Origin of the sequence: Halobellus sp. H-GB7, assembly GCF_030848585.1 — an archaeon.
GTDB classification, from domain to species: domain Archaea; phylum Halobacteriota; class Halobacteria; order Halobacteriales; family Haloferacaceae; genus Haloquadratum; species Haloquadratum inordinatus.
Genome location: NZ_JAVDDW010000013.1, coordinates 1 through 55,598, shown reverse-complemented (window position 1 = coordinate 55,598; position 55,598 = coordinate 1). Strand labels below are relative to the sequence as shown.

56 protein-coding genes (1 of these 56 running past the window's edge) are annotated in these 55,598 nt (G+C 66.2%); 35 read left to right on the top strand and 21 right to left on the bottom strand.

From position 1 onward, the window contains the following. From cobA to RBH22_RS16215, 5 genes are all read left to right on the top strand, one after another. A protein-coding gene (cobA, locus tag RBH22_RS16235; protein WP_306678287.1) for a uroporphyrinogen-III C-methyltransferase crosses the window boundary here: on the top strand, window positions 1–146 show its end. It extends 625 nt beyond the left edge of the window; 146 of the gene's 771 nt are visible here — the last part of the coding sequence; its start codon lies off the left edge, out of view; it ends in the stop codon at window positions 144–146. After that, window positions 143–904 (top strand): uroporphyrinogen-III synthase, encoded by a 762-nt coding sequence (locus RBH22_RS16230; RefSeq protein ID WP_306678261.1) that lies wholly within the window; start codon window positions 143–145, stop codon window positions 902–904. The genes cobA and RBH22_RS16230 overlap by 4 nt, the downstream gene beginning before the upstream one ends. Before the next feature lie 92 nt (window positions 905–996). After that, window positions 997–2,157 (top strand): MFS transporter, encoded by a 1,161-nt coding sequence (locus RBH22_RS16225; protein WP_306678259.1) that lies wholly within the window; start codon window positions 997–999, stop codon window positions 2,155–2,157. Window positions 2,158–2,223: 66 nt separating this feature from the next. Next, window positions 2,224–3,675, top strand: a complete 1,452-nt coding sequence (locus RBH22_RS16220) for a DHH family phosphoesterase (RefSeq protein ID WP_306678257.1) — start codon at window positions 2,224–2,226, stop codon at window positions 3,673–3,675. 209 nt (window positions 3,676–3,884) lie between these two features. Next, window positions 3,885–4,634: an acetoacetate decarboxylase family protein gene (locus RBH22_RS16215; protein ID WP_306678255.1), complete on the top strand. Its 750-nt coding sequence runs from the start codon at window positions 3,885–3,887 to the stop codon at window positions 4,632–4,634. A 127-nt stretch (window positions 4,635–4,761) separates the two neighbouring features. Here RBH22_RS16215 and RBH22_RS16210 read toward each other — a convergent pair whose 3' ends face one another. Beyond that, window positions 4,762–5,895, bottom strand: a complete 1,134-nt coding sequence (locus RBH22_RS16210; protein WP_306678253.1) for an RNA ligase — start codon at window positions 5,893–5,895, stop codon at window positions 4,762–4,764. A gap of 182 nt (window positions 5,896–6,077) precedes the next feature. Here RBH22_RS16210 and RBH22_RS16205 point away from each other — a divergent pair, with 182 nt between their 5' ends. Next, complete coding sequence (locus RBH22_RS16205) at window positions 6,078–6,770, top strand: RNA ligase partner protein (RefSeq protein ID WP_121570818.1); 693 nt, start codon at window positions 6,078–6,080, stop codon at window positions 6,768–6,770. Between the two features lie 95 nt (window positions 6,771–6,865). Here the strand turns inward: RBH22_RS16205 and RBH22_RS16200 are convergent, their stop codons facing one another. From RBH22_RS16200 to RBH22_RS16190, 3 genes are all read right to left on the bottom strand, one after another. After that, entirely contained in the window at window positions 6,866–7,693 is an 828-nt protein-coding gene (locus tag RBH22_RS16200; RefSeq protein ID WP_306678251.1) for a hypothetical protein, read from the bottom strand. Window positions 7,694–7,783: 90 nt separating this feature from the next. Continuing rightward, window positions 7,784–8,665 carry a universal stress protein gene (locus RBH22_RS16195; protein WP_306678249.1) on the bottom strand — a complete coding sequence of 294 codons (882 nt, stop codon included), beginning with the start codon at window positions 8,663–8,665 and terminating at the stop codon, window positions 7,784–7,786. Between the two features lie 113 nt (window positions 8,666–8,778). After that, window positions 8,779–9,870, bottom strand: coding sequence for a hemolysin family protein (locus tag RBH22_RS16190; RefSeq protein ID WP_306678247.1), 1,092 nt, complete (start codon window positions 9,868–9,870; stop codon window positions 8,779–8,781). 145 nt (window positions 9,871–10,015) lie between these two features. Between RBH22_RS16190 and RBH22_RS16185 the strand changes: the two genes are divergently transcribed. The 3 genes from RBH22_RS16185 to RBH22_RS16175 all read left to right on the top strand — a co-directional run bounded on the left by RBH22_RS16185 (window position 10,016) and on the right by RBH22_RS16175 (window position 12,382). Next, complete coding sequence (locus tag RBH22_RS16185; protein ID WP_121568797.1) at window positions 10,016–10,333, top strand: DUF5783 family protein; 318 nt, start codon at window positions 10,016–10,018, stop codon at window positions 10,331–10,333. Between the two features lie 70 nt (window positions 10,334–10,403). After that, window positions 10,404–10,766 (top strand): NifU family protein, encoded by a 363-nt coding sequence (locus tag RBH22_RS16180; protein ID WP_306678245.1) that lies wholly within the window; start codon window positions 10,404–10,406, stop codon window positions 10,764–10,766. Window positions 10,767–10,834: 68 nt separating this feature from the next. Beyond that, window positions 10,835–12,382 (top strand): sulfatase, encoded by a 1,548-nt coding sequence (locus tag RBH22_RS16175; RefSeq protein ID WP_306678243.1) that lies wholly within the window; start codon window positions 10,835–10,837, stop codon window positions 12,380–12,382. Between the two features lie 92 nt (window positions 12,383–12,474). On the opposite strand, the gene RBH22_RS16170 is transcribed toward RBH22_RS16175, so the two are convergent. The 3 genes from RBH22_RS16170 to RBH22_RS16160 all read right to left on the bottom strand — a co-directional run bounded on the left by RBH22_RS16170 (window position 12,475) and on the right by RBH22_RS16160 (window position 17,597). Further along, entirely contained in the window at window positions 12,475–13,371 is an 897-nt protein-coding gene (locus RBH22_RS16170) for a 2-dehydropantoate 2-reductase (RefSeq protein ID WP_306678241.1), read from the bottom strand. A 102-nt stretch (window positions 13,372–13,473) separates the two neighbouring features. Then, a complete protein-coding gene (locus RBH22_RS16165; RefSeq protein WP_306678240.1) occupies window positions 13,474–17,175 on the bottom strand; it encodes a DNA polymerase II large subunit in 3,702 nt (1,233 codons plus the stop codon). A 2-nt stretch (window positions 17,176–17,177) separates the two neighbouring features. After that, on the bottom strand, window positions 17,178–17,597 hold the full coding sequence (locus tag RBH22_RS16160; RefSeq protein ID WP_121568792.1) for a PPC domain-containing DNA-binding protein: 420 nt from the start codon (window positions 17,595–17,597) through the stop codon (window positions 17,178–17,180). Between the two features lie 155 nt (window positions 17,598–17,752). Here RBH22_RS16160 and RBH22_RS16155 point away from each other — a divergent pair, with 155 nt between their 5' ends. Next, complete coding sequence (locus RBH22_RS16155) at window positions 17,753–18,160, top strand: hypothetical protein (RefSeq protein WP_306678238.1); 408 nt, start codon at window positions 17,753–17,755, stop codon at window positions 18,158–18,160. Further along, window positions 18,157–18,354, top strand: a complete 198-nt coding sequence (locus RBH22_RS16150; protein ID WP_256288508.1) for a helix-turn-helix transcriptional regulator — start codon at window positions 18,157–18,159, stop codon at window positions 18,352–18,354. The genes RBH22_RS16155 and RBH22_RS16150 overlap by 4 nt, the downstream gene beginning before the upstream one ends. A gap of 73 nt (window positions 18,355–18,427) precedes the next feature. On the opposite strand, the gene RBH22_RS16145 is transcribed toward RBH22_RS16150, so the two are convergent. Beyond that, the gene (locus RBH22_RS16145; protein ID WP_199723005.1) at window positions 18,428–18,598 is read right to left on the bottom strand and encodes a hypothetical protein; all 171 of its coding nucleotides are present in this window, start codon (window positions 18,596–18,598) and stop codon (window positions 18,428–18,430) included. Window positions 18,599–18,854: 256 nt separating this feature from the next. Between RBH22_RS16145 and RBH22_RS16140 the strand changes: the two genes are divergently transcribed. From RBH22_RS16140 to argF, 17 genes are all read left to right on the top strand, one after another. Continuing rightward, window positions 18,855–20,024, top strand: coding sequence for an alpha-hydroxy-acid oxidizing protein (locus RBH22_RS16140; protein WP_306678235.1), 1,170 nt, complete (start codon window positions 18,855–18,857; stop codon window positions 20,022–20,024). Window positions 20,025–20,107: 83 nt separating this feature from the next. Then, window positions 20,108–20,953, top strand: a complete 846-nt coding sequence (locus tag RBH22_RS16135) for a CBS domain-containing protein (RefSeq protein ID WP_256546150.1) — start codon at window positions 20,108–20,110, stop codon at window positions 20,951–20,953. Further along, window positions 20,953–22,752 (top strand): glycine--tRNA ligase, encoded by a 1,800-nt coding sequence (glyS, locus tag RBH22_RS16130; RefSeq protein WP_256546149.1) that lies wholly within the window; start codon window positions 20,953–20,955, stop codon window positions 22,750–22,752. Before RBH22_RS16135 ends, glyS begins: the two co-directional genes overlap by 1 nt. Window positions 22,753–22,755: 3 nt before the next feature. Further along, entirely contained in the window at window positions 22,756–23,403 is a 648-nt protein-coding gene (locus RBH22_RS16125; protein ID WP_306678232.1) for a dolichol kinase, read from the top strand. Between the two features lie 86 nt (window positions 23,404–23,489). Beyond that, window positions 23,490–23,975 carry a TrkA C-terminal domain-containing protein gene (locus RBH22_RS16120; protein ID WP_306678230.1) on the top strand — a complete coding sequence of 162 codons (486 nt, stop codon included), beginning with the start codon at window positions 23,490–23,492 and terminating at the stop codon, window positions 23,973–23,975. Next, window positions 23,975–25,210 carry a cation:proton antiporter gene (locus RBH22_RS16115; protein ID WP_306678228.1) on the top strand — a complete coding sequence of 412 codons (1,236 nt, stop codon included), beginning with the start codon at window positions 23,975–23,977 and terminating at the stop codon, window positions 25,208–25,210. The genes RBH22_RS16120 and RBH22_RS16115 overlap by 1 nt, the downstream gene beginning before the upstream one ends. A gap of 51 nt (window positions 25,211–25,261) precedes the next feature. Continuing rightward, complete coding sequence (locus tag RBH22_RS16110; RefSeq protein WP_306678226.1) at window positions 25,262–25,978, top strand: DUF429 domain-containing protein; 717 nt, start codon at window positions 25,262–25,264, stop codon at window positions 25,976–25,978. Between the two features lie 63 nt (window positions 25,979–26,041). Further along, window positions 26,042–26,173, top strand: a complete 132-nt coding sequence (locus RBH22_RS16105) for a hypothetical protein (protein WP_306678224.1) — start codon at window positions 26,042–26,044, stop codon at window positions 26,171–26,173. A gap of 137 nt (window positions 26,174–26,310) precedes the next feature. Beyond that, a complete protein-coding gene (locus RBH22_RS16100; RefSeq protein ID WP_256288517.1) occupies window positions 26,311–27,522 on the top strand; it encodes an argininosuccinate synthase in 1,212 nt (403 codons plus the stop codon). Window positions 27,523–27,525: 3 nt separating this feature from the next. Next, window positions 27,526–29,013, top strand: a complete 1,488-nt coding sequence (argH, locus tag RBH22_RS16095) for an argininosuccinate lyase (RefSeq protein ID WP_256288518.1) — start codon at window positions 27,526–27,528, stop codon at window positions 29,011–29,013. Window positions 29,014–29,217: 204 nt separating this feature from the next. Beyond that, entirely contained in the window at window positions 29,218–29,397 is a 180-nt protein-coding gene (lysW, locus tag RBH22_RS16090) for a lysine biosynthesis protein LysW (RefSeq protein ID WP_256288519.1), read from the top strand. Between the two features lies 1 nt (window position 29,398). Beyond that, window positions 29,399–30,265 carry a lysine biosynthesis protein LysX gene (gene lysX, locus RBH22_RS16085; protein WP_256288520.1) on the top strand — a complete coding sequence of 289 codons (867 nt, stop codon included), beginning with the start codon at window positions 29,399–29,401 and terminating at the stop codon, window positions 30,263–30,265. Then, window positions 30,262–31,326: an N-acetyl-gamma-glutamyl-phosphate reductase gene (gene argC / locus RBH22_RS16080; protein ID WP_306678219.1), complete on the top strand. Its 1,065-nt coding sequence runs from the start codon at window positions 30,262–30,264 to the stop codon at window positions 31,324–31,326. The genes lysX and argC overlap by 4 nt, the downstream gene beginning before the upstream one ends. A gap of 2 nt (window positions 31,327–31,328) precedes the next feature. After that, entirely contained in the window at window positions 31,329–32,321 is a 993-nt protein-coding gene (locus RBH22_RS16075; protein ID WP_306678217.1) for an acetylglutamate/acetylaminoadipate kinase, read from the top strand. Then, complete coding sequence (locus RBH22_RS16070) at window positions 32,318–33,457, top strand: acetylornithine/succinylornithine family transaminase (protein WP_306678215.1); 1,140 nt, start codon at window positions 32,318–32,320, stop codon at window positions 33,455–33,457. Before RBH22_RS16075 ends, RBH22_RS16070 begins: the two co-directional genes overlap by 4 nt. Further along, window positions 33,454–34,671 (top strand): [LysW]-lysine hydrolase, encoded by a 1,218-nt coding sequence (locus tag RBH22_RS16065; protein ID WP_306678213.1) that lies wholly within the window; start codon window positions 33,454–33,456, stop codon window positions 34,669–34,671. The genes RBH22_RS16070 and RBH22_RS16065 overlap by 4 nt, the downstream gene beginning before the upstream one ends. 8 nt (window positions 34,672–34,679) lie before the next feature. After that, window positions 34,680–35,579, top strand: coding sequence for an ornithine carbamoyltransferase (argF, locus tag RBH22_RS16060; RefSeq protein ID WP_256288525.1), 900 nt, complete (start codon window positions 34,680–34,682; stop codon window positions 35,577–35,579). A gap of 157 nt (window positions 35,580–35,736) precedes the next feature. Here the strand turns inward: argF and ppk1 are convergent, their stop codons facing one another. The 3 genes from ppk1 to RBH22_RS16045 form a co-directional block, all read right to left on the bottom strand. After that, window positions 35,737–38,238, bottom strand: coding sequence for a polyphosphate kinase 1 (ppk1, locus tag RBH22_RS16055; protein ID WP_306678211.1), 2,502 nt, complete (start codon window positions 38,236–38,238; stop codon window positions 35,737–35,739). Then, on the bottom strand, window positions 38,228–38,929 hold the full coding sequence (locus tag RBH22_RS16050) for a metallophosphoesterase family protein (protein WP_306678209.1): 702 nt from the start codon (window positions 38,927–38,929) through the stop codon (window positions 38,228–38,230). The genes ppk1 and RBH22_RS16050 overlap by 11 nt, the downstream gene beginning before the upstream one ends. 141 nt (window positions 38,930–39,070) lie before the next feature. Next, the gene (locus tag RBH22_RS16045) at window positions 39,071–39,526 is read right to left on the bottom strand and encodes a DUF6789 family protein (RefSeq protein WP_256546135.1); all 456 of its coding nucleotides are present in this window, start codon (window positions 39,524–39,526) and stop codon (window positions 39,071–39,073) included. Between the two features lie 264 nt (window positions 39,527–39,790). On the opposite strand from RBH22_RS16045, the gene RBH22_RS16040 reads away from it, so the two are divergent. The 3 genes from RBH22_RS16040 (at window position 39,791) to RBH22_RS16030 (ending at window position 44,056) form a co-directional block, all read left to right on the top strand. Further along, window positions 39,791–40,339 carry an OsmC family protein gene (locus tag RBH22_RS16040; RefSeq protein WP_256288529.1) on the top strand — a complete coding sequence of 183 codons (549 nt, stop codon included), beginning with the start codon at window positions 39,791–39,793 and terminating at the stop codon, window positions 40,337–40,339. 85 nt (window positions 40,340–40,424) lie between these two features. Continuing rightward, window positions 40,425–42,602 carry an ATP-dependent DNA helicase gene (locus RBH22_RS16035; RefSeq protein WP_306678206.1) on the top strand — a complete coding sequence of 726 codons (2,178 nt, stop codon included), beginning with the start codon at window positions 40,425–40,427 and terminating at the stop codon, window positions 42,600–42,602. An 83-nt stretch (window positions 42,603–42,685) separates the two neighbouring features. After that, window positions 42,686–44,056, top strand: coding sequence for a cytochrome P450 (locus RBH22_RS16030; RefSeq protein WP_306678203.1), 1,371 nt, complete (start codon window positions 42,686–42,688; stop codon window positions 44,054–44,056). Between the two features lie 24 nt (window positions 44,057–44,080). On the opposite strand, the gene RBH22_RS16025 is transcribed toward RBH22_RS16030, so the two are convergent. Continuing rightward, the gene (locus RBH22_RS16025) at window positions 44,081–44,608 is read right to left on the bottom strand and encodes a 2'-5' RNA ligase family protein (protein ID WP_306678201.1); all 528 of its coding nucleotides are present in this window, start codon (window positions 44,606–44,608) and stop codon (window positions 44,081–44,083) included. Window positions 44,609–44,696: 88 nt separating this feature from the next. Between RBH22_RS16025 and RBH22_RS16020 the strand changes: the two genes are divergently transcribed. Continuing rightward, window positions 44,697–45,305 (top strand): hypothetical protein, encoded by a 609-nt coding sequence (locus RBH22_RS16020; protein ID WP_306678199.1) that lies wholly within the window; start codon window positions 44,697–44,699, stop codon window positions 45,303–45,305. Between the two features lie 20 nt (window positions 45,306–45,325). Here the strand turns inward: RBH22_RS16020 and RBH22_RS16015 are convergent, their stop codons facing one another. Beyond that, a complete protein-coding gene (locus RBH22_RS16015) occupies window positions 45,326–45,535 on the bottom strand; it encodes a hypothetical protein (protein WP_256546131.1) in 210 nt (69 codons plus the stop codon). Window positions 45,536–45,678: 143 nt separating this feature from the next. On the opposite strand from RBH22_RS16015, the gene RBH22_RS16010 reads away from it, so the two are divergent. The 3 genes from RBH22_RS16010 (at window position 45,679) to RBH22_RS16000 (ending at window position 47,332) form a co-directional block, all read left to right on the top strand. After that, on the top strand, window positions 45,679–46,854 hold the full coding sequence (locus RBH22_RS16010) for an SPFH domain-containing protein (protein WP_306678196.1): 1,176 nt from the start codon (window positions 45,679–45,681) through the stop codon (window positions 46,852–46,854). 107 nt (window positions 46,855–46,961) lie between these two features. Next, a complete protein-coding gene (locus RBH22_RS16005; protein ID WP_199723004.1) occupies window positions 46,962–47,108 on the top strand; it encodes a hypothetical protein in 147 nt (48 codons plus the stop codon). Between the two features lie 71 nt (window positions 47,109–47,179). Continuing rightward, window positions 47,180–47,332 carry a hypothetical protein gene (locus tag RBH22_RS16000; protein WP_158547650.1) on the top strand — a complete coding sequence of 51 codons (153 nt, stop codon included), beginning with the start codon at window positions 47,180–47,182 and terminating at the stop codon, window positions 47,330–47,332. A 45-nt stretch (window positions 47,333–47,377) separates the two neighbouring features. On the opposite strand, the gene RBH22_RS15995 is transcribed toward RBH22_RS16000, so the two are convergent. The 8 genes from RBH22_RS15995 to RBH22_RS15960 all read right to left on the bottom strand — a co-directional run. Beyond that, on the bottom strand, window positions 47,378–47,821 hold the full coding sequence (locus RBH22_RS15995; protein ID WP_256546129.1) for a universal stress protein: 444 nt from the start codon (window positions 47,819–47,821) through the stop codon (window positions 47,378–47,380). 1 nt (window position 47,822) lies between these two features. Continuing rightward, on the bottom strand, window positions 47,823–48,935 hold the full coding sequence (locus tag RBH22_RS15990) for a sulfite exporter TauE/SafE family protein (RefSeq protein ID WP_306678193.1): 1,113 nt from the start codon (window positions 48,933–48,935) through the stop codon (window positions 47,823–47,825). Window positions 48,936–49,281: 346 nt separating this feature from the next. Further along, the gene (uvrB, locus tag RBH22_RS15985) at window positions 49,282–51,456 is read right to left on the bottom strand and encodes an excinuclease ABC subunit UvrB (protein ID WP_306678191.1); all 2,175 of its coding nucleotides are present in this window, start codon (window positions 51,454–51,456) and stop codon (window positions 49,282–49,284) included. A 101-nt stretch (window positions 51,457–51,557) separates the two neighbouring features. Further along, entirely contained in the window at window positions 51,558–52,262 is a 705-nt protein-coding gene (locus tag RBH22_RS15980) for an ABC transporter ATP-binding protein (protein ID WP_256546126.1), read from the bottom strand. Beyond that, window positions 52,255–53,019, bottom strand: coding sequence for an ABC transporter ATP-binding protein (locus RBH22_RS15975; RefSeq protein WP_256546125.1), 765 nt, complete (start codon window positions 53,017–53,019; stop codon window positions 52,255–52,257). Before RBH22_RS15975 ends, RBH22_RS15980 begins: the two co-directional genes overlap by 8 nt. After that, window positions 53,012–54,040, bottom strand: a complete 1,029-nt coding sequence (locus tag RBH22_RS15970) for a branched-chain amino acid ABC transporter permease (protein WP_256546124.1) — start codon at window positions 54,038–54,040, stop codon at window positions 53,012–53,014. The genes RBH22_RS15975 and RBH22_RS15970 overlap by 8 nt, the downstream gene beginning before the upstream one ends. Before the next feature lies 1 nt (window position 54,041). Then, window positions 54,042–54,938: a branched-chain amino acid ABC transporter permease gene (locus tag RBH22_RS15965; protein WP_306678187.1), complete on the bottom strand. Its 897-nt coding sequence runs from the start codon at window positions 54,936–54,938 to the stop codon at window positions 54,042–54,044. 24 nt (window positions 54,939–54,962) lie between these two features. After that, window positions 54,963–55,598, bottom strand: a 636-nt coding sequence (locus tag RBH22_RS15960; protein WP_306678185.1) for a transporter substrate-binding protein, incomplete at its 5' end; no start/stop codon positions are given.

Genomic DNA, 55,598 nt, shown 5'->3' with positions numbered 1-55,598 from the left:
TCGATACGATCGTCGACGTCCGCGACGAGGAGGGGATCGAACCGCCCGCGATCACCGTGATCGGCGCGGTCGCGTCGACGCGTGAGCGCGTCGTCGAGTTCCTGCGGAACCGCACGGGCGACGCCGTCGAGGTGGCCGACGAATGACCCGCGACGTCAGAGTCGCCGTGTTCCGCCCCGACGACGAACGGATGGCCGAGGCCGTCGAACTGCTCGACTCCCTCGGCGCGGCTCCGGTTCCCGATCCGATGCTCGCGGTCGAACCGACGGGCGCGGTGCCTGATGGGGCCGACGACGTCCCCGATCCGGATATCGTCGTCCTGACGAGCAAGACGGGCGTCGAACTTCTCGCGGATGCAGGGTGGAGTCCGGGCGAGGCGACTCTCGTTTGCATCGGCCCGCGAACTGCTGCCGCCGCTCGCGACGCCGGCTGGACCGTCGACGTCGTCCCCGAGGAGTACACCTCGTCGGGCCTCGTCGAGACGCTCGCAGACGAGGTCGACGGCCGCCGCGTCGAGGTCGCGCGCAGCGATCACGGCAGCGACGTCTTACTCGACGGGCTTCGCGACGCGGGCGCGGACGTGCACGAGACGGTTCTGTACCGACTCGTCCGCCCCGAGGGCTCCGGCCAGTCGACCGTGATGGCTGCGGGCGGCGAACTCGACGCCGTCTGTTTTACCTCGTCGCTGACCGTCGCGAACTTCCTCGACGCGGCCGACGAACGCGGCGTCCGAGAGGAGGCCGTCGCCGGCCTGAATCGCGCTGTCGTCGGCGTCATCGGTGACCCGACGCGGGAGACAGCCGAGGGGTACGGTGTCCGCGTCGACGTCGTCCCCGAGAACGCGACGTTCGAGGAACTGGCCACCGAGGTCGTCGAGACCGCCGCGCCGACGTACCCCGAGTGAGTTATCACGTCGACGAGATGACATTACTCGCCTCCCCGATCACCGCCGCCGACTCGACAGCGTGAAGTCCGCCGCACTCCGACGACGCGAGCGTGTCGCGTGACTGGCGATCGGTCGGTCTCGTCGCAGGGTGGCAGACGGCCGCGAGCCTCTGCTACTACAGCATTTTCGCCGCGACGGGGTTCGTCCGCGAGGCGTTCACGCTTTCTGAGTCGCTCGTCGGCCTCTTTCTGACGGCCGCGCTCGTCGGCTACACCGTGACGCTCTTTCCGAGCGGGGCCGCCGTCGACGGCTACGGCGAACGCCCGGTGATGATCGCCGGTCTGCTCGCGCTCGCTGCTGCCGCAGTCGGCGTATCCTTCGCGCCGACGTACGCGACCGTCCTCGCGGCGGGCGGCGTCCTCGGCGCGGCGTACTCGACGGCGATGCCAGCCTCGAACCGCGGTATCGTCGCGCACGCACCGACGGGGCAGACGAACCTCGCGATGGGGCTCAAGCAGGTCGGCGTCACGACCGGCAGCGCGGCGGCCTCACTCCTCGTCACGGGCGTCGCCGCCGTCCTCGCGTGGCAGGTCGGCTTCTGGGTGATCGCGCTCCTGGCTGTGGGCTACGCTGCCCTGTTCGCTGCGCGCTACCGCGGGCAGGAGGGCACTGGCGAGCTCTCGGTCCCGGACGTGACGGGGCTGTTCGAGCAGCGCGCGTACGCCGTCCTCGTCGCGGCCGGTCTGTTTCTCGGGGCATCTATCTTCACGATGCTCGGGTACATCGTCCTCTACGTGCAGGACGCCGTCGGTGCCAGCGCCGCCATCGGCGGAATCGCGCTCGCACTCACGCAGATCACGGGGAGCGTCGCCCGCGTCGGCGCGGGTAGCCTCGCCGACCGGCTTGGCGGCGCACGCGGTGCCGCGCTCGTCGCGCTCGGCCAACTCGGGCTCGGAACCGCACTGTTCGGAACGCTCGCGTTCGATCCGGGGTCGCTCGTCCCCGTGCTCGTCCTCTTCGCGGGCCTCGGACTCTCGATCCACGGCTCGACGGGCGTCTTCTACTCGTGTCTCACCGACCTCGTCGACGGCGACGAAGTGGGCGCGGCGACCGCCGGCGGGCAGACCGCGATCAACGTCGGCGGTGTGGTGACGCCGCCGATTTTCGGCTTCCTCGTCGAGACCGGCGGCTACGACGCTGCCTGGGCGCTCCTGGCACTCACCGCCGGCGCGGCCACGCTCCTGCTGCTGCTCGTCACCCGCCGAACGTAATCCGCGGCGAGCCACCGCGGCGGACTGGAGCGCAGATTTAAATCCGAGAGCGCCCCACGCCCGGATATGAGCGCGGACACGACGCCGAGCGCCGAGGGACCGGTTCCCGAACTGCGGGAGCGGGCGGTCGCCTGCGCGGAGCGACTACAGAGTGCCGACCGTGTGCTGCTCGCGTCGCACATCGACGCCGACGGGCTGACGAGCGCGGCCATCGCCGCGACGGCGCTCGAACGTGCCGAGATTCCCTTCGAGACCGTGTTCGCGAAGCAACTCGACGAGCGGGAGGTCGCTCGCATCGCCGCCACCGACTACGACACAGTTCTGTTCACCGACTTCGGGAGTGGTCAGTTGGACGTCGTCGCGCCCTACGCGGCTGACGGCGCGTTCACTCCCGTCGTCGCCGACCATCACCAGCCGGCCGACGTTCCGGAGAGGATCGACGAACCGGCGTTCCACCTCAACCCACTTCTTTTCGGGCTCGACGGCGCGTCGGAACTCTCCGGGGCCGGTGCCAGCTACACGCTCGCGCGCGCACTCGAACCGCCGGAGGGAGACAACCGCGACCTCGCCGGCCTCGCGGTCGTCGGCGCGATCGGCGATATGCAGGGCACCGACGGTGGGCTCTCGGGCGCGAATCAGGGCATCGTCGAGGAGGGCGTCGCCGCCGACGTGCTCGAGGAGGCGACGGACCTCCTCGTCTACGGCCGCCAGACGCGCCCGCTTCCGAAGTTCCTCGAATACGCGAGCGACGTCCGTATTCCGGGCATCACGAACGACGAGAACGGGGCGATCGAGTTCCTCTCGGGACTCGATCTCGATCTGAAACACGACGGCGAGTGGCGTCGCTGGGTCGATCTGACGATGGACGAGCGACAGACCGTCGTGAGCGGCCTCCTGAAACGCGCGATGACCTCGGGCGTCCCCGCAGATCGCATCGACGACCTCGTCGGGACGACCTACACGCTCACCGACGAGTCGCCCGGAACAGAACTCCGCGACGTCAGCGAGTTCTCGACGCTCCTGAACGCGACCGCACGGTACGAGCGCGCCGACGTCGGCCTCGCGGTGTGTCTGGGCGACCGAGAAGATGCGCTCGCCCGTGCACGCAAACTCCTCCGAAATCACCGCCGCAACCTCTCGGAAGGGCTGCAGTGGGTCAAAAACGAGGGGACGACTGTCGAAGACAACGTCCAATGGTTCGACGCCGGCACGCGCATCCGCGAGACGATCGTCGGTATCGTCGCCGGGATGGCCGTCGGAGCCTCCGGCGTCCGCGGCGACATCCCGATTCTCGCGTTCGCGGAGAAGTCCGACGAGGAAGTGAAAGTCAGTGCGCGCGGGTCGAACGGACTCGTCCGCAAAGGGCTGGATCTCTCGCGCGTGATGCGCGAGGCCTCACGAGCGGTCGGCGGCGACGGCGGCGGTCACGACGTCGCCGCGGGCGCGACGATCCCGACTGGAACACAGACGGAGTTCGTCGCCGAGGCCGACCGCATCGTCGGCGAGCAACTCTCCTGAGCCGTCGTCGCTCTCTCGATTCCGGTTTTCTCTCGTAGTCCACGTGTCGCTGCCGTCTTCTTTCGACTCATCGCCGATCTGCCGATTCACCGCGGCCGGACCAACTCATTTTGTATAGCGTTATCCAGTTTACTCTGTGCCGTTTCCGGTCAGTGGCGGACGAGTAGTTCACAATAATGCACTTGGCGCTGGTCGACGTCGTCTCAAGTATGGTTGAGACTCTCTCTCGCGACACGAAAAACGAGACTGTCACACTCTCTACGGGCCACCGAGTCGAGTTGCCGCTCGTCACGGAGGCAAGGATGACCGGCGTCGTCCTGTCGGCCGATCCCCTCGCTGCTCGTGCATTGCTTCCGGACGGGCTGACTCCGATTCGACTGACGCCGGGCCGAGCCGGCGTGACGTTCCTGTGCGTCGAGTACCACCGCATCGGGCGTCGCGGTGAGATCGAACCGTACAACGAGTTCGGCGTTCTCGTACCCGCTACTGCTGGCTCGGGTCCACCTCCCTACGCGTCGATTCTCACTCACGGCGTGAGCGGGTACGTCTGGTACCTTCCCGTGACTACCGAACCCGCGAAAGCACTCGGTGTCGACGTCTGGGGCTACCCGAAGGACGTCGGAGACATCACCCACGTCGACCGGGGTTCGGAACGCCGAACGACCGTCACGGTGAACGATCAACGCGTTATCGATATAACGATCCCTCGGCCGCCGACGTTCGAACAAACGCGGTCGTCGGTAAGCTATACAATCAAAGACGGACGTGTGCTGCGGGAAGCGTTGACGCTCGACGGCGACGTCGGATTCTGGCCCTACAGCCGGGTCACGTACTCGATGGGTGATCATCCCCGAGGGCGACAGCTGAAATCGCTCGATCTCGGTGATCGCGCGCTTCTTCGCTTTGCGGCGGACGCGGAGTTCGTCATCGAAACCGGAGAGCCGATAGAGAGCCGTTGAGAAACGACTCCAACGAGATCGGCGCGAACCGCGGTTCTCGGGCGTTCTAGGTGCCTTCTCGCTCGTTCGTTAGACGTGCGTGACCTTCGATAAATCCTATAACGATATACCAAATCAGTTCTCGCGTTCACTCGTCGTAGGTACCGCCATCCAGATAGTACTGGACGCGGTCGATCGTGGATTCGGCAACTTTGCAGAACTCGACGACGCGGTGGCCGTTCTCCCGGTAATCCGCTTCTACCCCGACCGTCAGCGACTGATCGCGCAGGTGCTCCAGCAGTGCGTCGAGCTCGTCGGCGTCCCCGCGCACACGATGTCGTTCACCGACGGTCTCACCCGCGTCGACATTCCGGATGGTCTCGACGGCCGGGAGGAGGATCGACTCGCCGAGGTCGTGGGCTCGGTCCCGGAGCCGTTCTTCACTCTCGTCGAACTCGGCGGCCTGAAACGCCTCGCGAGTGATCCGAGAGAAGACGAAATCCCGACCGAGATCGAACGGCAGCGAGAACGCGTACGCGAGTTCGTCGTGGTGCTGGCTCTCGGTGGTGTATTTCACCATCGACTCGCTGTCGGCCGTCTTCATCACGACGCCTTCTCGTTCGGCGTCGTCGAGGTCGTCGATGACGGCGTGAATCTGCTCGGGGAGTTCCGATAGCTCGTATCGGCCGAACAGCCGGGGCTGCGGGAAGTCGTACCGTTCGCAGAGATCACGTCGCTCCGAGACCGAGAACGGGTCGCCCGATTCGCGGTCGCGAACGTCGAACACGCGAATCGCGTACGAGTCGACGCCGTCGTAGTCGTGCGTGGAGTACGGCGTCTCGGGGCCGATCAGTTCGGCGCACAGCATCTTTTTTGGGTGATTCTCGAAGAACGGTCCCAGATCGAGCAGTTCTCGCGCTTTCGCAGTCGTGTAGGGGCAGACGTACCCGCCGCGCGTGAACGCGAGCGGCTCGTCCGAGCCCCCGACGGCCGCGACGCGGACGTTGAATCCGTCGAGTTTCTCCTCGGTGACGACGGTCTCGCCGGTCTCGAAGAACGAGGTGACGCCGGCGTCGAGTGCGAGCACGCGCGGGATGCTCGGATAGCCACGTACGATGGCGTCGTCGCCGAGAATCACGGTCCCGCGCTCGACGCCGTGACGGGAGTCGGGAAGTACGTAGACTGTCTCGCCGCCGACCGTGCGCTGCTCGAAGTGTTCGAACAGTCCAGCGGGATCCGACGCGGTCGAGTCCAGCCGCTCGAAGCACGCGCGTTCGTCCATACGGATACTCCGGGAGATTCGGTGAAAAGAGTCGGCCCGTGGCGCGTCCGGTCGGCTCTATAATAGCGTTTGCAAGTCTTTACTCACTCGATCGCACGACTGCGTGCGATCTGATGAGCAATCAGTTACAAACGCTACTATAGGGGATGACCTCTTTAGGGTTCACTCACGAACAGCGAGGTATGCCCGGTGACCTTCCGCGCCAGCAGTTCGTCCTCGATACGTCGCTCTTCATCACCGAGGAGATCCGCCGGGACGACGAGTCGCTGACCGACGCCGTGCTCAGACTGCTCGACCTCGTCGCGACGGCCCGATTGGAACTCAACATCTCCTGTCATATGCCGCCCTCCATTCACGACGAACTCGCGACGATGCTCCGCGACCGCGACGTCGACGACGAGGTGTTCTCGCGGCTCGACACGTGGGTCGTCCGCAAGAGCCCCGACCGCTACGGCGTCACCATCCCGGCGAACATCGTCTACGACTTCATCGACGAGATGAGCGACCGGGTGGATCGAGGCCTCCGCGTCTCCGAGAAGGCGCTTCGCGAGGTCGAACAACTCGACCCGGCCAACCTCGCGCAGGGCGACATCGACGACGGCGCGGCCGACTATATGACCGAGGCCGACCGAATTCTCTCGAATATGCGGGACAAGTACCGGAAAGCGCTCCGGCAGGGCGTCCTCGACTCCCGGGAGGACTTCGACCTCCTCGTGCTCGCGCGGGAACTCGACGCCGGCGTCGTCACCGAAGACCGGGGCATCATCTCGTGGGCGGACGAGTTCGGTCTCCGTTACGTCCGCGGCGGGCAGTTCCCCACCTTACTGGAGGAGTACCTTCGGGCGACAGGCGCCGAGGGTTACGCACCCGAGTAGACACCCATCGAACTCCTCTGCGGTGCGCCCTTGGTCGTTGAGAACCGCTTTCGGATCTGAGAGGAGATGTACACCTCGACGCGGCTACGTCACAGTCACCCGGTGATCTCGCGGTAGAACGACACCGAGAACACGGTGAAGAATCCGCCGAACAGCGTTCCGAGGACGACGATCAACGCGGTGACGCCGGCGAGGCCAGCGATCGATGCTGACGTCTGCGGCGCGGCCGCTGCCATCCCCGGTCCCATCGCCGGACTCGACGTCGTGCTCGGCGTGAGGACGAACGAGCTGACGGCGAAGACGCTCCCGAGGAGGCCACCGACCACGCCTGCAAGCACCGTGTATCCAAACGTGCTCAGGAGGTTCCCGCGGACGACCCCGACGCTTCGCTTGAGGCCGTCGACGGCGTCTCTGTCTTCGAGGACGATCGCCTGCCCGTAGAACTGGACGAAGAAGACGATCAGCAGGTACGCCAGCAACGCCACGGCGACCACGACGCCGATCACGGCGAGCGCAGCGAGATTTGCGCTCTGGAAGCCGCCGCTCCCGAGGAACAGCACGCCGCCGGCGATGCTCGCGGCGAATCCGAACATCCCGAACACGAAGTTGACCGCGACGAGGACGAGATACGCGATCAGGACCGCGACGTAGTATTGCTTGCCGGCAGCGACGAACGTATCGAGCGCCGTTCGGCCGCCGAGAGCCTCATCAGCCATCGCGAACAGTCCGCCCTGTACGAACGGCATCGCGGCGACGAACACGAGCGACAGCGCCGCGGAGGCGACGCTCGCGAGCAGCGGATTGACCGACTGGAGGAGCAGTATCGGGAACTGTACGATCATCAGTGCGAGTATCGGTACGAAGAGCACCGGATTTCGGAGGAGGGCGCCGGGGCTCTGTCGGAGGGCTGTCAGGACGGCCATACGAGGGTACGGTTCTCCGCACCCGCACAAAAAGTCTGGCGTGGTCGCCGTCGTCGCCCGCCGCTGTGTGATCGCGCTGGGCGCCCTTCTCTACTCGATCTGTCGCTCTCGAACCGTCAACACCGGGACAGACGCCGTTCGGAGGATTTTCTCGGTCACGCTGCCGAGCAGGTAGCGATCGAGGCCCGTGCGGCCGTGCGTGCCCATCACGACGAGGTCGATATCGTGTTCGTCGACGTACGAGCAGATCGTCCGGTAGATCGACGTTCCCGTCTCGACGTGGCCCGTGATGTCGGCCTCGTCGACGCCGGCCTCGGTTGCGACGCGGACGCCGTCGTCGACGAACTGCTGTGCGTTCGATTTGAGCTGATCGATCTGGAGGTCGACCCGCACGTCGAGACCGAGGTGGGCGATGTCGACGACGGAGAGGAGGTTCAGCGTGGCGTCGTCAGCGGCCGCGAGGTTCGCACCGAACGAGAGCGCCGTCGTGGCACAGTCGCTGCCGTCGCTCGGGACGAGGATGCGCTCGTAGGGGTAGTCGAGATCGGACTCCTCGTCGGGTTGCACGGTGAGTACGGGGGCGTTCGAACGCCTGACGACGCGCTCGGTCGTACTCCCGAGCACGAGCCGTTCGATTCCCGTGCGTCCGTGCGTGGGCATCACGACGAGGCCGACGCCCGTCTCCTCGGCGTACTCGACGATCGTTTCGTAGGGCTCGCCACGCCGGACCGTCGTGACGGTCTCGACGCCCCGGTCGGCGGCGCGGTCGGCGGCGTCCGCGACGATCGTTTCCGCCTCTGACTCGACCGCCTCGGCGACCTCGTCGCCGTGAGTGAGCCGATCGCCGCCGGGGCCAGCGGCCGTGAGGACGTGTAACGTCGCCTCGTGTGCGACGGCCAGATCGAGCACGTGATCGAGTACCTGCTCTGCGCCCTCGCCGCCGTCGGTCGGAAAGAGAACCTCCTCGAACATACTTTCGCAATCCACGCGAGCCCCCAAATAGCGTCGGATATGTAATTAGGTTGTACTTTCTGTGATCCGGTGTTCGTCTCCGTCTGTGGACGACTGCCCGGCGCCAGTGGCGCTCACTCGGTGTCGTCAGGCGAGACGGGGTGGTCTTCGTCGTCGGCTTCGACGTCGAGCGGGTCTTCGAGATCGCCCATCACGGCCTCGAAGGCGTCCGTCGCCGTCAGGAGGCCAGCGACGTCACCGCCGTCGAGGACGAGCGCGAGCTCCTGTCGCTCCACCTGAAACTGATCGATCGCCTCGCTGATGAGCGTATCCGCCGACAGCGTCATCGGTGGCGCGGCGATCTCCTCGAACGTCGTGGTTCCGTCCCGAAGGTCGTCGACGTTCGCGACGACGGTCGGTACGTAAACGACCCCGTGGAAGTCTTCGGGATCCGCGCCGACGAGCGGGAACCGGGTGTGTGGACTGTCACCGATCCGTTCGAGGTTCTCTACGACCGACGCGGTCGTCGAGAGGAAGACGACGTCCTCGGCGGGGGTCATCTCGTCGCGGATCGAGCGGTCGCCGACCGTGAGGGCGTTGAGAACCTCCTCGCGCCGCTCCTCGGGCAGATCGCCGCGGTCGAGGACCGAGCCGAGCTCGTGGCGGAGATCCGCCCGCGACTCGATGGCGTCGGTCTCGGCTTCGAGCCAGGCCCCGGTCATCTCGACCCCGAACAGTTTGAGCGTCCACTTCGCGACGCTGTCGCCGATCGTGATGATCGGCGAGATGATTTTCGCGAACCAGTACAGCGGCGTCGCGCCGTAGCGGGCGACGAACTTCGAACGCTCGACGCCGAGGTACGTCGGGGTCTGCTCGCCGTGCGTGAGGTGCAGGAGGTTGATAATCAGGAACGCCAAGACGCCGCCGGCGCCGATCGACGCCAGGACCGTCGCCTGGAAGTACGGCTCGAAGAGTGCCGCTAGTGCCGGTTCGGCGACGATCCCGACGGCGATACTGGAGGCCGTGATACCGACCTGACAGCTCGTCAGGTAGATCTCCAGGTCGTCGGTCATCTCCCACGCGCGACGCAACCCCGGTTTGTCGAACTCGGCTTCGGAGTACTGCCGCACGCGGGTGAGTGCGAACTCGATGGCGACGAAGAACCCGTTGACCAGAATCAGCGCGAGACCGGCGAGCAGTCGGAGGGAGATCTCGAGGCCGTTCATACGGCGGATTCGTCGCTCCCGCGACAAATACGTGGGGGACTCGGCCTGTCGCCGCGGAGCCGAGACGCCGACCCTGCTGAGCCGGGACGCCGACTCTGCCGCGCCCGGACAAAACCGGTTTGTACCGACCCGGCCAATCACGGGTATGACCGACTTCGATCCCGAGAAGTTCGAGGACAAGTACGCGAACTACTTCTCCGAACTCCAGCGCGCGTACAAGAACGCCTTCGAGACGATGAACGACCAGTACGACTCGGAACTGATCCACGCCATCGACCAGCAGATCCTCAACGAGTCCGAGCCGTTCTACGAGGACGGCGACTTCCGGATCGAACTCCCCGAGAACCCCACGGAGCGACTGACGGCCGTCATCGTCGACGACGAGAAGCTCTCGACAGTGCTCGATCGGTACGTCGAAGAACTCCGCGAGCAGCACCGTCGCGTCTTCGGTCTCGACGATTGAGGCGGCTTCGCTGCCTGCCGCTATTGGAGGGAACCAAAGGCCTAAGCCCGTCCACACCGAAGCGATCGGTATGAGCACGGACGCCGCGAACGGCGACGACGACCTGAAAGAGCGCGTCACGAACTTCCTGCGCCGCAACTTCCCACAGATTCAGATGCACGGCGGCTCGGCCGCCATCCAGCACCTCGACCGCGAGACGGGCGAGGTCACCGTTATGCTCGGTGGTGCCTGCTCCGGCTGTGGCATCTCTCCGATGACGATCCAGGCGATCAAGAGCCGGATGGTCAAAGAGATCCCCGAGATCGAGACCGTCCACGCCGAGACCGGAATGGGCGGCGGCCACGACGGCGGAATGTCCCCCTCCTTCCCCGGCGAGAGCACGAGCGAGGGCGACGACGCCGACAGCGACGAAGGTCCCCAGGCCCCGTTCTGATCCCGACCATCGGGTCGAGTTCGACCTGGGACCGGTGACTCTTTGATGCCCTCGCTGCGAGGGTGGGTATGAGCATCGAATCGCCCGAGAACGTCCTCTTCGTGGTGATGGATACGGTCCGTAAGGACCGCCTCACGCCGTACGGGTACGACCGCCCGACGACGCCGAACCTCGCCGAGTTCGCCGAGGAGGCGACCGTCTTCGAGCAGGCCGTCGCACCCGCGCCGTGGACGCTGCCCGTTCACGCCTCTCTCTTTACCGGGATGTATCCCTCACAGCACGGTGCGGACCAGGAGAACCCGTATCTGGAGGGTGCGACCACGCTGGCACAGACGCTCTCGTCGGCGGGCTACGACACCGCCTGTTACTCCTCGAACGCGTGGATCACGCCGTACACCCACCTGACTGACGGCTTCGACGATCAGGACAATTTCTTCGAGGTGATGCCCGGCGAGTTCCTCTCGGGACCGCTCGCTCGCGCGTGGAAGGCGATGAACGACAACGAGGCGCTTCGGACGCTCGCGGACAAGCTAGTGAGCCTCGGTAACACTGCCCACGAGTATTTCGCCGACAGCGAGGGGGCCGACTCGAAGACGCCCGCAGTGATCGACCGAACCAAGTCGTTCATCGCGGACGCCGACCAGTCGTTCGCGTTCATCAATCTGATGGATGCACACCTTCCGTACCATCCGCCCGAGGAGTTCGCAGAAGAGTTCGCACCGGGCGTCGATTCCGCGGAAGTGTGTCAGAACTCCAAGGAGTATAACTCCGGTGCACGCGACATCGGCGACGACGAGTGGGCGGATATCCGCGGCCTCTACGACGCCGAAATCGCGCACATCGACGATCAACTCGGCCGCCTGTTCGACTGGCTGAAAGCGGAAGGCAAGTGGGACGATACGATGGTCGTCGTCTGCGCGGACCACGGCGAACTCCACGGCGAACACGACCTCTACGGCCACGAGTTCTGTCTGTACGACCCGCTCGTGAACGTCCCGCTGATGATCAAACACCCCGCGCTCGACGCCGATCGCCGAGAGGACCAGGTCGAACTCGTCGACCTGTATCACACCGTCCTCGACGTCCTCGACGTCGACGGCGGCACGCCGGCGTCCCCAGCGGAAGACGCCGTCGCGCTCGATCGCACCCGCTCGCTCGTCTCCGACTCCTATCGCGCCTTCGAGGACCTCGACGCCGCCGACCGCGATCCGGGACAGCGCGGCGACGGCGACTACGCGTTCGTCGAGTACTCCCGGCCCGTCGTGGAGTTGAATCAACTGGAGGAGAAAGCGGCCGACGCCGGCATCACGCTCCCGAGCGATTCACGGTTCTACTCGCGGATGCGCGCCGCACGCCGGACAGACGCGAAGTACGTCCGCATCGACCGCATCGAAGACGAGGCCTACCGACTCGACGAGGACCCCGCCGAGACGGAAAATCTCGCCGACGCCGACGACCCCGCGATCGAGGCGACAGACGAGACGCTCGCCGCGTTCGAGTCCGCCGTCGGCGGTGCGTGGACCGACGCGCTCGACGACGACGTCTCCGACGACAGCGTCGACGAGATGGACGACGAGGCCCAAGAGCGGCTTCGCGACCTCGGCTATCTGGAGTAGTACTATAGTAGCACTTGCAAGTCTTCACGCATCGGATCGTCCGCTGTCGTGCGATCGGATGAGCAATCAGTTGCAAATGCTACTATAGCTTTTCAGCGCACGCCGTGTCCGTCTTCCCAGGCTCTGAGGAGATCGGTCAGCGTTCGGTTTACCGGAACCCGCAGGTCGTGCTCTTCCGCCCGGCGAACCACTTCGCCGTTGATCGCGTCGCTCTCGGTGCGCCGACCGGCGTCGACGTCCTGCAGCATCGACGAGCGGTTCGCCGCCGTCGCGTCGATGACGGTCTCCAGTGCCGCTTCGGCGCGGTCGGTCGGGAGGTCGACGCCGGACGCGCGGGCGACACGGGCCGTCTCACGAGCGGCCCGCCGCGCCGTCTCCGATCCGGCCCCCGACGCGAGCGCGCCGTTCTCGACCCGCGCGAGCGCCGTGACGGCGTTGATGCCGGCGTTGACCGCGAGCTTTTCCCAGCGACGGCGGGGCATATCGGCCGCGACGAGCGTTCGGACGTCGGCGTCGCGGAACGCCTCCCCGAGGCGTTCGGCCCAGGGGTGGCGCCCGCCGTCTCGGTTGCCCACGACGACGCGCCCGACGCCCGTGCAGACGACGTGTCCGGGACCTGCGAGTCGGGCCCCGTAGGTCGCTGTCCCGGCGAGTACCGGACACGCTAGCCCGCGGGCGAGGGTTTCCTCGGTCAAGCCGTTCTGAAGTGAACAGACGGCCTCGTACTCGCCGGTCGCGAGCGCCGCGGCGGCGTCCTCGGTGTCGAACGCCTTGACCGTCACGAGCGCGACGTCGGCCTCACGCCCCGCACCGTTCGTCGTCGCATCCGGGTGCGTGTGCGCCTCGACGCCCCCCGAGATTTCGACGCCTGACTCGCGGACGGCCGAGATGTGTGGGTCGCGGCCGACGAGGGTCACGTCGTGCGTGCGCGCGAGCAGGCCGCCGAGCAGCGTGCCGAGGCTCCCCGCGCCGAAGACGAGAACGTTCATACGACGCGGGAGGCGGCCGGATGCAAAAAAGCGGGTGGAGGCGGTTGGAATGGGAGTCGAGCGGAGATCGGGCGGCGTGAGGCCCCGGCGAAACAGGTGCGTTCACATAAAGTCCGCAATACCTGACTGTTTGTTCTTGTCGTTTTCGAAGACAGATTCGAGACTCTTCTCTAAGACTTCGAGCCGCTGTTTCGTGTACTCCCGGCAGCCGAACTCCTCGGCGACGTGAATGGCGGTGTCCATATACTTGTTCACCGAGCCCTGGTGCACCGTGAGATTCACCCGGCCGCCGCACTCGCGGCAGTCGCCGGTCAACGGCATCCTGCGATACTTCTCGCCGCAGTCGAGACACCGCGTCTCCTGCCGTGAGAACGCCCGGAGGTTCCCGATCAGGTCGGGGAGGAAGTGATACTCGATGACGCGCTCTGCGACGTCGGTCTCGTCGACCGCCCGGAGTTTCCGCGAGAGTTCCAACTGGGCGTCCATCTTGTCCATCATCGACCCGAGCGTCTTGTACGCCGACAGATCGGGGCCGAGCGCGATGTTCGAGGTGTCGTGGGTGTGGTCGAAGCCGCGGTACTCGTCGTCGGTGCCGAGCGTGTCTTCGCCCAGTTGGATCAGGTCTTCGACGTCGTCTGGGTCCGCGAGCTCTCGCGTGGCCTCGTAGAACTCAGTCGGGTACTGCCGGACGATGTCCATATTGTGCGCCTCGTCGTCGATCTCGCTGGGATCGATCCGCGAGGACATCACGAGCGGCGCGTCCATCTGCCCGCCGCGCTTGTCGGGCAGGTAGTCTTTCGAGAAGTTGAGCAGGCCGTCCATCAGCAGCATCACGCAGTCTTCGTCGCCGTCGCAATTCCGCCGTTTTGCGGCGTGAAAGTACGGATGCGCGTAGCCGACGGCCGCAGACGTGAAGCCGACGACGCGGCCGACGACCGCGGCGGAGGTGTGCGGTGCCATCCCGAAGACCAGTTCGCCGACGAGGTCCTCGCGGTCGTCGACTTCGTAGAACGGCGGCAGGTCGTAGAACTGCTCTAAGAGGTCGTCGACGAAGTCCGCGGTCTTGAGCATATGCTCGGCCGCGCCGTCCGAGAGGACGATGTCCTGGACTTTCAGCTCGACGAGCTGATCGTCGAACTGCAGGGGTTCGCCGTCGATATCCGTCTCGTAGCCGAGTTCGCGGAAGTCGGCGGCGGTCACGTCGAGCTCGGCGGGCCGGACCGCGGTGACCGGGAGGTCGGTCATATCGTAGCGGACCGTGCCGTCCTTGAACGACGTGACGCCGTTCTTCGCGCGGAGGACTCCCTTCTCCATCGGCTCGGGCGTCTTGTCCGCTGAGGTGAGTCCCTTGACGCCTTTCAGGATGTCGTAGGCCGATTCGCGCTCGCCCACCGCTTCGAGGGCCTCCCGGTACTCCTCGCCCACGTCGATGGAGAACCACTCGGGACTCGTGACGTCGCGCTCGCAGCGCTCGCAGTACACGCGGCCCGATTCGTCGGGTTCGACGACGCGGCCGCACTCCTCACACTCGTAGTACGACTCGGTGTGCGTGCCGCACTCCGGGCACGTCGTTCGGTAGGTGTGGGTGTCGCAGTCGGGGCAGACGCGGTCGCCCACGCGGACGTCGACGACGCCACGCCGGCCTTGATCGTCACGGAGGCGGGCGGCTTCGCCGACGTCGCGCTGGCTCCCACCGGCCTCGCCGATGGGAAAGAGCGTGTGCACTGCCGGCGAGAGGTCGCGCGATTCGGACTTCTCGGGGCGGCCCATCCGGTTGCCGATGCGCGTCGGCGCGCGCTCGCGGAGGTCGAAGGGCGCGACCTCGTTCGCGGCTTCGAGCGCGCTCTCGCCGTCGTCCCACTCACGGGCACGGGACGAGAGGTCGTCCGCGTTCCACGTCCGTTCGAGCGAGCCCGTCTCGGCGTCGATTTCGACCCCGAGCGAGCGAACCAAGAGCCGCCACTCCGGCAGGCGGATCGTCTCCTCGCGCTGGGTGTGTTCGACGAGGAGGTGTTCGAGCGTCTCCGCGATGGGTTCGGAGTTCGGGAGTTCGAGAACGTCGTTGCGGCCGTCCTCGTTCGCCCCGCGTCCGTCAGCGATACCGGCGTCGCGGTCGGCGCTCCCGTCCGCGCCGGCGAGGCCACCGTCGGCCTCCGCAGCGCGGACCTGTCCGCTGTCGATGGTGTCGGCGAGCGCCTCGAACTGCTCGACGGAAACATCGTGCCAGAGATACGTGTAGTCGGGGTGCAGCGGGCAGTCGTACGTCGTCGCCCACTCGTCGGCCTCTGCGGGCGTCGGGTGTTCGAGGTCGACGCCGGGGTCGTCTTCGAGCGCCTGTACCGGCGCGCCGGCGTCCTCGAACTCCTGGACCCACCACTCGTAGACGTAGGAGGCGGGCGCGAGCGGGTGGTTGTTCTCGACGAACTCGCCGAAGTTGACGAGGTACTCGCCGAGGTCGATGATCTTCTCGACGCCGTTGCGGATCTCCAGCGCCTCTTCGGGGTCGTCGATCTGACGCACGTCGCCGTTGGCGAGTCGCACGGTCGGTCCCTCGATGGAGTCGACCGGGATCACGCCGGCTGCCTTCCCGGGGCGTTCGGTCTTTATCTGCGTCCCCGTCGCGAGGAAGTCGTCGACGAGGTGCATCGTCGCCGGATGGACGCCGGCGGTCGCGAAGCCGTGGTTGCGCGAGCGGCCGTAGCGGAGGCGGAACCCGCCCTCGGCGCTCGGGTGGCCGAAGACGGGGCGGCCGGCGATCAGGTCACGGAGGTACTTCGTCGAGGGATCGAGGCGCGGCGGCCCACTGGGGTCGCCGCTGTCCGTGCCGTCCTCGTTCGCGTCGCCGTCTTCGTCCGCCGCATCGCTTTCTGCGCTGGCGTCGCCGTCCTCGTCTCCCGCTGCGGCGGACTCGTCGTCTCCGTCGCTTTCGCCCTCGGTGCCGTCGTCGGCGTCCGCGCCGTCCTTGCCGATGGTGCCGTCGATGAGGTCCTGGAGCCACGGCCAGTCGACCTCCTCTAACCCGCGGGTGTAGCGCTGGATCTTCGGCGCTTTGAGCGCGATCCCCTCCGCGAGGACGAGGCACATCCCGCCGCGGGCGGAGTTGGTGTCGACGCGTTCGAGGTCGCGGAAGCCCGAGACCTCCTCGTCGCCGGTGGCTTCGCCGTCCAGCATAATCGGCATATGCTCGGCGATGAACTTCGTCTCCTTGTCCTTCGGCGAGTACTGCAGGCCCGTCTCTTTGTCGTAGAGGGCGACCTCCTCGGCGTAGCGCTCGATCTCGTCGGACCGGGCCTTGTACTCGTCGATGCCGAGAAGCGAGCGGGCGTAGTCGGCGACGAGCACCGAGAGCGCCTGGGCGGTCCCGCCGGCCGAGCGGATCGGGCCGGCGTAGTAGACGTTCACGAACTCCGTGCCGTCGTCGTTTTCGAGGATCTCGACGCGGTCGATGCCCTCGATGGGCGCGGCGACGACTCCCTCGGTCAGGAGCGCGACTGCTGTCCGGACCGCGCCCTCGACCTTCCCGGCGCGGCTGTCGTAGTCGCCGACGCTCCCCTCGACGAAGTCGGTGACGAGCTCCAATGCGGCCTCCTCGCGGGACATCTGTCCTTCTAGCTCGCGGACGCGCTCTGCGACGCCCGCGATGCCGAGGATGTTCTCGACGCGGTCGGCCATATCCTTCGCGACCGGAATCTCGACCTCGGGCTCGGGGTCGTAGCCGCGGCCTTTGGCGCGCTCTGCGCGGTCGAACGCCTCGTCGAGACGGGATTCGATCCGCTCGAAGTACCGTTCGTCGTCCTCGCGCACGGCTACAGCCAGAGGTCCAGATCAGTCAGTTCGTGGTGCTCCCGTTCGAGTCCCTCCTCGAACGCCCGGAGGTACACCTCGCCGGCGAAGACCGTCGCGGCGTTGAGGTGCCCCGCGAGCGACTGCCCGGAGGGCCGCGAGAGGACGGCGTGGGTGTGTGCGAAGCGCTCGCCGTCGAGGTAAGAGACGTTGCCGACGCAGGCTGCCACTTCCAGCGGTTCGTCGAACGTTACCGAGTGGTACTCTTTGTCTTCTTGATCGTAGAACCACACCTCGGCGTCCTGAACGGCGCCCATCGCCTGAAACCACGCGGCGTCGATCTCTTCGAGGGCGGCGAACTCCTCGATCTCGGTGCGCCAGTCGGCTCCCGTCTCGAGCCGAAGCAGGAACTCCCGGCTCGCATCGACCTCGCGGTAGTGCATACTCCGTTGCTCGGGAGACGCGGACAAAAACCTCACTGTGTTCGCATCCGCCCTCGGCGCTGCCGACACCCGGCGCTCGCCGACCGGTATATTTAGGTATCAGTGTAAAGCATCCTTTACTGTAAAGCGAGCTTTACACAGCTCGCGTGATCACGATGACAGAGACGATGTCGACAACCGCTGCTTCGGAACGGTCGTATCGACGTGCACACGGTGTCCTCTCGGGACTATCGGGACTCGCGCTGGGCGTGCTCATCGCTCTGGACCGGCCGCTCCTCGGGGTCGTCGGGTTCGTCGCGTTCCTCGGTGCGGCGGGGTACCTCCGGGTGAGCTACGCGGGCACGCTGTTCGACGAGCGCGACGAGCGGACCCACGAGCGCGCCGCCGGGTGGACGCTCGCGCTCTTCGGGTGGGCCTCAGCGGTTTTCTTCCCGACGCTGACGGCCCTCGTGGCTCTCGGATATACCACCTGGCCGACGTGGCTGACGCCAATTGCTCTGACCGTTCCGGTCGTCTACGGTGCGTACGGCGTCCTCCTGCTCGTCGCTCGGCGGCGCGTATGAAAAACGACCTCCCCGAGCGGCGCGAGCGCGCGGGAATCAGCCAGGCCGAACTGGCCGAGGCAGTCGGCGTCACTCGCCAGACGATAAACGCCGTCGAACGCGGGCGCTACGACCCGTCACTCGAACTCGCGTTCGCGCTCGCCGGCTATTTCGAATGTCGCATCGAGGACGTCTTCGACCCTGCCGACGAGTGACGCGGGACTGTCGCTCTCGACCGGCCCGATTGCGAAAAAGCGCTGAAAGCTACTGCGACTGCGAAGTGGCCTGTCAGGCCCACTCGTCGAGCGACGGCGCCTCCGATACTCGCATCGAAAGCCACGCATCATCGCGGGAAATGTCCGCGATAATGAACTCCGATTGAGCGGGAGTGGAGTCCACCGAGGCCATCACCTCGGCGCGCGACGCGTCGGACGCTGCGGCCGTCGCATTCGGCGTCATGTTTGTGAGTGTGTCTCATCCATACATAAACCCGTCGGATCGGTGTCGTGACGGAATCCACGGATGTGTATATTTTTCGGTCTGAAAGAGCACGATAATGCACATCTACCGCTCGAGGGTCGACGAATGGTACTCCGGCTCCGATTGGTATGATAGGACTTACCAAGCAACTCGACACTACGGAGCGTGTGGTAGTGTGCGGACACCTAACAACCATCAGGTAAATTATATACAGATATGCCAACACGCAGCAAGTATGACTGACGAACTCCCGTCCCAACCCGGGCCGCGTCGCCAGGCGCAACTGTTCTCGGAGACCGCAGACACGCCGGACATCCCGATGTCGTTCGATGATCTGGAGGCTGCCGCACTGGAGGCGCTCTCCGACGAAGCGTACGACTACGTTGCCGGCGGCGCGGGCGGCGAGGACACCGTCGACCGGAACCGCGAAGCGTTCCGCCAGTACCGCTTGCTCCCTCGGATGCTCCGGGACGTGAGCGAGCGGGACCTCTCGACGACGGTCTGCGGCACCGAACTGAACCACCCCGTGATGCTCGCGCCGGTCGGCGTCCAGTCGATCATCCACGAGGACGGCGAGCGGGCGAGTGCCCGCGCCGCCCGCGAGTTGGGTCTGGGGATGATCTCCAGTTCGGCGGCGTCGACGACGATGGAGGGCATCCGCGAGGAACTCGGCGACGCGCCCGGGTGGTTCCAACTGTACTGGAGCGCGGACCGCGACCTCGTGAAGAGCTTCGTCGATCGGGCGACGGAAGCCGGCTACGAGGCGCTCGTCGTCACGCTCGACACGCCGATGCTCGCCTGGCGCGAGCGGGATATGCAGCGCGGCTACCTCCCCTTCCTCGACCGCGATGGCGTCGCGAACTACTTCTCGGATCCGACGTTCCAGTCGCGCGTCGACGGCGACGTCGAGGAGAATCCGGTCGCGGCCGTCAACGAATTCCTGGAGGTGTTCAGCGATCCCTCGCTCACCTGGGACGACTTCGCGTGGCTCTGTGAGTACAGCGATCTCCCTGTCGTGCCGAAAGGCATTCTCCATCCCGCGGACGCCGAGCGAGCGGTCGAGGCAGGTGCAGCCGGCGTCGTCGTCTCGAACCACGGCGGCCGCCAGGTCGACGGTGCGGTCGCAGCCATCGAACAACTGTCGGCGGTCTCCGACGCCGTCGGCGACGAGGTCGATGTTCTGTTCGACAGCGGGATCCGACGCGGTGCGGACGCGCTGAAGGCGCTCGCGCTCGGCGCTGACGCCGTCTTGCTCGGCCGCCCGTTCGTGTACGGATTGGCTCTCGACGGGGCCGACGGCGTCCGCACCGTCTGTGAGAACTTCCTCGCCGATCTGGACCTGGGGCTGGGGCTCGTCGGCCACGACGACGTCGCGGACGTCGACGAGTCGGTACTGGCCGACTGAGACTGTGTGCGAGCGGTCAGCGCGTGGGCGCTTCCGGACAGGCCTTCAAAGAGTACAAGAGGTGTGGCACAGTAAAGCGCCGTATGAACGTTGCCGACGCGATGACTCCCCGTGAGGACGTTGTTACTGTCGAACTTCCGGGGACTCGCGATGACGTGTTGGAGTACATCCAAGAGCGCGGCTTCTCCTCGGTGCCGGTGGTCAAGCAGACCGACGACGGCGAAGAGTACCGCGGACTCGTCTCTCGCGAGGAACTGATCGAACGCCCCGACGAGGACCAGCTCGCGGTCTTGATGCGGGACGTCCCGACGGTCACCGCCGACACGAGCGTCGTGGACGCGGCGCATCTGATGATCGACGCCGGAACCCGGCGCGTCCCCGTCGTCGACGGCGAACTCGAAGGCATCTTCACCGTCACCGACGTCGTCCACGCCATCGCCCGCGGCGAGGTCGAACTGGAGGCGACCGCCGGCGACGTCGCGACCGAGGACGTGAACACGACCTACGACGGGACGCCGCTCCCGGTCGCCGAGCGCGAGATCTTCTACGCGAACGTCCCCTACGCGGTCTGTCTCGACGACGAGGGACGGATGAACGGCATCCTCACCGAAGTCGACATCATCGAGGTCGCCCGCGTCGTCGAGGGCGAAGACGACACCGGCGACTCGGTCGCCGGCCAGGACGACGAGTGGATGTGGGAAGGTATCAAAGCCATCGGCAAGCGCTACATCCCGACGCGGAACGTCGAGCTGCCGACCGAGCCGGTCTCGACCTTTATGTCTGAGGACCTCGTGACCGTCTCGACGCGCAAGCCCGGCGTCGAGATCGCACAAGCGATGATCACCGAGGACATCGAACAGATCCCCCTCGTCGCGGGCGACGAACTCGTCGGCATCGTTCGCGACATCGACCTCCTGGAGGCACTGTGATGAGCGAGGAGCAGACCGAAGGCGAGCGACTCGCCGAACTGGCCAAGCGCCGCGGCTACTTCTTCGGCGCGAGCGGCGCGTACGGCGGCGCGGCGGGGTTCTACACGTTCGGTCCGCAGGGCGCGGCGCTGAAGTCGAACGTCGAAGACGCCTGGCGCGACCGCTTCACCGTCCAGGAGGGTAACTTCGAGATCGAGGCGCCGACGATTATGCCCGAGCCCGTCTTCGAGGCGTCGGGCCACCTCGACGGCTTCGACGATATGCTCGTCGAGTGCCCCGAGTGCGGCGAGTCCCACCGCGCGGACCACCTGATCGAAGACGAGACCGACATCGAAGACGCCGAGTCGCTGCCGATCGCGGAGGTCGAGGCGCTGATCGAGGAGCACGACCTCCAGTGTCCGAACTGCGGCGCGCACCTCGCGGGCGAGCCCGTCGAGGATTTCAACCTGATGTTCGAGACGAACATCGGCCCCGGCTCCTCGACCCCGGGCTACCTCCGACCGGAGACGGCGCAGGGCATCTTCGTCGAGTTCCCGCGCATCAAGGAGTACGCGCGAAACAGCCTGCCGTTCGGCGCGACGCAGATCGGCCGGGCGTACCGCAACGAGATCTCACCGCGGAAGAGCATCGTCCGCACGCGGGAGTTCACGCAGGCCGAACTGGAGCAGTTCGTCGACCCCGAGCGCGACGAACCCGACCTCAGTTCGGTCGAAGACGTCGAGGTGACGCTGTACCCGGCGACCGAACAGCAGGCCGACGACGGCGAGTACGTCGAGACGACCGTCGGCGAGGCGGTCGACGAGGAGATCATCGGCGACCCGTGGATCGGCTACTTCGTCGGGATCGCCCAGGAGTGGTACGAGCGCGTCGGCGTCGATATGGACCGCTTCCGGTTCCGTCAGCACCTCGCGGGCGAGCGCGCCCACTACGCGGCGGACTGCTGGGACGCCGAGAGCGAGGTCGACGGCGACTGGATCGAGATCGCCGGCTTCGCCTACCGGGGCGACTACGACCTCTCGAAGCACGGCGAACACAGCGACGACGACTTCACCATCTTCCGGCAGTTCGACGAGCCGAAGACGGTCGAGCGCGCGGTCGTCGAACCGGATATGAGCGTCCTCGGGCCGGAGTTCGGCGGGGCCGCCGCCGACGTGCAGTCGGCGCTCGAAGAGTTGGCCGAACGCGACCCCTCGGCGTTCGAAGACGAGGAGGTGTCGGTCACGGTCGGCGGCGAGACGAAGACCGTCGACGCCGACGTGGCGAACTTCCGCGTCGAGGAGCAGACGGTCTCGGGCGAGCACATCACGCCGCACGTCATCGAGCCCTCCTTCGGCGTCGACCGGACCGTCTACACGCTCTTGGCGCACGCCTACAACGAGGACGAGGTCGACGGCGAGACGCGCTCGTACCTCTCGCTGTCGCCGACGGTCGCGCCGACGGACGTCGGCGTCTTCCCGCTCGTCTCGAACGTCGAGGAACTCGTCGACCGGTCACAGGCGATCGTCGACGACCTGCGGGAATCCGGCTTCAGCGTCGTCTACGACGACTCCGGCAGTATCGGCCGGCGCTACCGACGCCAGGACGAGGTCGGGACGCCCTTCTGCGTCACCGTCGACCGCGACGGCCTCGAAGGAGAGGGTCCCGACAGCGTCACCATCCGCGAGCGCGACACTGCCCGGCAGATCCGCGTCCCGATCGACGACCTCGTCGCGGAACTCCGGACCGTCGAGAGCGGCGAGCGGACCTTCGACGACCTCGTCGAGGCGTACGAACTCGTCGCGCCGGGCGCGGACGCGTAGACGGTGTCCGCATCGCCCGTCGAATCGCTCCCTCGTCCGTCGGCGAGCGAGCTAAAGCGCCGTCTCGTCCACGCGAGCGGGACCGGCCTCCCGCTGCTCTACATACTCGGATTCGTGTCGTGGTCGCAGTTCGGCCTCGTGATGATCCTCTGTTCTGTGACCGCGGCCGTGCTGGAGTTCTTCCGACTCGTGGTCGGTCTCGACTGGGCGGTCTACGACGAACTCACTCGCTCCTACGAGCAGACGAACGTCGCGGGGTACGCGCTGTATATGTTCAGCGTCACCGCCGTGGTGCTCGTATTCGCGCCGCACATCGGCGTCCCGGCGACGCTGATGCTGACGGTCGGCGACCCCGTTTCGGGGCTGCTCGGGACGACTAGAGAGGCCGGTGAACCGAAGCGACTGCGGACGCTCGGGGCGATGTTCGCGGTCTGCCTGCTCGTTTCGGTTCCGTTTCTCGTCCCGGTCGCGGGCGTCGCGGTCGGCGGTGCGGCAGCCGTGGCGGCCGCGCTCGGGGCGACCGTCGCGGACGGATTCAAGCCGGTGATCGCCGGCTACGTCGTCGACGACAACCTCTCGATTCCGCCGGTCGCGGCCGTCGCTGCCGGCGCACTCTTGGCTGTCGCCGGGGCCACACCGGTCTTCGCCTGACCGACGGCCCTGCGGGACGGGCACCTCACCGACCGTATGGCTACTTCCCACGACGATTTTTGTACACAGCCGCCGAATCGCGTACCGTGACCGTCTACGAGAGCGACCTCCCCGGCGTCGGCAAGAAACACGAGATCGACCTCCCGGACGGCTCACAGCTCGTCGTCGTGACCCACAACGAGGGGCGGCGCGAGGTGTTTCTGCGGCCGACGCCCGAGAGCGACTCCGAGAAGCTCTTCGAGCTCTCGGATCAGTTAGCCCGACAGATCGGCACGATTCTGGAGGGCGCGTACTTTCAGCCTGTCCGCTCTGAGAGCATCGAGACGCTGCTCGGCGGCGACACGCTCTTGGAGTGGGTCGAAGTTGGCGCGGACTCGCCGATCGTCGACCGGACGCTCGGCGATTCGAACCTCCGGCAGGAGACGGGGGCGTCCGTCGTCGCCATCGAGCGCGCCGATGAGGTCATCCCCTCGCCGGGCGGCGAGACGACAGTCCGCGCGGGTGACACGCTCGTGATCGTGGGCACGCGAGAGAACTGCGACGCGTTCGAGGCGCGCGTCACGGGCGAATAATGGCTGCCGGGCTGCTCGAACTCGGGGAGGTGTTCGTCGTCCTCGCGGTCGCGGGCGCGGTAGCGCTCCGCACCGGCCTCTCGGTCATCCCGCTGTACGTCGTCGGCGGGATGCTCGCCGGCCCCTTCGTCGCCGGTCGCGTCGGCCTGCCGTACGTGCCGAACGGCGAACTGCTGACCGTCCTCGCGGAGATCGGGATCGTTCTCCTCCTGTTCTTTCTCGGCTTGGAGTTCAGCCTCGGGCGCCTGCTGGCCGCGCGCACGAAGATCACTCGTGCGGGCCTAATCGACGTCGTCGTGAACCTCCCGCTGGGCGTCGCGATCGGCCTCGCACTCGGCTGGTCGTTCGTCGAGGCGCTGCTGCTCGGCGGGATCGTCTACATCTCCTCGTCGGCCATCGTGACGAAGACGCTGATCGACCTCGGGTGGATCGCCAACGAGGAGGCCGAGCCGGTCCTCGGAACGCTCGTCTTCGAGGACCTGTTCATCGCCGTGTATCTCGCCGTCGTCACCTCGCTGGTCCTCGGCGGCTCGGGCGGCGCGGTCGCGACCGGGGCTGGCACTGAAGCGGTCGGCGGGCTGGGCGGCGTCGGCCGTTCGCTCGTCGTCGCCTTCGGCTTTCTCGGGCTCCTGCTAGTCGTCGTGCAGTACGGAACCGGGTTCTTCGTCCGGGTCCTCGACGTCTCCGAGAACGAAGCGTTCGTGATTCGGGCACTCGCCGTGGTCGTCCCCGTCGCCGGCCTCGCGCTGGCGCTGGGTGTGAGCGAGGCCGTCGCGGCCTTCTTCGTCGGGATGGGATTCTCGACCAGCGGGCACCGCGAGCGTATCGAGCGCCAACTCACGCCCGTTCGGGACGTCTTCGCGGCCGTCTTCTTCTTCTGGATCGGCGTCGGGACCGATCCCCGACTGCTCGGCGGCGTCGCCGTCCCGCTCGCGGCGGCGATCCTGCTGACGACGCCCTCGAAAGTCTTCTCGGGCTATCTGGGCGGCCGCGCGTACGAGCTTTCGAGGCGGCGCTCGCTCCGGACCGGCCTCGGGCTAGTGCCGCGCGGGGAGTTCTCGCTCGTCATCGCCGCCCTCGCTGCCGGCGGGTCGACGCCGGTGATGCAGGAGACGATCCCCGCGCTCGCCGTCGGCTACGTGCTCGTGATGAGCGCGCTCGGGACAGTGCTGATGCAGCGCTCCGACGCCGTCGCAGGACTGATCGAACGCGCCTGGCCGCACGCTGACTTCTGACGCCTATTTTTGCCAGCAGGCTTTCGTCACCGGCGCGAGAGCAGTCGGTAAATGGCTGCACGCTCGCCCGTCGTCGGCGTCGACGCCTGCCTCGCTGGCTGGGTCGCGACGGTGCTCGACCGCGACGACGCACGAATCGAGACGCATCGAGATTTCGCGGCGGTCGCCGACACGTATGCGGACGCCGAGCGAATTCTCGTCGACATCCCGATCGGCCTGCCGACGACGAGTCGGCGCCGCTGCGACGAGGACGCCAGCAACCTGCTCGGCTGCCGTGGGATCTCTGTGTTCTACCCACCCAGCGCGGCCGCGATCGACTGTGACGACTACGAGACCGCGAGTGAGACCCACCGCGACGACGTCGGCCACGGGCTCTCACGGCAGGCGTTCTACATCGGCGCGAAGATCCGGGAGGTTGCGAGCGTCGTCGGCGACGACTACGACGGGCGGATCCGCGAGGCCCACCCAGAGCTCTGCTTTGCCGCGCTGAACAGGCAACCGATCGCGTACGCCAAGTCCTCAGCGCGCGGACGTCGCCTCCGGCGGTCGCTTCTCGCCGACGCGCTCGACGGCGCGGAAGACGCATACGAGCAGGCGCGAGAGGACTATCCGCTGAGTGACGCCGGCCGCGACGACCTCCTCGATTCGATGGTGCTCGCCGTTGCGGCGGCGGGAAAGGCTGTGGCGGGCGGCCCGCTGACGACGGTCCCCGCGGACCCCGACGCCGACGAACCGCGGATCTACTACCCGCCGTTCGAGGTGGTCTGAGCCGCTCCAGTCACAGACCTGTCCCGAAAACGTTTAGTGCGGCGGGATTGGTGTGGTGTTACAATGACGCGGCTCTCGCTGCCGACCGCTCGCGTCCAATCGAGAGTCGATACTGCGGCCGTCTCGACGCTTTTCTCCGCGTTCCCCGTCGAGACCGCCGACGCCGCGCGACGACCGCGACGACGGGCCTGCTAGGCCCACTATTACCTCACCTCCACGTTGCAGCGAACTCAACTGAAAAGCGACCAGCGTCTCTATAGGCATCTCTACGATTTAATTTCTAACACTCAAACCGTGTAATTTATACGGGAGAGAGCCGGACTCGGATGTATATGACAAGCGTGGCACTCGCGTTCTCCGGCGGACTCGACACCACAGTATGCGTTTCACTCCTCCAAGAGGAGTACGGCTACGACGAGGTCGTCGGCGTCACCGTCGACGTCGGACAGCCGGAATCGGAGTTCGAGGAGGCACAGGAGACCGCCGACGCGCACGGACTCGACCTGCACGTCGTCGACGCCAAAGAGGAGTTCGCGGACCTCTGTTTCGACTCGGTTCGCGCGAACGCGACGTATCAGGGCTACCCGCTCGGCACGGCGCTTGCGCGCCCGGTCATCGCCAACGAGATTCTCGACGTCGCCGAGGCCGAGGGTTGTGACGCACTCGCACACGGCTGCACCGGCAAAGGTAACGACCAGCTCCGTTTCGAGGCCGTCTGGCGCGCCTCCGACCTCGACGTCGTCGCGCCGATCCGCGAACTCGAACTCACCCGCGAGTGGGAGCAGGAGTACGCCGAGGAACACGACCTGCCCGTCCAGTCCGGCAACTCCGGCATCTGGTCGATCGACACGAACCTCTGGAGCCGCTCCGTCGAGGGCGGACAGCTGGAAGACCCCGCCCACGTCCCGCCGGAAGACATCTACGAGTGGACCGACGACCCCGCGAACGCCACCGAGACCGAACTCGTCGAGATCACCTTCGAGGACGGCTATCCCGTCGCGCTCGACGGCGAGGAACTCTCCCCGACGGAACTCATCCGCACGCTCAACGAGCAGGCCGGTAAACACGGCGTCGGCCGCACGGATATGATGGAAGACCGGATGCTCGGCCTGAAGGTCCGCGAGAACTACGAGCACCCGGCCGCGACGACGCTGCTCACCGCCCACGAGGCGCTCGAACAGCTCGTTCTCACGAAAGACGAGCGCGACTTCAAGCGCAGCATCGACAACGAATGGGCCCAGAAGGGCTACGAGGGCCTCGTCGACCACCCGCTCGTCGGCGCGCTCGAAGGCTTCATCGACGAGACGCAAGAGCGCGTCACCGGCACGGTGACGATCAAGTTCCAGGGCGGACAGGCCCGCCCGGTCGCCCGCGAGTCCGAGTACGCCGCCTACTCCGAGGACGCCGCCTCGTTCAACACCTCCGGCGTCGGCGACATCACCCAGAAGGACGCCACCGGCGTCGCGAAGTACCACGGCTTCCAGTCCCGCCTCGCGAACGCCGCGACGGCCGCTGCGAAGGCGAAGAAGAACGACTCCGAATAGACAATGACAGGCGCGGAGGAGACGGGAGACGGCGACACAGACGCCTCGGGCGTCGTCCGGCGCGACCGCTTCAGCGGCGGCCCCGCCCGCGGCTTTATGTCCAGCCTCGCGGCCGACGAGCGCATCTTCGCGGCGGACCTCGCTGTCGACCGCGCGCACGCGGTGATGCTGGCCGAGCAGGAGATCATCGGCGACGACGTCGCCGGCGAGATCCTCGCCGCGCTCGACGACGTCGAGTCGGCGGGCCACGGCGCGCTCCCCGACGGCGAGGACGTTCACGAGGCGATCGAGACGGCCGTCGTCGACCGCGTCGGCCCCGACGGCGGGAAGATGCACACCGCCCGCAGTCGGAACGACGAGGTCGCAACCTGCATCCGCTACCGCCTGCGTGCGGACCTCCTCGACGCTATCGAGGCGACGATCGCGCTCCGCGAGGCGCTCGTCGAGACCGCCGCGGCGCACGTCGACACCGTGATGCCCGGCTACACGCACCTCCAGCCCGCACAGCCGACGACGGTCGCGCACTTCCTGCTCTCCTACGAGTCGGCGATCGCCCGCGACACTGCGCGCCTGCTCGACGCCTACGACCGGACGAACCGCTCGCCGCTCGGCGCGGCGGCGTTCGCCGGCACGCCGTTCGACGTCGACCGCGAGCGCACGGCGGACCTGCTCGGCTTCGACGGCGTCGTCGAGAACTCGATGGACGCGTCGGCGGGGAGAGATTTCCTCGCGGAGACGACGGCGGCGCTCGCGACGCACGCGACCACCGTATCGGGCCTCGCGGAGGATCTGGTGATCTTCGCGAACAAGGGGTTCGTCGACCTGGCCGACGAGTACTCCTCGACGTCCTCGATTATGCCCCAGAAGGTCAACCCCGACACCTTAGAACTGGTGCGCGCGGTCGCGGGCGACGCCGTCGGCGGCCTCACGGGTCTCTTGACGACGCTGAAGGGGCTCCCGCGGGCGTACAACCGCGACCTCCAGCGCGCGACGCCGCACGCCTGGGAGACGGTCGACGCCGTCTCCGAAGCGACAGCCGTCGCCGCCGGCGCGGTCGCCACTGCCGAGTGGCCCGCCGAGACGCTCGAAGCCGAGGCCGGCGCGGGCTTCTCGACGGCCACGGGCGTAGCGGACGCGCTCGCGATGGCCGGCGTCCCGTTCCGCACCGCCCACGAGGTGCTCGCCGCGGCCGCAGAGCGCGCCGACGGCGAGACGCCCGACCTCGCAACACTTGACGCGGTCGCAGCGGACGTGCTCGGCGAGTCCCTGTTCGAGTACGTGAGCCGCGAGCGCGTCGAAGCGGCGCTGGATCCCGTCCAGAGCGTCGCGAGCCGCGACTCCGTCGGCGGGCCGGCACCCGAAGCGGTGGCGTCACAGCTCGACGGGTCCGAGGCCGGAATCGATGCCGACCAGACAGCACTCGAAGAGCGCGGCGACGCGCTTGAGGACGCCACGGAGACGCTCCAGACGGAGGTGGCCCACTATGTGTGAGCCAGGCGACTGGCGGGTCCCCGGCCCCCATCTGCGACGCTCGCCGCGACGGTCCCCTCACGGGGACGATAACATATGAAATCAGACATAGATTTCACACGGGCGGACTGATCGACTGTTCCACGCCGTTAGTGGTTTCGCTGCTTAGTTAATTTATTCGATACTTTCGATGGGTTTAAGGCTCTTCCTCGCCCACCGACGAGTATGGCAGAGACCATCACCGCAGAAGATCCGCTCACCGGAGAGGAGATCGAGATTCCCGCCGACGTCGAAGTCGGCGAGATCGTCGACAGCCCCGCGACCGGCGCGGAGCTGGAAGTCGTCTCGGTCGATCCCGTAACACTCGAAGAAGCCCCCGAGCTCGAAGAGGACTGGGGCGAGTGAAATGAAGGTTGGGCTGCTCTACTCCCGGATCCGGCGAGACGAGAAGCTCCTCCTCTCGGAGCTTCGCGAGCGCGGACACGAGATAGAGAAGATCGACGTCCGGAAAGAGCAGTTCAACATCTCCGAACCGCCGGCGTCGCTCGACGGCGTCGACATCGTCGTCGACCGCTGTCTGGCGACCAGCCGGAGTATCTACACCACGCAGTTCCTCGACGCCTACGACGTCCCCGTCGTCAACTCCGCACACACCGCGGACGTCTGCGCGGACAAGGTGAAAAACAGCCTCGCGCTGGAACGAGCCGGGGTCCCGACGCCGAACACCGAAGTCGCGTTCACCACCGACAGCGCCTTGGAGACGATCGAGAAGTTCGGCTACCCCTGCGTGCTGAAGCCCGTCATCGGGTCGTGGGGACGCCTGATGGCGAAGGTCGACTCCCGGTCGGCCGCCGAAGCCATCCTCGAACACAAGGCGACGCTCGGTCACTACGAGCACAAGGTGTTCTACGTCCAGGAGTTCGTCGAGAAGCCCGGCCGCGACATCCGCGTGCTGGCCGTCGACGGCGAACCGATCGCCGCGATGACCCGCTCGTCGGACCACTGGCTGACCAACGCCGCGAAGGGCGGAGAGGTCGAGGCGTTCGACCTCGACGACCGCGCCCGCGAACTCGTTGCGGCCGCCTCCGACGCCGTCGGCGGCGGCCTGCTCGGCGTCGACCTGATGGAGACGGGCGAGGACTACACCGTCCACGAGGTCAACCACACCGTCGAGTTCAAGGCGCTCAACGACGCCGTCGACGTCGACGTGCCCGCACAGGTCGTCGACTGGATCGAAAACAAGGTAGCGACGGAAACCGAGGCGAGCGTATGAACGCTGACGCGACTGACGCAGACCCCGACTACACGGCCGCCGTCGTCGGCGGCTCGGGCTTCACCGGCGGCGAACTGCTCCGCTTGCTCTATCAGCACCCCGAGTTCGACGTCGTGCAGGCGACGAGCCGTTCGAAAGAGCGCAAGACCGTCGGCCACGTCCACCCGAACCTCCGCGAGATGGATCTTCGGTTCACCTCGCCGGAGGACCTCGAATCCGTGGACGTGCTCTTCGCGGCGACGCCACACGGCGTCTCGATGGAGCACATCGACGCGTTCCGCGACGCCGCCGACACCGTCGTCGACCTCTCGGCGGACTTCCGCCTCGACACGGAGGAACAGTACGACGAGTGGTACGACGGCCACGTCTGTCCCGAGTACCTCGACGACGCGGAGTACGCGCTGCCGGAGATCAACCGCGAGAACCTCCCCGGCGCCGAACTGATCGCCTCCGGCGGCTGCAACGCCACGGCGACGATCCTCGGCCTGAAGCCGCTCTTCGACGCCGGCATCCTCGCGGGCGACGAACAGGCGGTCGTCGACGTGAAGGTCGGCTCCTCGGAAGGTGGCGCCGGCGGCGGCGACGCCTCCAGTCACCCCGAGCGCTCGGGCATCGTCCGCCCGTACGCGCCGACCGGCCACCGTCACGAGGCCGAGATCGAGCAGTTTCTCGGCCTCTCGGTGTCGTTCACCGTTCACGCCGTGGATATGACCCGCGGCGCGAGCGCGACCTGTCACCTGTTCCCGAACGAGCCCGTCTCGAAGGGCGACCTCTGGAGCGCCTACCGCGACGCCTACGCCGAGGAGCCGTTTATGCGGACCGTCGCCGGCGGTGGCGGCGTCTACCGCTATCCGGAACCGAAGGCGGTCGCCGGGACCAATTACGGCGAAGTCGGCTTCGAGGTCGACCCCGGAAACCGCCGGCTGGTCGTCTTCTCGGCGATCGACAATATGATGAAAGGCTCGGCCGGCCAGGCCGTCCACGCGGCGAACATCGCCCTCGGGATCGAGGAGACCGCCGGTCTGGAGTTCACCGGCCTCCACCCCGTCGGAGCACCCTGACGATGACGAACGAAGACCACACACACGACGACACACGCGACGCGCGCCAGACGCCGGACGCCCGCGACACGCGCGGGTCCGCTCGTGGCTCCCACGAGTCGGCCGCCGAGCGACCGCTCCGAACTGACGGCGGCCGGAGCGAGGCCCGTCCGCCGGTCGTCGTGAAGGTCGGTGGCGCACGCGCCGTCGACCCCGCCGGCGCAGTTGCGGACGTCGCGGCCCTCGTCGAAGACGACCGCCAGGTCGTCGTCGTCCACGGCGGCTCGACCGCCGTCGACGACACGCTCGAAGAACTGGGCGAAGAGCCCACCTACGTCGAGACGCCGAGCGGTGTCGTCGGTCGCTTCACCGACGAGCGCACGATGGAGGTGTTCTCGATGGTGATGCCCGGCAAACTCAACACCGACCTCACCGTCACCCTCCGCGACGCCGGCGTCGACGCGCTCGGTCTCTCGGGTGTCGACGGCGGCCTCCTGACCGGTCCGCGCAAGTCGGCCGTCCGCGTGATCGAAGACGGCAAGAAGAAGATCAAGCGCGGCGACCACTCGGGGAAGATCACCGGCGTGAACGCCGGCCTGCTCGAAACGCTCCTGCAGGACGGCTACACGCCAGTCGTCACCGTCCCGATGCTAGCCGACGACGGCGTCGCGGTCAACGCCGACGCCGACCGCGCTGCCGCGGCGGTCGCCGGCGCGCTCGGCGCCGAATTAGTCGTCCTCACGGACGTCGAAGGCATCTACGCCGACCCCGACGACGCGTCGACGCTCATCGAGTCGGTGGCGACACCCGCTGAGTTCGACGCGCTGAAAGACGCTGCGGAAGGATTTATGACGAAGAAAGTGATGGCGGCGAAAGAAGCCCTCGACGGCGGCGCCGTGACAGTCATCGTCGCGGACGCCAACGCCGACGAGCCGATCCTCTCGGCGCTCGCCGGCGGCGGCACGCACATCGACGCGAGCGCCGTCGCGAGCGACGACGCGGAGGTGGCACAATGACTGGCGGCTTCGTCTTCTCGGAGAAGCCGATCCAGATCGAGTCCGGCGAGGGCGCGTACCTCTACAGCCCCGACGGCACCGAGTACCTCGACTTCGGGGCCTCTTACGCCGTCGCCGCGCTTGGTCACTCCCATCCGGCCGTCACGGAGGCGGTCCAAGAGCAGGCCGCGCGGCTGACCTACGTGCAGGCGTCGTATCCGGTCGAAGTCCGGACGGAACTCTATCAGAAGTTGGCGACGCTCGCACCCGGCGACATCGACAACGTCTGGCTCTGTAACTCCGGGACAGAGGCCAACGAGGCGGCGATGAAGTTCACCCGCTCGGCCACCGGCCGCTCGAAGATCGTCGCGACCAAGCGCGGCTTCCACGGCCGGACGATGGGCGCGCTCGCAATGACCTGGAAGGACAAGTACAAGAAGCCCTTCGAGCCGCTGGCGGGCGACGTGGAGTTCGTCCCCTACGGCGACGCCGACGCGCTCGCTGAGGCGGTCGACGAGAAGACCGCCGCGCTCTTCCTCGAACCGGTGCAGGGCGAAGGTGGCATCCACCCCGCCGCTACTGAGTACCTCGAACGCGCCCGCGAGGTGACAGACGAGGCCGGCGCGGCGCTCGTCTTCGACGAGATCCAGACTGGCGTCGGCCGCACCGGCGACCTGTGGGCTTGCGAGGGCGTCGGCGTCGAACCCGACATCCTCACCTCGGCGAAAGGTATCGCCAACGGCCTGCCGCTGGGCGCGACGCTCGTGAAAGACTGGATCGCCGAGGACCCCGGCAACCACGGCTCGACGTTCTCCGGCGGCCCGGTGGTCTGTGCGGCCGCCAACGCCACGCTCGACACCATCGTCGAGGAGGACGTCCCCGGCCACGCCGCACAGGTCGGCGAGTACCTGCAGAGCGAACTGCGGGCTGCGACCGAAGAACACGACCTGCCCGTCCGCGAGGTTCGCGGCCTCGGATTGATGATCGGCGTCCAGGTGAAACGCGGGGCCAACCGCGTGCTGAAGAACCTCGCGATCCAGGAGCAGGTGCTCGCGCTCCCGGCCGGTCGGACGGTCGTCCGCCTCCTGCCGCCGCTCGTCGTCGACGAGTCCCACGCAGACCAGTTCGTCGACTCCTTCGTGGAGGTGCTCGGATGAGCGCCGAACTCGACGCCGACGAGAGCGAGGACGTCGCAGCCGACGGCGAGGGCGGCATCGAAACCGAGGAGGCGCACGAACTCGACCCCGAGGAGGCCACCGAGGCCGCGGCCGAACTCGACGCCGAACTGTCTGCGGAGGCGTCGTTCGTCCCCGACCACGACGTCTTCGAGGTCGAAGAGAACCTCACCGACGGGCTGACCGAGGCCCAGGCGCTCCTGGCCGACCTGGTCTCGATCCCCTCACCGTCCGGCGAAGAAGAAGCTGCGGCTCGGCGCCTGAAGGCGTTCTTCGAGGCGCACGACCGCGACGTCTGGATCGACGAGATCGGCAACGTCCGCGCGCCCGCCGACGACTCGGTGCTTTTGACCTCGCACATCGACACCGTCCCGGGCGACGTCCCGGTCAAGATCGAAAACGGCGTGCTCTGGGGTCGCGGTAGCGTCGACGCGACGGGGCCGCTCGCCTCGATGGCCGTCGCGGCCGTCGAAACCGGCGTCTCCTTCGTCGGCGTCGTCGGCGAGGAGACCAGTTCCCGCGGCGCGTGGCACCTCGTGGAGAACCGCGACCAGCCCGAGGCGGTCATCAACGGTGAACCGTCGGGCTGGGACGGAATCACGCTCGGCTACCGCGGCTTCCTCTCGGGCACGTACGTCTCGACCAGCGAACTCGGCCACTCCTCGCGCCCCGAAGACAACGCCATCCAGTCGGCGGTGAACTGGTGGTCGAGCGTCGCGGACTTCTTCGACGAGGACGAGTCCGACGGCGTCTTCGACACCGTGACGACGAAGCCGGTCCGTTTCGACGGCGGCCCCACCGAGGACGGCCTCGCCGTCGAGTCGACCGTCGACGTGCAGTTCCGCGTTCCACCGAAGTACTCTATCGACGACATTCGGGAGGTCGCGGAGGGAGAACTCGACCGCGGAAGCGTCCACTGGGAGAAACCGATCCCGCCGGTGATGACGAGTCCGCGGACAGAGGTCGCCCGCGCGTTCCGCGTCGCGATCCGGCAGGCCGGCGGTGAACCCCGGCTGCTCCGGAAGACCGGGACCAGCGATATGAACATCTTCGCCGGCACGTGGGACTGTCCGATGGCGACCTACGGCCCCGGCGACTCCGACCTGGATCACGCGCCGAACGAACACCTCGACCTCGCGGAGTACGATAGCTCGATCGACGTCCTCGTGGACGTCTGCGAGCGCCTTATGGAGTGACGATCCGGATGCTCGAAACCGACCACTTCCTCGACATCGACGACCTCTCGACGGACGAACTGCACACCGTTCTCGACCGTGCCGCGGCCATCAAAGCCGGCGAGGACGACACCCAACTGCCCGACCAGACGCTGGGGATGCTCTTCGAGAAGCCGAGCACCAGAACCCGGATCTCCTTCGAGACCGGGATGACCCAGCTCGGCGGCCACGCCATCTTCCTCGGGCCCGACGACATCCAGCTCGGTCACGGCGAACCGCTCTCGGACACCTCGCGCGTCCTCTCGCGGTACGTCGACGCTGTGATGGCGCGGCTGTTCGACCACGAAGACCTGCTCGAAATCGCCGAGTACTCCGACGTGCCGATCGTCAACGGCCTCACCGACGACGCCCACCCCTGCCAGACGCTCGCCGATCTGCTGACGATCGAGGAGGCCTTCGACGGCTTCGACGGCGTGCAGGCGGCGTGGGTCGGCGACGGCAACAACGTCGGCCAGTCGTTCGTGATCGGGGCCGCGATGGTCGGCCTGGATCTGACGGTCGCGACGCCGGAGAACTACGGGATGGACGACGCGGTGCTCGAACAGGCCGAAGAGATCGGTCACGCGCCGACGGTCGTCGACGACCCGAAAGACGCCGTCGACGACGCCGACGTCGTTTACACCGACGTCTGGATCTCGATGGGCCAAGAGGACCAGCGCCACGAGAAACTGGCTGCCTTCGACGGCTATCAGGTGAACGAGTCGCTGCTCGCAGACTCCGACGCGCAGGTGATGCACTGTCTCCCCGCCCACCGCGGCGAGGAGATCACTGACGAGGTCTTAGAGTCCGATCGGGCTCTCGTCTGGGACCAGGCGGAGAACCGCCTGCACGCCCAGAAGGGCCTGCTCGTCGAACTGCTGGACGCGTAGTTCGGCGCGTTCGAGGCTCGGTGCGTTCTTCTGTGCTGCTTCTCATAGGGATTATCGTACGTCTCCATAGATTTCTCGCCGGACGGTACGGCGAGAACTCCGAACAGTTACGAGAATCCCTATCGGTTCCCCGTCCGTGAAGCGCTCGCGAAACCGATCAGAGTTCGCTCTCGTCGGTGTAGACCTCGTCGAGGTCGACGTTGGGTTCGCGACGCGGTTCGCGCTCGGGGTTGCGCGACTCTCCAGGGTCGCGCGCCCGTGCGCGCTCCATCAGGATCTCCTGTGTGTCGCGGACGGGTTCCTCACCGGGGCGCTGCTGTACGTAACTGCCATCCGATTGCATCACCCAGCGCCGGCGGTTGTCCGAGAGCATCACCGAGAGAATCTCGTCGAGTTCGGCCTGTAGATCCGGATCTTCGACCGGCGCAACCGCTTCGATGCGGCGATCTAAGTTCCGCGTCATCCAGTCGGCCGAGCCGACGAAGTACGCGGGATCGCCGGCGTTCCCGAACTTGAAGATCCGCGAGTGTTCGAGGAACCGACCGACGATGCTGTGGACCTTGATCGACTCGGTCGCCCCGTCGACGCCCGGGCGGAGCCGACAGATGTCGCGGACGAACAGGTCGATGTCGACGCCCGCGTCGCCGGCCTCGTACAGTTTTTCGACGATGCCGGGGTCTTCCAGCGCGTTCATCTTCGCGATGATCCGGCCGCCGTCGCCCGCCTCGGCGTGTTCGATCTCGCGGTCGATGAGTTCACAGATGCGCGATCGAAGCGTCTCGGGGGCGACCAGCAGCTTTCGGTACTCCTGCTGTCGGGAGTGGCCAGTGAAGGAGTTGAACAGGCGGACGATGTCCTGTCCGACGTCCGGATCGGCCGTGAACAGGCCGAGATCGACGTATCCCTTCGCCGTCCCCGAGTGATAGTTCCCGGTCGCGACGTGGGAGTAGATGCGGACGTCGTCGTTCTCCTGTCTGACCGCCAGCGCGACCTTGCTGTGGGTCTTCAGGTCGATCGAGCCGTAGGCGACGTGGATCCCCTCCTCCTCGAGGCGCTTGACCCAGCGGAGGTTGTTCTCCTCGTCGAAGCGGGCTTTCAGTTCGACCATCACGGCGACCTGCTTGCCGTTCTTCGCGGCGTCGATGAGGCTCCGGAGCACGCGCGAGTCGGGTGCGGTGCGGTAGATCGCGGCTTTGATCGCCAGCGTGTCCGAGTCGTGTGCGGCCGCGTCGAGGAACGCCTGGACGGTGTCGTCGAAGGTATGATAGGGGTGATGCACGAGCGCGGGCTTCTCGCGGATCGCCTCGAACAGTTCGTCGGGGCGGTCCGGGTCCAGTTTGGCGAACCGCGGGTGCTGCTGTGGCGTCCACGGCCGCAGCTTGAGCGAGGGTGCGTCGAGATCGACCATATCGTCGAAGTCGCGCAACGCCAGCGGCGAGCAAACCTCGAACACCTCGTCCTCGGTGATGTCGAGGTGTCTGACCAACAGCTCTCGGATGCGGTCGGCCGCACCGTCTGCGATCTCCAGGCGGACGATCGTCGCGAACCGCCGCTGTCGGAGGACGTCTTCGATCTGTTCGATCAGCCCCTCCGCGACGTCCTCGTTGCGCCGCACCTCCGCGTTCCGCGTCACGCGGAACGTCGTGTAGTGGGTGACCTCGACGTTCGGAAACAGGAGGTCGAGGTTCGCCGCGATGACCTCCTCGATCGGGATGTAGCGGCCGCGCGGGTCGCCCTCGATCTCGTCGACGGGCGTCCCGACGTCGAAAAGGGGGATCAGCCGGGGCAGATTCGCGGGCACCTTGATCCGGGAGAAGCGCTCTTCGCCCTCGTCGTCGCGGGTGAGCACCGCGAGCGACAGCGACAGATTGGAGATGAACGGGAACGGATGCGCCGGATCGAACGTCAGCGGCGTCAGCGTCGGCAGGACCGAGGACTCGAAGTACGAGCGGAGTCGATCTGACTCCTCGTCGGTCAACCCCGCCGCTCCGATGATTTCGATGCCTGCGTCCTCGAGTTCAGGCTGAACTGCGTTCTGATAACACCGCGCCTGCGTCTCGACCAGGTCCGACGCCATTTCGAGGGACTCGCGCCACTGCTCTTTGGGCGAGCGGCCGTCGACCGTGGACGTGGTGACGCCGGCGTCGATCTGCTGTTTCAGCCCGCCGATCCGCTTCATAAAGAACTCGTCGAGGTTCCGCGTCAGAATCGAGAGGAACCGGAGTCGGTACAGCGGTGGCTGGCGCCCGTCTAACGCCTCGTAGAGCACCCGCCACTGGAAACTCAGCTCCGAGAGCTCCCGGTTGAGATACCAGCTCTCGTCGTCGAAGGAGCCGGTCGGCTCCTCGTCGGCCAGCGGCGGCGTTCGTGCCGGCGCGTCGGTCGCCCACTCGGTCGGGCCGAGCGTGACCGGCTCGGGGATGTCCGACGCCGACGACGCCGCCTCGTCGTCGGTCGCGGTCGTCGGTGTGTCGTCCTCAGTCGCCGCTGTATCCCCGATCCCTGCTGCGTCGTCCTCGATCCCTGAACCGGTCCCGTCGTTCGCTTCGACGTCGCGAGCGGGGCCGGCCTCGCTGTCGACGTCCGCGGCCGGGCTGGTTTCGTCTGCGCTTTTCGCCTTCGGATCGCCGTCTTCGGTGGAGTTGTGACTATCTGACATTCTTCTCGTGCGCCGTCGAGGCGACCTTCGAGTCGGGTCGTTCGAGCCCCGTTTGTTGAGCCGGGACGCGGTGGATGGAGTCGTCGCCGAGGCGGTACGCCGTCAGCGACCCGCCGTAGACGCAGCCGGTATCGAGCCCGACGCTCCACGCCCTCACGAGCGGTTCCTCGAGTACGGTGTGACCGAAAAACACGCGCGGCGGTCCCTCGTAGGAGTCGTACCAGAACGGGCCGTCGTAGCCGCCGCCCGGGACGGTCGCTCGCGCGGTCTGGAGGTCATCGACCGTGTGTTCGGCCAGCGGCACGTCGGGATAGACGCCGCCGTGGACGACGAGTGCGCCGTCCCAACTGATCGCGACCGGGAGCGACCGGATCCACTCGCGCGCCGCTTCGTCGAGTTCCGGCAGCGTCGCCTCCCCGCGGAGGACCTGTTCCTCGTTGTTGCCGCGGACCGAGAGCATATTCTCGGCCGCCCGCACGCGCTCGACGACGCCGGCGCTGTCGGGACCTTTTCGGACGAGGTCGCCGACGAAGACGAACAGGTCGTCCGCCGACAGACCAACCGCGCCGACGAGCTGATCGAGCGTCTCTCGGCACCCGTGGACGTCGCCGACGACGTAGACGTCGTCCCACTCCGTCGGATCTATCCGCCGGTGTTGATCGGCGACGTCGGGGGCGAATGATAGCGGCATTCCCTCGAATAGAGACGCTCGATCGACTTTAAGACGTGCTAAGATCGGTACGTACTGCTATTGAGAAATGGGTATTCGACGCTCTCGGAGCGTGGTCGACGCGTCCGAGCGGGGCCAACAGCGGTGACGGGGCGCGGCCGCTCACCGAAGCGCCGCGTAGGCTCCGCCGAGCACGACGCCGTAGACCACGTGACCGACGAGACTCATTACGCTCACGTTCGGGAGCGGCGGATTCGCGGCCGACCCGACCACGGAGAGCCAGATTGGCATCACGAGGACCGCGAGTACGATCCAGAGCACGACGCCGTACCCCACGCCGAGCGCGGTGCTCTTTGCGATCGTCAGATCTGCCTGCGTCGACGCGATCGCGGCGAAGACGACGCCGAGGACCGCACCGTGGGCGACGTGGATCGTGAACCCCGCGAGCCCGCCCGTCAGGAAGTACATCGAGGGGATCGCGACTTCGAGCACGGGCCGCATCTGCATCGCCATCAGCCCGCCCATCACGATCGCGGCGACGACGCCGGCGACGACGCCGTACTGCCACTCGTTCGTTTCGGTCTGTGCTGTCGTCTGGGTGGCGGTGTCTGTCGCCATAGCAGAGACGACCGCATACTCCCGAATAATGGCATCCCGGCCGCGCGATCCGGACGCACTGGGCCGATAGAAATATGTGGTATGGAAACAAACAGCACAGAACTATCGAGCCTACAGATTTCTGTCGGTATCTGCAATCTTGTAGTACAACTACACTACAAGTGAGAAAAATCAATATTTGCTACGAGTAATATCCGGCCACCGTTGAGAACCGTTTCCTTCCCGTTATAAGCTAGCCCACAGATAGTATTGTGTAGAAGAAAAATGACTGTAGTAAATGGCCTAGACACCGACGAGCTCGAAAACCTGATCGAAGCGGCTGCGGAAGACCCTGATTCGGCGTCGTTCACGTTCCGGGCAGAAACGGAGTGGACTGGTGGATTTGCGAGTGAAACGCACATCAGCGACTTCGAGCAGGACGGGACGACGGTCGAGTCGCCGGAGTTCACGATTACTGGCGACGAACCCGAAGCGCTCCTCGGCGAGCGGGCCGGTCCCAACGCCGTCGAGCACCTCCTCGCCGCGATCGGTTCGTGTCTGGCCGTGACGTATGCGGGGCACGCGGCGGCGCACGGCATCCAGATCGAGGACCTCTCCTTCGAGTTCGAGGGCGACATCGACCTCCGTGGATTCCTCGGTCTGAGCGACGACGTCCGACCGGGCTACGACGAGATCCGCGCGACGACGCATATCGACGCCGACGCGTCGGAAGCGGAGCTCCAGGAACTACACGACGAAGTCACGGCGACTTCCCCGCTGTACGACAACGTGACGAACGAGGTCGCACTCGACTTCGATCTTCAGTTCGAGTAAGCCGCCCGCGCCGCCACGCGAAGCACACGGACACGTCTCTTCCCCCGTCCGAGGCTTTTAATCTCAGGAGGGCGGAGAGACCCCTGTGTCGACGACCGGCGAGTACGAGCGGTTCTTCCCCTACGAGGAGCCGTATCCGAATCAGCGCTCTGCGATGGCCGAAATCGCCGAGGCGCTGGACGACGAACGCGACGTTCTGTTAGAGGGTGCTCCGGGGACGGGCAAGACGCTCTCGGCGCTCGTGCCGGCGCTTGAGTACGCCCGCCGGACGGACAAGACGGTGGTCATCACTACCAACGTCCACCAGCAGATGCGCCAGTTCGTCGAGGACGCCCGCGCAATCACGCGGGAGGAACCGCTCCGCGCGGTCGTGTTCAAGGGCAAATCGTCGATGTGTCACATCGACGTCGAGTACCAGGAGTGTCAGACGCTTCGCGACACTACGCGGACGCTCGTCGAGAAGGAAACCGAGCGCGCCGAACTGAACCAGCAGGCCGAGGCGCTCTTGGATCGGATCCGCGAGGGCGAAGACGGCGCTGGCGAGGCCAGAAACACGGTGACGGACGAACTCGACGCCGTCGAATCCGAACTCGAAGAGCTACGGGACGGCAACGTCTGTGAGCACTACTACAACAACCTCGTCGGCAACACCGACGAGTTCTTCGAGTGGCTCTTCGAGGACGTTCGAACCCCAGAAGAGATCTACGAGTACGCGGACCAACGACAGCTCTGCGGCTACGAACTCCTCAAAGAGGGGATGGAGGCGGTCGATCTGGTGGTCTGCAACTACCACCACCTGCTGGACCCCGCGATCCGCGAGCAGTTCTTCCGGTGGCTCGGTCGCGATCCAGAAGACGTCGTCACCGTCTTCGACGAGGCTCACAACATCGAGTCGGCCGCGCGCGACCACGCGAGTCGGACACTGACCGAAAACACGCTCGAAGAGGCGCTCTCGGAACTGGAAGACGCCGACGACTCGCGGGCGCAACCGGCCGAGAACGTCCTCTCGGCGTTCCTCGGCGCGCTCAGAGCGACCTACGACGACGCGCTCGGCTTCGGGGAGCGCGAGCAGGTCGGCGACGACTGGCACGATCTCACGATCGCCAACAGCGACCGCCGCGACGACCTGACGCTGGCGTTTCTCGACCGCTACGAGGGCCGCGGCATCGACGCAGAAGTGGATCTGGCGCTCCAACTCGGGCGGGCGCTCGACAGGGAGTACGAGGAAGCGTACAAGAACGGGCAGGCGACGACGCGCTCGGAATGTCAGACGCTGCAGGCCGCGGAGTTCATCGCGGCGTGGATGGCCGACGGCGGGAAACTCGGCCAGCACCCGATGTGTTCGGTGCGGCGCGACGCCGGGACCGAGGAGGTGTACGGGCGCGCGGAACTGTACACCTGCATCCCGCGGGAGGTGACCGAGACGCTGTTCGAGGAGGTCAACGCGAGCATCCTGATGTCGGCGACGCTGCGCCCCTTCGACGTGATCGAAGACGTGCTCGGCCTCTCGGATCCGGCGACGATGGCCTACGGCCTCGAATATCCCGAGGACCGCCGGCGGACGCTCGCGGTCGAAGCGCCGGCGCTTTTCAGTTCCGAGCGGAGCGACCCCAACACGCAGTCTGCGGTCGCGGACGTACTGGCCGACGCGACGCGCTTCACGCCGGGGAACGTGCTCCTGTTTTTCCCCTCCTACGCCGAGGCCGAGCGGTATCACGACCGCCTGCGGAACCGCGCCGACGTGACGAGTCGGCTCCTCCTCGACGAACCGGGCGTCGAGACCGAGTCGATGCGCCAATCGTTCGTCGGCGGGGACGACGCGATTCTCTGCACGTCGCTGTGGGGGACGCTCGCAGAGGGCGTGAGCTTCGACGGCGACGACGCCCGGACGGTCGCCGTCGTCGGCGTGCCGTATCCGCACCTCTCAGAACGGATGGAGGCGATACAGGACGCCTACGACCGCGCCTACGCCGACCGGCGCGAAGCGGGCTGGCGCTACGCGGTCGAGATCCCGACGATCCGGAAGACGAGACAGGCGCTCGGCCGGGTCATCCGCGCCCCCGACGACTACGGCGTCCGGCTGCTCGTCGACAAGCGCTACACCCGCGCGAGCGCCGATATGGGGAAGTACGGCGTCCGCGGGAGCTTTCCCCCAGAGGAGCGCGCCGAACTCGTCGACGTCGACCCCGAGAAGTTGAAATTCGCGATGTTGAACTTCTACGCCGACCTCGACGCCTACCCGGGCGAGCCACCGCGGCCGTAGCCCTGGCCTCACGCGAACCACCCACGCGCCCCGACGCCTGATCGGCCGAACGGCTGATATCGTTGGAGACCAACTAGACTCCGATGCGAACTCAGCCCCCTGGACCCGCGGGCGTACCGGTCTTCGGGAACAGCCGCCAGTACGCGCGGGACCCCTTCACGTTTCTCACGAGCGTCGCGGACGCCTACGGCGACGTGGCGCGCTTCGACCTCGGGCCGATCGAGACGTATATGGTCACGAATCCCGCGGACATCGAGCGGGTGCTGGTGACCGAGGACGCGAAGTACCACAAACCGGACTTCCAGGACGACGCCATCGGCACGCTGCTCGGCGATGGGCTGCTGCTCAGTGAGGGCGAGACGTGGCGCAAACAGCGCCAACTCGCCCAGCCCGCCTTCGGCCCGAAGCGCATTTCGGCGCTCGGCGACGTGATCTCCCGTCACGCCCAGACGATGCTTGACGACTGGGAGGCGGGCGAGGTCCGCGACGTCCACCTCGAAATGGCGCGCGTGACCGTTCGGATCATCGTCGAGGCGATGTTCGGCTCGCAGCTGACCGACGAGCAAACCGAACTGGTCCAAGAGAACCTCGAACCGCTCGGGAAGCGCTTCGAGCCCGACCCGCTGCGATTCCTCGTCCCCGACTGGGTCCCGACACGAGAGAACCGCGAGTACCACGAATCCGTCCGTATCTTAGAGGAGATTCTCGACGACGTCGTCGCCGAGCGGCGCGGCACCGAACACGACCCCGACGTCGACCCCGCCTCCGACATCGTCGGCGACGCCGACGAGCCGATGGACCTGCTGTCGATCCTGCTGCGCGCGAAACAGCGCGGCGAGCAGTCCGACCAGCAACTCAGAGACGAACTGATGACGATGCTGCTCGCGGGTCACGACACGACGGCGCTGACGCTGACGTACACGTGGTATCTCCTCTCACAACACCCCGAGGCGGAGGCGCGGGTCCACGAGGAACTCGCCGCGGTCTGCGGCGACGCGCCGCCGACGGCCGCGGACGTGCGGCAACTCGACTACCTCGAACGCGTGTTACAGGAGGCGATGCGGCTCTATCCGCCGGTGTACGTCATTTTCCGAGAGCCGCAGGTCGACGTCGAACTCGGCGGGTATCGGATTCCGAGCGGCTCGGCGGTGATGCTGTCGCAGTGGGCGGTCCATCGATCCGAGCGGTGGTACGACGACCCCGAGACGTTCGACCCCGACCGCTGGCTGCCGGAGCGCCGGCGCGAGCGGCCGCGATTCGCGTACTTCCCGTTCGGCGGCGGCCCGCGTCACTGCATCGGCAAGCACCTCTCGATGCTGGAGGCGAAACTCATCCTCGGCACCGTCGCTCAGGAGTACGAACTCGACTACGTTCGCGACCGGCCGTTCGAGCTCCGCGGATCGCTGACGATGCACCCCGAGGAGCCGATGGGGATGCGGCTCACGCCCCGCTGAGCGGTCCGCGGTAGCCCGGCGCGGTCACCGTAACGGAATCCGCGCCGCGGGCTCCCGATAGCGCGAGTCCCAGATCTGGACCTCGTTCGTCGTCCACGCGACCGGTTCGATCTCCGTGCGACCGACGAGGTCGGCGGCGTCCGCGATGCGACCCCCGCGAGCGAGCGTCACGTGCGGGACGTACCCCTCTCCCTCCATCCCTTCGACAGTGCCGAACGACTCACAGAGTCGGCGATGCAGCGCGTGGAGGTCCGGGCTCTCGACGGTGAGGTAGACGACCGGGCCGGGGCCTCGCGGCGGCGTCTCGAAGTAATCAAGCCCGGTCACTCGGAGATCGATTCCGGAGTGACCACCCCTGCGCTCCCGAAGAATCGGCCGGAGCCGCTCGCGGAGCCGCGGGAGCGAGTCGGCGTCGTCGTCGAGTGCGGTGTCGAAGCGCTTCGCGAGCAGCGTGTGCCGCTCGCGGATCCGCTCGAACCGCGTGAGTTTCGGATGCAACTCCGAGGCGAGGCGGTCGACCTGCCCCGGGACCGGGACGTTCAGACTGAACACGGTCGAGCGTCGGCGCCAGCGGGCAAGAAGCCGTCGGGAGCGACCCGCCTACCGGAGCGTTTTGTGTCGGACCGATCAACAGAGTCGTATGAATCGCTGTCCAACGCTCGCCAGACGTCGCCTTCTCGCCGGGGCGGCGAGCGTGTTCGTCGGTGGAGTGCTGGCCGGATGTAGCGAGCAGTCGAACGGGGCCGACAGTGGCGACGGACCGAATGGCGTCACGGCCGGGTCGAACAGCACGACTGGGTCGACCACTGCCACCGACGGGCCGGCCAGTGAGACTGGAACGACCGACGATGACGGCTCCGAGTCGACGGACGAGTCGCCCCTCGATCTCCGAGAGGCGAACGTCGTCGGTGTCAGTTTCGAGGGCCAGGCGGGGTCCTACACGTTCGACGTGACGCTCCATCACGACGACGCCGGCGAAGACGGCTACGCGAACTGGTGGCAGATCGAGCGTCTCGACGGGACGCGACTGGGCCGCCGGGAACTGCTCCACGCACACTCCCAACAACCGTTCACGCGCTCTGAAACCATCGCAATCCCCGAGGACGTGACCTGCGTCGTCGTCCGCGGTCACGACCAGACGCACGGCTACGGCGGGCGAGTGCTGCTCGTGAATCTCGATACAGCGGCGACACGAACCATCGACCAGGGTCCCGACCGCCAGGGCGTCGACGAGGCCGATTGCCCGTGAGAGTGCGGTTTTCGAGCGTATTAGATCCGATCGAGCAGCCACAGCACGATCAGCACGACGATGGCGAGTCCCAGGAACGGTCGCAGCGGACCCAGAAGTTCAGCGAGAATCCCGAGGATGCCGCCGACGACTTCCAGCACGAGCCAGATCACGACGAGGACGAGCACGACCTTCAGCAGGTCTTCGACTTCTAATTCTCCGCGGTCGGTGCCGGGGCTCGGTAAGCGCATACTCTCCCTCTCTTGGCCATCCTGAAGTGCCTTCGGGCGCGGTGACGTCGTTCTCGACTTCCTCTCTCGACCGCGCTCTGTCGCTGCTGCTCCGTGCCCACTGTCCGGGACACCCTTAATGTGACTCCGTCACAATGTCTTCTATGGCGAACCTCTTCCGCGAACTCGGCCGGCTCTCCGCCCGCGGCCTTCCCGGCTGGGTGGTCCCCACTGTGGGCGTTGTCGCCGCCGTCCTCGTCGCCTTCGCCCTCTTCGGCGGGGATCCGGTGACGGTCGTCGGTCTCGTGGTCCTCGTGCTCGCGATCGCGACGGTGTACAGCACGGTCGAGATCGTCAACGCCTACGAGCGCCGCGTGCTGACGGTGTTCGGAGAGTACCGACGACTGCTCGACCCCGGACTCAACGTGATCCCGCCGTTCATCTCGAAGACGTACCCCTTCGACCTCCGGACGCAGACGTTCGACGTCCCCAAGCAAGAGGCGATCACGCGCGACAACTCGCCGGTGACCGCCGACGCCGTCGTCTACATCCGCGTGATGGACGCGAAACGGGCATTCCTGGAAGTCGACGACTACGAACGCGCGGTCTCGAACCTCGCACAGACGACGTTGCGTGCGGTTCTGGGCGACATGGAACTCGACGAGACCCTCTCAGAGAGAGAGAAGATCAACCGCCGGATCAACGAGGAACTCGACGAACCGACCGACGAGTGGGGCATCCGCGTCGAGAGCGTCGAGGTGCGGACGGTCAAGCCGAGCGCGGACGTCGAGAACGCGATGGAACAGCAGACGTCCGCCGAGCGTCGCCGCCGCGCGATGATCCTGGAAGCGCAGGGCGAACGACGCTCCGCCATCGAGACGGCGGAGGGTGCGAAGCAGGCGAACATCATCCGCGCCCAGGGTGAAAAGCAGAGTCAGATCCTGGAAGCACAGGGTGACGCGGTCGCGACGGTCCTCCGAGCGCGGGCCGCCGAGTCGATGGGCGAGCGCGCGATTATCGACCGCGGGCTGGAGACGCTCACGAACATCGGCACGTCGCCGTCGACGACGTACGTCCTCCCGCAGGAACTCACGAGCCTCCTCGGCCGGTACGGGCGCGGCCTCACCGACTCCGATATGCAGGAGTCGGCCGCTCTGGAGAGTCTCGACTTCGACGCGGAGACCCGGGACCTCCTCGGCATCGACGACGTAGAAGAGATCGTCGCGGGCGTCTCCGACATCGAAGCCGTCGAATCGGTCGGCGAGCTCCCCGAGCGCGGCGACGGCGCGGCCGAGACCGAGGTCGACCTGAATCTCGACGGCGCGTACGAGAGCCAATAACGCAGACAGAGGTCTTCTCGGCCCCGTCGGGGTCGCGGTCGCGACTTCTCATCCAGACAACACGAACAATCGTTACAATTATCCGACGACCGAAAGTATGTGTTAGCATGAGCCACGAACGCGGTCCGGCAGTTCCCCGCGGCGAGGCAACGCCCCCGACGCCAGAGAACTCCCCTCTGAGTCGGCTGAAGCGGCATCTCCTCGAGTGGCCACGGCGCTATATCGAGATGCGCGTCGACGCCGTCGAACGATAGTTTCGCGTTCGCACTCGCGTGCTCTGATCGAATAGAAGCAGTTAGGTGGCTTCTCCAGCCATATCCGTCCGATGGTAACTCCGCTACATCTGGGACTCGAACACCCCAGCGTACTGTGGCTGCTCGGCGCGGGCCTGCTCGCCTTCGTCGCAGGGCTCGTCGTCAATCTGTACCGCTCACGCCGCGCCGACACGTCCGCGAACGCTGTCGGCGAGCAGAAATAGCGTCCGACAGTATCAGCACCGCATCGACTGAGAGCTGTTTTCCGCTTACGCGTCCGGGTCGTCGTCCCGAACGGTCAGCACCGGCACCGACGCGTGACGCATCACTCGCTCGGTGACGCTGCCGACCAGGTAGCGGTCGATCCCCGACCGGCTGTGGGTCCCCATCACGACGACGTCGGCGTCCGCTCGCTGGATCTGATCGAGGATCTCGTCTTGCGGGATTCCCATCACGACCGACCGCTCGACGTCGACGTCGTCGGGGAGGTACTCGACGGTCTCGTCGATAGCTGCCTCGGCGCGGTCGCGCTCGGCTTCCTCCCACGCTTCGGGTGCGAGCCCGCTGCTCGGGCTCTCGAAGCGGTTTCGACTGTCGGCGACCGACACGACGCGGACAGTCGCCTCGTTGGTCTGTGCGAGCGATCCCGCGTGCGTCGCCGCCGCCAGCGACGCGTCGCTGCCGTCGGTCGGAAGCAGCACCGTCTCGTACATCTCAGGCCACCCCCGCCGCCATCAGGAACAGCGCAACCGAGATGATCGCGAACAGGCCGCCGACGAACGCCTTGATCGTCGACGTGCTGAGCGCGTTCGAGACGTAGGGCGCGATCTGGCCGCCGGTCACCGTCGCCGGGACGGTGAAGACGACCATATTCCACGGCGTCGAGGCGAGACTCAGGCTGTGCCCGCCGACGAGGCCGCCGCCGAACACGTGGACCAGCGAGGCCAGGATGGCCGTCAGCGCCACGACGATGTGGTTCGTCCCGATAGCGACGCGGACCGGGACCTTGGTGCCGAGCATCGAGATGATCCCGAGTTCGCCGACGCCGAAGCCGGCCAGCCCCTGGAACATACCCCCGATGCTGTAGTTAGCGAAGCGGCGGAGATAGCCGCCGCGCGTGTAGCGGTAGTCGTCGCCCTCGCGGTCGACGCGGGTCACGGTCCCTTCTTCGTCGGTGTGGACGCCGGCGGGGCCGAGCTTCCCGGCGTCGTCCGGCAGTTCGGCCTGGCCGCCGTCGGTCGCGGCGGCGTCGTCGTGGTCGGCGTCGGTGCTCTCGCCCTCGTGGTCGAGGTCGGCCTTGAACAGTAGATACGACGCTGCGAGCAGCGCGATTCCGAGCAGCCCGTGGAAGAGCGGTTCGGGGATGACGAACGACAGGAGCGCGCCGCCGACGACGAAGGGAATCGCGCCGCCGACGAGCGTAAGCGCCAGGCGTCGGTCGACGAGTCCGTACTGGATGAACGCGATGGCGGAACTCGACAGCCCGAACGCCTCGCTGATCAGCCCGACCTTTACGATCGTCTCCGGCTCCAGCGGGTTCGCGGCCAGCGGGAAGATGAAGATGAGGAACGGGACGAAAAGCGCCGAACCGCTGATCCCGACCGTGTTCACGATAGTGGCCCCCAGCAGGAACGCCGGGAACAGCCACCAGTACTCGAGCCAGTAGTCCATCCACGGGCCCTCGAACATATTTCCGATGCCGGTCTCGGCCGGCGTCGGCGCGCTGAGCAGGACCCCGACGATGAACGCGAGGGGCGCGAGGAACACGAAGATGTGCTGATAGCGCAGGAACGACCGCTGGACACGACTGTAGGACACTGATGTCATTGGTTTCGTTTGGAGGTTAGTTGTCGACAGGAGATACGACCGGATCGACGGAAGAACGAAGGGCTATCGACCGGTGCGGTGCTGCGCTGACGGAGTCCGTGTGCTGACAGCGGTCGAACGTCGACTCGAGCGACGAACGGTCGAGCGCGCGGGACATCTACGTAATGCCCCCCCGCGTATCGCGGCGGAAGTTGTGATCGATTCGGGCAACCGCGTCGTCGAACATCATCGTAGCCGCCGGATAGCGACGACCGAGGAATAAATCTTGAGGTTCGAACTCGCCGTGGGGACGTGTGGCGTGCGGCGCTTCGCCCATCCTTGCCCCGTCGTCGCGACCCGCGTCAGGTCAGCGATCGTCGGCCGACGGGTCGTCCTGGCGGTCTCCGATCGCGTCCTCGCCGGGTGGCACGCCACCGAGTGCATCGTCGCCCACTGGCACTCCGTCGAGCGGGTCGTCGCCGGGGTCGACACCCTCTTCGCGACCGTCGCGTTCGTCGTCCTCGGCGATCCCGAACTCCTGTCTAAGTGTCCGGATCCGATCGCGGATGTCGGCTGCGAGCTCGAATTCGAGGTTGTCTGCGGCCTCCTGCATCCGGTCTTCCAGGTAGGCGATCCGCTCGCGCGCTTCCGACTCGTCGGCCGGCTCGTCGCTCGTCGACTCGCCGCTGCTCCCGCCGCTCCCGGGGAGGTTCGTCTCGCCGATCGCTTTCTCGATCGTCTTCGGCTCGAAGCCGTGCTCCTCGTTGTACTCGCGCTGGATCTGCCGTCGGCGACGCGTCTCCTCGATCGCCGACTGCATCGAGTCGGTCGTCTCGTCGGCGTAGAGGACGACTTCGCCCTCGACGTTTCGCGCGGCGCGTCCCATCGTCTGCACGAGCGTCGTCTCCGAGCGGAGGAATCCCTCCTGGTCGGCGTCGAGGATGGCGACGAGTGAGACCTCGGGGATGTCCAGGCCCTCCCGGAGGAGGTTGATCCCGACGAGTACGTCGATGTTCCCCAGTCTGAGGTCCCGAACCAGTTCGTGGCGCTCCAGCGTGTCGGTCTCGTCGTGCATATACGCCACGTCGACGCCGGACTCTTCGAGGAACTCGGTGAGGTCCTCGGCCATCCGCTTCGTGAGCGTCGTGACCAGCACGCGCTCGTCGTTCTCGATGCGCTCGTCGACCCGATCCAAGAGGTCGTCGACCTGCCCGGTCGCGTCCGCGACCTCGATTTCGGGGTCGACCAGGTGCGTCGGGCGCACGATCTGTTCGACGATCTGCTCGGAGTGCTCCCGCTCGTAGTCGCCGGGCGTCGCCGACACGTAGAGCGTCCGGTCGGTCTTCTCCTCGAACTCCTCGAACGTCAGCGGCCGGTTGTCGTACGCCGTCGGGAGCCGGAAACCGTTCTCGACGAGCGAGTCCTTTCGCGACTTGTCGCCGGCGAACTGCCCGCGGATCTGCGGGAGCGTCTGGTGGGACTCGTCGACGACGGTGAGAAAGTCGTCCGGGAAGTAATCGAGCAGCGTGTACGGCGGCTCTCCGGAGTCCCGATCGGACATATGCACCGAGTAGTTCTCGATGCCCGAGCAGTAGCCCGTCTCCTGCAGCATCTCGATGTCGAAGGTGGTGCGCTCCTCGATCCGCTGGGCGGCGACGAGGTCGCCCTGTCGCTCGAAGTACCGGACGCGCTCGTCCATCAGCTCCTCGATCTCCGCGATCGCCTCCGCTAACTTCTCCTCGGGGATCGAGTAGTGCTCTGCGGGGTGCACGAGGACGGCCGGCTCCTCGGAGACGACCTCGCCGGTCAGGGGATCCAGTTTCGTCAGGCGGTCGACCTCGTCGCCCCAGAACTCGATGCGGACGGCGTAGCGGCCGTACATCGGGTACACTTCGACGGTGTCGCCGCGGACGCGGAACGTCCCCTGCTGGAAGTCGACGTCGTTGCGCTCGTAGTTCAGGTCGACGAGGCGCGCCAGCAGGTCGTCGCGGTCGAGTCGGTCCCCGAGCTCGACCCGAAGCGCCATCTCGGTGTAGTTCGACGGGTCACCGAGGCCGTAGATCGCCGAGACGCTCGCGACGACGATGACGTCGTCGCGGGTAAGCAGCGACCGCGTCGCGGAGTGTCGGAGCCGGTCGATCTCCTCGTTGATCGACATATCCTTGTCGATGTAGGTGTCGGTCTGTTCGACGTAGGCCTCCGGCTGGTAGTAGTCGTAGTAGGAGACGAAGTACTCGACCGCGTTGTCCGGGAACAGATTGCGAAACTCCTCGTACAGTTGGGCGGCGAGCGTCTTGTTGTGGGCGATGACCAGCGTCGGCTGCTGGAGCTCCTCGATGGTCCACGAGACCGTGTTCGTCTTGCCCGAGCCAGTGACGCCGAGCAGCGTCTGTTTGTCCATTCCGGACTCGAAGCCCGACGCCAGTTGCTCGATGGCTTCGGGCTGGTCGCCTGCGGGATCGAACGGGGCGTCGACCCTGAACTCCCGATCCGCCGCCGGTCTGTCGGGCGAGAGCGGACTCGACCCGGAGGTATCGCTCATTGGGGCGCTATTAGGGGTTGAGTCACTTGAGACGGTCGGTCGGCGCAGTTCGTCGCGATCGCGATTACACAAGAAACGAGGGTGCGCCGTTTTGCCCCGGCCTATACGGAAAGGTACTCTTCGACGGCACCGGAGGCTTCGATCTCCTCGGGCGTCCCCTGCTCGACGACTCGTCCCGTTTCGAGGACGTAACAGTAATCGGCGACCGCCAACGCGAGGTTCAGGTTCTGTTCGACGATGAGCACCGAGATGCCGCGGTTGTCGCGGATCCGCTTGAGCTGTTCGCCGATCTCGTGGACGATCGAGGGCTGGATCCCCTCCGATGGCTCGTCGAGCAACAGATGACTCGGATCGGCGTTGAGCGCCCGGGCGATCGCCAGTTGCTGTTTCTGTCCACCGCTCAGCGTGCCCCCCTTGGCGTCGGCCTTCTCTTTGAGTGCCGGGAAGTACTCGTAGATGTACTCCGGAACCTCTCCCTTCAGGAGCAACTGATCGCCGCTGGCACTCCCGAGCCGGATGTTGTTCTCCACGGAAATCGCCCCGAAGATGTCTCGGGATTGCGGGACGTATCCGACGCCTTTCGCCGCCATCTCGAACGGCTTCAGCGTCGAGATGTTCTCGCCGTCGAGGAACACGTGGCCGCCCTGGAGATCGTTCAGTCCCATTATTCCCCGAAGCAACGTCGTCTTTCCGACCCCGTTGCGACCGAGGACGGCGACGATCTGGTCGGTCTCGACCTTGACATCGACGTTCCAGACCACCGTACTCTCGCCGTAGCCGATCTGCACGTCCGAGGTCCTAAGCATCGGCCGCCTCCCCGAGGTAGATCTGCTGGACGGTCTCGTTTCTCTCGATCTCGTCGATCGTGCCGCTGGCGATGATTTCGCCGCGATCGAGGACGGTGATGCTCTCGGAAACTTTTCTGATGAAATCCATATCGTGTTCGATGACGACGATCGCGACGTTCTCCGTCTCCCTGATCTCCTTGATGAGGTCGACGGTGTCGTTCGTCTCGCCGACACTGATCCCGGACGTTGGCTCGTCGAGGAGCAGGAGTTCTGGCTCTGCGCCGACGGCCATAACGATCTCGAGCCACTGTTTCTCGCCGTGCGAGAGCGTTCCGACCATCGTGTCCTGTTTGTCGTTCAGGTTCGCGATCTCCAGCAGTTCCTCGATCCGATCGCGGATGTCGCTGTCGTCGTGCGTTCGCAGCAGCTTCCACGGCGACGATGCCCGCGATCGGAACGCCAGTCGCATATTCTCGATTACGGTCTCGTCCTCGTAGACGCTCGTGATCTGGTACTTGCGAATAATTCCGCGCTGGGCGCGCTCGTGCGGCGGCACGGACGTGACGTCTTCCCCGTCGAACGTGATTGTCCCCTCGGTTGCCGAGAGCTTCCCGGTCAGAAGGTTCTGGAAGGTCGTCTTACCGGCTCCATTGGGTCCGATCAGTGCCTTCGTCTCGTTCGGCTGGACAGTGAAGTCGACGTCGTTGACCGCGGTGAACTCGCCGAACCGCTTCGTCAGTCCCTCGGCCTGTAACAGCGGTTCGATCTCAGTCATCGACCTCACCTCCCGCGCCGATCTCGTTTCTGCTCGTGGACACGAGGGTCGCCTGGACTCCCTCGACAATATCGGAGAGGAGCCCGACGATTCCACGAGGCGCACCGATCACGACGGCGATGAACAGCAGTGCGAGGCCCATCTCCCAGTAGTTGATCAGCACGTCGCTCAGCGTGGAGTTGAGGTATTGGATCAACAGCGCCCCGAACACCGCCCCGATGAGGGTGCCACGGCCGCCGACAGCGATCCAGATGACCACCTGCGTCGAGAGCACGAAGCCCAAGAGCGGCGGCGAGACGAAGCCGTCGATGGTCGCGTACATACTGCCTGCGACGCCAGCCATAACACCGCTCAGAGTGAATATGATGAGCCGGTACTGCTGTGTGTCGTAGCCGAAGAACTCGGTCCGTTCCTGATTCCCACGAATCCCGCGCAGGACGCGGCCGAACGCCGAATCTACGAGGGTATTGAGAAACAGGTACGACCCCACGAGGACGCCGAGTGCGAGGTAGTAACTCATCGTGGCGGTTAGCTCCACGCCGACGACCTGTATCGACGGAATCCCGTAGATCCCGTTGAAGCCGCCGAGGAAGCCCACGAACTCCCCGGCGATGCTCTCGAAGATTATCGAGACGATGAGGGTCGTGATCGCGAAGTACGACCCCTTCACGTCGGCGCTGAAGAGGAACCAGCCCAAAGCGAGCGTTAGCAGTGCCGCCACCACGGGGGCGACGATGAACACGACGGCGATGTCGGGGACCACGGGCACCTCTTTCAACAGTTTCGCGGTGACGTACGCGCCGACACCGAAGAACGCGGCGTGGCCGAGCGTCAACAGGCCGGTGTAGCCCCACACGAGGTCGATCGAGAGCGCGAGCAGGGCGAACGTGAGGTACGTCGACCACGTCGAAACCTGGTACTCCGAGACGAAAAGCGGGAGCGCGACGAGCGCGAGGAGTCCGACGATCTTCGCGACCGACGACGGCGTCTTCAGATGGACCGCAGCGTCTTTCGTCGCCATCTCACTCACCACCCCCCGTCGTGGGGACGAGCCCCTGCGGTCGGTAGCGGATGATGATCAGTGCGACCAACAGCACGGCAGCTTGCGCGATCGAAGTGTACCCGGAGATGACTGTCCGGAACAGGTTGTCGAGTCCACCGAGGAGAACCCCGCCGGCGATGGTTCCTGTGAAGGTCCCGATCCCGCCGACGATAACGACGAGGAAGGAGTCGGCGAGCCAGGAAATTCCCATCGTCGAGTTGACACTCAGGAGTGGGGCCATAATCGCGCCGGACAGCCCCGCCAGCGCGGAGCCGAACGCGAACGTCGTCCGGTCGGAGACGCGCGTGTTGATGCCGACAGCCGCAGCCATCTCGCGGTCCTGAATCACGGCGAGCGCCATAATCCCGATGTCGGTGTAGGCGAACAGTCCGATCGTGATCGCCATCACCACGACGGCCACCACGATGATGAACGCCCAATGGATAGGGTAGGTCACGCCGAGCAGAGAGATCGAACCCTCCATCGGGGGCGCGACGCTCTTTTGTGACGTTCCGAACGCGATCGTCACGGCCTCCTGCAGCACGATCGCGACGCCCCACGTGGCCAAGAGGGTGTCGAGCGGCCGGTCGTAGAGTCGTCGGATGAGAGTGACCTCCATCGCGACGCCGACGAGCCCCACGACGAGGGGCGCGATCACGATGCTGAGCCACGGGGAGAAGCCGGCGCTCTGGACGGCGTATGCGGTGTACGCTCCAACCATCATCAGCGCGCCGTGTGCGAGGTTAAGCACCCCCATCAGGCCGAAGATGATCGTCAATCCGGAGGCGACGAGGATCAGCCCCGAGATCGACGTGAGCGATATCAGTACCCGATCGGCCAACTGTAACGGAATGGTTGTTGCTAATGTTGAGATCATGATGTGCCGAATGATGGGTGTGACTTAGACGTCCAGACAGCCCTCTGCGACTGTGATCCCGTACGGTTCGATCTGGCCGAATTCGGTCAGGACTTCGAACGCTCCGCTCTCGGCGTCGAACTCGCCAACGCGCGATTGCAGCGTCGCGTGGTGTGTTGCCGGATCCATCGAGACGGTTCCCTGCGGTGCGTCCATCGAAATAGGATTCTCCAGCGCGGCTTTGACCTCCGCGCCGGACGAGGCACTAGGTGCGTGTTCGGTCAACGCGTTGGCCATCAGGTGCGGCCCGAAGTACGACGCCTCCGCTACGAAATTCGGCGTCGTATCAGTGCCGTACGCCTCCTCGTAGCTCGAAATGTATTCGTCGTTGGCTTCCCCGTCGAGGCTCGTGAAGTACGGTGCGGAGGTCAGGACACCGTCGGCGGCATCGCCGGCGGCGATAGCCTCCTGTTCGCTCATAATGTTGCCGGCCCAGACCATCTCGTCTATCAGTCCGACCGAGCCGGCCTGATTCAGCATCTCGACCATACTCGTCCCGACCGTGGTGAAGTACACTGCGTCGGCGCCGGAGGACTGGATGTCGCTGAGCTTCGAGCCCCAGTCGGTGAAGCCGAGCGGTACGTAGTCCTCGGCGACGATCGAGCCGCCGTTCTCCTGAAC

Excerpts from the sequence above, each read along its gene's own strand:
- RBH22_RS16230 (WP_306678261.1), top strand. The coding sequence starts at position 143 with ATGACCCGCGACGTCAGAGTCGCCGTGTTCCGCCCCGACGACGAACGG.
- RBH22_RS16220 (WP_306678257.1), top strand. The coding sequence starts at position 2,224 with ATGAGCGCGGACACGACGCCGAGCGCCGAGGGACCGGTTCCCGAACTG.
- RBH22_RS16215 (WP_306678255.1), top strand. The coding sequence starts at position 3,885 with ATGGTTGAGACTCTCTCTCGCGACACGAAAAACGAGACTGTCACACTC.
- RBH22_RS16210 (WP_306678253.1), bottom strand. The coding sequence starts at position 5,895 with ATGGACGAACGCGCGTGCTTCGAGCGGCTGGACTCGACCGCGTCGGAT.
- RBH22_RS16205 (WP_121570818.1), top strand. The coding sequence starts at position 6,078 with ATGCCCGGTGACCTTCCGCGCCAGCAGTTCGTCCTCGATACGTCGCTC.
- RBH22_RS16200 (WP_306678251.1), bottom strand. The coding sequence starts at position 7,693 with ATGGCCGTCCTGACAGCCCTCCGACAGAGCCCCGGCGCCCTCCTCCGA.
- RBH22_RS16195 (WP_306678249.1), bottom strand. The coding sequence starts at position 8,665 with ATGTTCGAGGAGGTTCTCTTTCCGACCGACGGCGGCGAGGGCGCAGAG.
- RBH22_RS16190 (WP_306678247.1), bottom strand. The coding sequence starts at position 9,870 with ATGAACGGCCTCGAGATCTCCCTCCGACTGCTCGCCGGTCTCGCGCTG.
- RBH22_RS16185 (WP_121568797.1), top strand. The coding sequence starts at position 10,016 with ATGACCGACTTCGATCCCGAGAAGTTCGAGGACAAGTACGCGAACTAC.
- RBH22_RS16180 (WP_306678245.1), top strand. The coding sequence starts at position 10,404 with ATGAGCACGGACGCCGCGAACGGCGACGACGACCTGAAAGAGCGCGTC.
- RBH22_RS16175 (WP_306678243.1), top strand. The coding sequence starts at position 10,835 with ATGAGCATCGAATCGCCCGAGAACGTCCTCTTCGTGGTGATGGATACG.
- RBH22_RS16170 (WP_306678241.1), bottom strand. The coding sequence starts at position 13,371 with ATGAACGTTCTCGTCTTCGGCGCGGGGAGCCTCGGCACGCTGCTCGGC.
- RBH22_RS16160 (WP_121568792.1), bottom strand. The coding sequence starts at position 17,597 with ATGCACTACCGCGAGGTCGATGCGAGCCGGGAGTTCCTGCTTCGGCTC.
- RBH22_RS16155 (WP_306678238.1), top strand. The coding sequence starts at position 17,753 with ATGACAGAGACGATGTCGACAACCGCTGCTTCGGAACGGTCGTATCGA.
- RBH22_RS16150 (WP_256288508.1), top strand. The coding sequence starts at position 18,157 with ATGAAAAACGACCTCCCCGAGCGGCGCGAGCGCGCGGGAATCAGCCAG.
- RBH22_RS16145 (WP_199723005.1), bottom strand. The coding sequence starts at position 18,598 with ATGACGCCGAATGCGACGGCCGCAGCGTCCGACGCGTCGCGCGCCGAG.
- RBH22_RS16140 (WP_306678235.1), top strand. The coding sequence starts at position 18,855 with ATGACTGACGAACTCCCGTCCCAACCCGGGCCGCGTCGCCAGGCGCAA.
- RBH22_RS16135 (WP_256546150.1), top strand. The coding sequence starts at position 20,108 with ATGAACGTTGCCGACGCGATGACTCCCCGTGAGGACGTTGTTACTGTC.
- glyS (WP_256546149.1), top strand. The coding sequence starts at position 20,953 with ATGAGCGAGGAGCAGACCGAAGGCGAGCGACTCGCCGAACTGGCCAAG.
- RBH22_RS16115 (WP_306678228.1), top strand. The coding sequence starts at position 23,975 with ATGGCTGCCGGGCTGCTCGAACTCGGGGAGGTGTTCGTCGTCCTCGCG.
- RBH22_RS16110 (WP_306678226.1), top strand. The coding sequence starts at position 25,262 with ATGGCTGCACGCTCGCCCGTCGTCGGCGTCGACGCCTGCCTCGCTGGC.
- RBH22_RS16105 (WP_306678224.1), top strand. The coding sequence starts at position 26,042 with ATGACGCGGCTCTCGCTGCCGACCGCTCGCGTCCAATCGAGAGTCGAT.
- RBH22_RS16100 (WP_256288517.1), top strand. The coding sequence starts at position 26,311 with ATGACAAGCGTGGCACTCGCGTTCTCCGGCGGACTCGACACCACAGTA.
- argH (WP_256288518.1), top strand. The coding sequence starts at position 27,526 with ATGACAGGCGCGGAGGAGACGGGAGACGGCGACACAGACGCCTCGGGC.
- lysW (WP_256288519.1), top strand. The coding sequence starts at position 29,218 with ATGGCAGAGACCATCACCGCAGAAGATCCGCTCACCGGAGAGGAGATC.
- lysX (WP_256288520.1), top strand. The coding sequence starts at position 29,399 with ATGAAGGTTGGGCTGCTCTACTCCCGGATCCGGCGAGACGAGAAGCTC.
- argC (WP_306678219.1), top strand. The coding sequence starts at position 30,262 with ATGAACGCTGACGCGACTGACGCAGACCCCGACTACACGGCCGCCGTC.
- RBH22_RS16075 (WP_306678217.1), top strand. The coding sequence starts at position 31,329 with ATGACGAACGAAGACCACACACACGACGACACACGCGACGCGCGCCAG.
- RBH22_RS16070 (WP_306678215.1), top strand. The coding sequence starts at position 32,318 with ATGACTGGCGGCTTCGTCTTCTCGGAGAAGCCGATCCAGATCGAGTCC.
- RBH22_RS16065 (WP_306678213.1), top strand. The coding sequence starts at position 33,454 with ATGAGCGCCGAACTCGACGCCGACGAGAGCGAGGACGTCGCAGCCGAC.
- argF (WP_256288525.1), top strand. The coding sequence starts at position 34,680 with ATGCTCGAAACCGACCACTTCCTCGACATCGACGACCTCTCGACGGAC.
- ppk1 (WP_306678211.1), bottom strand. The coding sequence starts at position 38,238 with ATGTCAGATAGTCACAACTCCACCGAAGACGGCGATCCGAAGGCGAAA.
- RBH22_RS16050 (WP_306678209.1), bottom strand. The coding sequence starts at position 38,929 with ATGCCGCTATCATTCGCCCCCGACGTCGCCGATCAACACCGGCGGATA.
- RBH22_RS16045 (WP_256546135.1), bottom strand. The coding sequence starts at position 39,526 with ATGGCGACAGACACCGCCACCCAGACGACAGCACAGACCGAAACGAAC.
- RBH22_RS16040 (WP_256288529.1), top strand. The coding sequence starts at position 39,791 with ATGACTGTAGTAAATGGCCTAGACACCGACGAGCTCGAAAACCTGATC.
- RBH22_RS16030 (WP_306678203.1), top strand. The coding sequence starts at position 42,686 with ATGCGAACTCAGCCCCCTGGACCCGCGGGCGTACCGGTCTTCGGGAAC.
- RBH22_RS16020 (WP_306678199.1), top strand. The coding sequence starts at position 44,697 with ATGAATCGCTGTCCAACGCTCGCCAGACGTCGCCTTCTCGCCGGGGCG.
- RBH22_RS16015 (WP_256546131.1), bottom strand. The coding sequence starts at position 45,535 with ATGCGCTTACCGAGCCCCGGCACCGACCGCGGAGAATTAGAAGTCGAA.
- RBH22_RS16010 (WP_306678196.1), top strand. The coding sequence starts at position 45,679 with ATGGCGAACCTCTTCCGCGAACTCGGCCGGCTCTCCGCCCGCGGCCTT.
- RBH22_RS16005 (WP_199723004.1), top strand. The coding sequence starts at position 46,962 with ATGAGCCACGAACGCGGTCCGGCAGTTCCCCGCGGCGAGGCAACGCCC.
- RBH22_RS16000 (WP_158547650.1), top strand. The coding sequence starts at position 47,180 with ATGGTAACTCCGCTACATCTGGGACTCGAACACCCCAGCGTACTGTGG.
- RBH22_RS15995 (WP_256546129.1), bottom strand. The coding sequence starts at position 47,821 with ATGTACGAGACGGTGCTGCTTCCGACCGACGGCAGCGACGCGTCGCTG.
- RBH22_RS15990 (WP_306678193.1), bottom strand. The coding sequence starts at position 48,935 with ATGACATCAGTGTCCTACAGTCGTGTCCAGCGGTCGTTCCTGCGCTAT.
- uvrB (WP_306678191.1), bottom strand. The coding sequence starts at position 51,456 with ATGAGCGATACCTCCGGGTCGAGTCCGCTCTCGCCCGACAGACCGGCG.
- RBH22_RS15980 (WP_256546126.1), bottom strand. The coding sequence starts at position 52,262 with ATGCTTAGGACCTCGGACGTGCAGATCGGCTACGGCGAGAGTACGGTG.
- RBH22_RS15975 (WP_256546125.1), bottom strand. The coding sequence starts at position 53,019 with ATGACTGAGATCGAACCGCTGTTACAGGCCGAGGGACTGACGAAGCGG.
- RBH22_RS15970 (WP_256546124.1), bottom strand. The coding sequence starts at position 54,040 with ATGGCGACGAAAGACGCTGCGGTCCATCTGAAGACGCCGTCGTCGGTC.
- RBH22_RS15965 (WP_306678187.1), bottom strand. The coding sequence starts at position 54,938 with ATGATCTCAACATTAGCAACAACCATTCCGTTACAGTTGGCCGATCGG.